Below are 57,671 nucleotides of genomic sequence, written 5' to 3' on the forward strand. Positions count from 1 at the left end.
GCGTTCGACTTGCATGTGTTAGGCACGCCGCCAGCGTTCGTCCTGAGCCAGGATCAAACTCGCCATTCAAGCGTTATTTCTATCTCGACATATCCTCACAGGATACGCGATCATGCTTGGTTGTTGTTGTTTGATCTGCTCAATGGAACAGATCACAGAATCAACAGGAACTGACATTGCGCTCCTTCTTGGAGGAAGGAGCCTCCGTCCATGCGGTTCTGTTTTCCACTCTTCAATTGTCAAGGTACTCGCATAACGCGCATAAGCATCATTTCTTTTGCTTTCGCGCTCTTCTCGATTGCTCCGGTATTGTAGCAGTTCGGCCTCGCTTTGTCAAGCCTTTTTTGAGCGGGATTTTTACCAACTTTCCGAAATTTCTTTCGCGTTGAAGGGCAGACTAATCCCTGTTAGCTCAGCCTTCTTACGGGAAATGTTCTTTCGGAGAGCCACATTACCGTGGCACAAACCCCAACCAATCAACCCAACTGCCGCCTCACCGGCGCATCTATTAATATGCCACATTCATTTTCAGTTGTCAAGGGTTCATCATCATTTTTCTCAAAACTTTTTACTGGAACTCTTGTCCAACCTCTGTCATGGCGAGACGTATTCTCGCATACTCTGTCGAGATTGTCAAGCGTTTTTTCCCAGCATGTCGGACTTCTCAAAATATGATGACAGACGCAGGCATTCATTCTGTCTCCGCGCTTTTTGTTTCCCTGTTCCCTCTCTTTATGGCGGTTCTTTGCTTCAGGAATAAAGAAAGATGGAACGCACAGCTATATTCATCTTTATGACTACAGGAACCATCTGCCAGCTTTTCCCCTTGACAAGTTCCATCTCCTGCCATACACTCCAAACAGGGAGCAATCGTTCTCTCCCCTTCAGCGTAGCTATCAGAGAAGAAAAGGGTACAAACAGCAAAATGACGCAGGGACCAAGAGGCCTCTCATCGGATACTGAGCATATTCAGGCCGAGCGAGACGAAACAGACATCTCACAACTTCCTGAACTCCCGCCCGGGATTTCGATTCCGGCACCAGGCAAGACGCCACGACGGCGCACCCCCTGGCCCGACGCAATAGATGTCATTTTTGAAAAAGACCCTGCCTGTCGCAACATCTTTGAAGCACTTACGTATCCTAGTCTATGGGCGCTGATCTTCCACCGTATCGCCCACGCGCTCTATAAAGCTGGCGTTCCATTCATCCCTCGCCTGATCTCGCAATTTGCCCGCGTGGTCACAGGAGGAATCGAAATACACCCCGGCGCACAGATTGGGAAACGCTTCTTTATCGACCACGGAGCGGGTGTCGTCATCGGCGAGACAACCGTTATCGGCAACAACGTCATGTTGTATCATCAGGTCACTCTCGGTGCAACAGGCTGGTGGCGACGCAGTCCCGGACGCAAACAGAAGCGCCACCCCACCATTGAAGATGATGTCACCATCGGCGTAGGAGCCGCCATTCTGGGCCCAATCACCATTGGTCGAGGCAGCAAAATCGGAGCAATGGCCCTCGTTCTCGAATCAGTTCCACCTAATTCTGTTGTGGCCTCCAAACCGGCAGAACTCCTGATGAAAGAGGGCGAACGCCTGAAAGAGCACGAAGAGCTCACTCAGGGCTGGAACGAGCAAGATTGGGAGATGGACTACCAGATCTAACCCGTTCCGCAGCACTTATGCATACGCCAGAAGCGTAGTCAGCACCAGCTCCCAGAAACGCCCGGCATGCAGTTGATATCCAACACGGGCGTTGGGAGCTTTGCCCAGTTTTCCATACACATCACACACCGTCCGCCCCCGCGACCACTCACCACCTGTCTCGATCTCAACCCGCATCTCCCGCGTCTCAATGATCGCAGGATCAATCAGGGCCGCCACTGTACAGGGGTCATGCACCGGAGCCGCAGGAAAACCGAACTCCCGCTGATAGGTCCCGGCAAAATAGGTCAGCAGATCGGCCACAAAACGCGGCACAGGTCGCCCTGAAGCCTGCAACTGCTGCAGAATCTCCTCGGTCGCAAGCGCCTGATGTGTCACCTCCAATGGAACCATCAGCAGCGGACGACCACAGGCAAACACCTGCGCTGCCGCCTCAGGATCAAACCAGACATTAAACTCCGCACCCGGAGTCACATTCCCCAGGCCGATCGCGCCGCCCATCACAACGATCTGCTTGATCTTCGGCACAATTGCGGGCTCACGCTGCATTGCAAGCGCCAGGTTCGTAAACGGCCCGGTCAGAACAAGCGTGATATCACCCTGTGACTGTAATAGAAGAGAGATCATAAGATCAACCGCATGTAAAGGCGACACCTGCATAGTTGCCTCGGGTAAGGTAGGGCCATCCATCCCTGACTCTCCATGAATATTATCGGCGAATGTCGGTGTCCCGCGAAGTGGCTTCTCAGCGCCTTTCGCAATCGGTACATGCCGAATGTCAGCCAGCGCACATACCTTCAAGGCGTTCGCGGTCGTCTTCTCAACCGACTGATTTCCGGCCACCGTTGTAATCGCCAGCAGCTCTATCGCTGGATGGCGTGCCGCCAGCAGGATCGCAACTGCATCATCATGACCGGGATCGCAGTCTAAAATAATCTTGTGTGGTATCATCAAAATATCCCTCTGAAGAAAGCAAATAAGCCCCGTAAAGAAGCACCTTTATACTAACATTCAAGCATAACTAGATGCAAATTCAATTACGTTAAAGCTCTGTTAAAATCCGCGCTTTTGCTCGACTCTCGCATCACTCCTTGCTATAATGGCCTCAGCGAAAGAATTTGCATACAAAGCAAGGGGGTATCATTCCTTTGTTTGCTTCTCAAAAAGGAAATCTGATTATCGGTCAATCCGGCGGTGCAACCGCTGTTATCAACGCCAGCCTTGTCGGAGCCGTTGACGCTGCCCTGCAAGACGCACGCATTCAAGGCGTGTACGGTATGTTGCACGGCATCGAGGGTCTGTTGAAAGAACAGATCGTCGACCTTCGCCAGCAATCACCCCGCCTCTGGCAACAGCTCCTGCATACGCCATCCGCCGCGCTCGGTTCCTGCCGCTATAAACTTCGTGATGACGACCTTCCGCACGTGATCGACATTCTGCGACGTTATGAGATCCGCTATTTTCTCTATATCGGCGGCAACGACTCCGCTGATACAGCCCATAGGCTGGCAGCGGCCGCCCGGGCAGAACAATACGAGCTCTACACGATCAGCGTACCAAAGACGATAGATAACGATCTCCCCTTCACCGACCACTGTCCCGGCTATGGCAGCGCCGCTCGTTTTCTCACTCAGGCAACACTCGATTCAACCATGAACACGCTCTCCATGCCCTGGCACTACCCAATCAAGATCATTGAAACGATGGGCCGTAACGCCGGCTGGTTGACTGCCGGGACCGCGCTGGCGCGTCGCGATGAAGACGACGCGCCGCATATCTTGCTGGTTCCAGAGCAGCCCTTCAATGCAGACCGCTTCCTGAGCCGTGTCGAGGCTATTTATCGCAAGCTTGGCTATGTCATCATCGTGACCTCAGAGGCGATTAAAGACGAGCAAGGGCAGTACCTGGGAGCAGTCGGGCAGGCGGGAGTTGACGCCTTTCACCATCCACTCCTTAGCGGAGCCGCGCAAACTCTGGTAGAATTAGTAAAGCAGAAGTTACAATTACGTGCGCGTTTTGAAAAACCGGGCGACCTGCAACGCATGTCCGCACAAAACATCTCTGCCACAGATCAGGATGAAGCCTATCTGGTCGGGAAAATGGCGACACATGCGGCATTGCAGGGCGAAAGTGATAAAATGGTAACGCTGATCCGGCACGATGAGCCAATATATCACTGCACGACCGGACTGGTGGAGCTGGAACAAGTTGCCAATGTGCAGCGCCTGCTTCCGCCCGAGTTCCTGGATGACAGCAAAACAATGGTGACATCGGCCTTCTATCACTATGCGTTGCCACTTATCGGTGAGCCCATCAAGCCGTACGCACGCATAGATCGAACAAAGGTGGTACAGAAATGAGCAGGTTGAAACGAGCAATTGTCGTCGTGCTGGATGGTGTCGGCGTAGGCGAGAATCCCGACGCAGCAGCCTACGGAGACGAAGGAGCGAGTTCTATCGAACACTGCGCCCGGGCACTTGGCGGGCTGGAACTTCCCCATCTGGGCAAGCTAGGACTGGGCAATATTACCCCGATTCAGGGGACGCCTCCCGAACCGCAGCCCCTCGGCGCCTATGGCAGCATGATCGAGACCGCCGCTGGCAAAGACAGCGTCGCGGGACACTGGGAGCTCATGGGCGTTGTTCTGCAACAGCCACTTCCTACCTATCCCGATGGCTTCCCCGACGAGCTCGTTTCAGCGTTCGAGCAGGCAATAGGGCGGCGGGTTATCGGCAACAAAGTCGCCTCGGGCACCGAGATCATCAAAGAACTCGGCGAGGAACATGTGCGTACCGGTCGGCCCATTCTCTATACCTCCGCCGACAGCGTCTTTCAGATTGCAGCCCATCAAGATGTCATTCCTCTGGATGAGCTGTATCGCATTTGCCAGATCGCACGTGATATGCTTACAGGAGAAAATGCTGTTGGTCGAGTTATTGCCCGGCCATTTATCGGTCAGCCTGGCTCGTTCGTACGGACAGAGCATCGCCGCGACTTCGCCCTTGCGCCGACAGGCATCACCTTACTGGATGAGCTCAAAGACGCCGGAAAAGCCGTTATCGGCATCGGGAAGATTGAAGACCTCTTTGCTGGACGTGGCCTGACAGAGCGCGATCACACTGAGACAAACCGCGAAGGCATGGCCGCTGCACTGCGCTGGTTAGAACGAGACTTTGAAGGCCTCCTCTTCGTGAATCTGGTAGAATTTGATATGTTGTGGGGACACCGCCGCGATAGCCAGGGCTATGCACAGGCCTTGCACGATGTGGATAACTGGCTTCCCGAGGTTCAACGCCTGCTTCGGCCAGACGATGCACTCTTTATCGTTGCCGATCACGGGGTTGATCCAACCTTCCGCGGAACCGATCATACACGCGAACGCATTCCACTTCTCGCGTATGGTCAGCCGATTCGTCCGGCGACCAACCTGGGCACACGAGGCAGCTTCGCCGACCTCGGTCAAACCCTGGCAGAGGTCTTTCAGGTCGCTCCCCTGGCAGCAGGTAACAGCTTTGCACAAGCAGTAGGATTGCTCTGATGACGGAGATCGAACAAGGACAAAAGAAAGAGAACATGCAGGGACCGGTGCTGCATGGAGAGCGCATAACGCTGCGACGTCCACGTATGGAAGACGCGCATTATGTCTTTCACTGGGAGCGCGATGATGAGGTCTGGCGCTATGATCCTCATCGCCCCTATTCACGCAGTATGGCGGATTTTCTCCCAAACTTCGAGCGTAATTATGTTCGCGGAAACGGTCGACAATTCTGGTTTATCATCGAGGATGAGAAGCATACCCCCATTGGCACCATCACCTACTTTAACCTTGATTACCGTCTGGGACAGGTTGAGGTCGGGCTTGGTCTGGGAGATAAAAGCAAGTGGGGCCGCGGCTATGGCCCCGAAGCGATACGCACCATCGTGCGCTATCTGTTTACCTCACCGCACATCATTCGCGTCTACGCAGAAACTGCGGTTGCCAACCATCCGGCCCGCCGCGCCTTCGCAAAAGCCAATTTCACCGAAGTCGGGCAGATCTTTGACCCGCGCAGCGCCGGTGAGCCGTGGATGTTGCTAGAAATTCGCCGACCACAGGCAACATATCTGACATAACTATTGAGAAAGGAGCAAAGCACCGCCTCACACGGGGCGTGCTGCTTACATACCCGGGCATGGATACAAAGAAGATTACCGTTGATCCATCCATCTTTAAGGCATACGACATTCGCGGGGTTTACGGGCAGAACTTGACCGATGACACAGCATACGCCATCGGTCGAGCCGCCGCCCAATATCTGAACGTCCCGACCATCGCGGTAGGTCGGGATATGCGTCTCTCCTCTCCGCAATTGAAGGAGAACCTGATTCGTGGTATCACCGACCAGGGCGTTGACGTTGTTGATCTGGATCTGGTCACAACCGATGCGCTGTATTTCGCGGTCGGCAAATTCAACTATCCGGCAGGCGTGATGATTACCGCCTCCCACAATCCCGGCAAGTACAACGGCATGAAGTTCTGCCGCGCAGAAGCCTACCCGATCAGCTTTGAGACCGGCCTGAGCGATATGCGCGATCTGGCAGTCAGCGGCAATTTCGCCACGCCCGAGAAGAAAGGGACCGTCACCCGCCGTGACATCATCGACGACTACGTGAAGCACGTGCTGTCATTCATCGATGTCCAGAAAATCAAGCCGCTGAAAATCGTTGTTGATGCCGGAAATGGCATGGCAGGCCTGATTGTTCCGCGCGTGTTCAAGCATCTGCCCTGTGAACTGGTTCCGCTCTACTTCGAGCTTGACGGCAACTTCCCGAACCATCCCGCCAGCCCGATTGAGCCAGAAAACATGGTTGACTGCCAGAAGAAGGTTCGCGAGACTCATGCGGATATGGGCGTTGCGTTCGACGGCGATGCGGACCGCATGTTCCCCGTCGACGAGCATGGCGACCTGATCGACGGCTCACAGGTCACACTGATGGTCGCCAACAGCCTGCTCAAGAAACATCCCGGCTCAACCATCCTGCATAACATCATCGTCTCAAAAGGCGTGCCCGAACTGGTCGCCAAACTGGGAGGTAAATCGGGCGTAACGCGCGTCGGCCACTCGTTCATCAAAGCTGAGATGCGCAAACAGGACGCAATCTTTGGCGGCGAGCACTCCGGTCACTTCTACTTCCGCGATAACTGGTTCGCCGACTCCGGACTGATTGCGTTCCTTATAATGCTCGAACTCGTCTCGGAAGAGAACAAGCCGTTCTCCGAGCTCATCAAGCCGCTTGATCACTACTATCGCAGTGGTGAAATCAATACCACAGTGAAGGATACGCAGGCCAAGCTGCAACAGGTGGAAGAGCACTTCAGCAAGGGCGCGAAATCCGTCAACAAGCTGGATGGGCTCACCGTCGACTTCGGCGACTGGTGGTTCAATGTGCGTCCATCCAACACCGAGCCCCTGCTGCGCCTGAACGTTGAGGCCAACAGCAAGGAGCTGATGGAGCAGAAGCGCGACGAAGTGCTTGAGGTCATACGCAGCTAAGACAACAACATTCGGGAGCTATGCGGCACAGCGTATAGCTCCTTTTCCAGCTCTCGCAACACGCGCAAGAGCATCAGCGTTTTCTTGACACTCCAAACACTTAGTGCTAGCATAAATCCAGTTGAAAAACGCGACTCCTGGCCCGTCAGGGCATGTAATATGTCACCATATCCACTAAGGAGCACTATTTTGAAGATACACGAATATCAGGCCAAAGAAGTCCTGGCACGCTATGGCATTCCAGTGCAGCCTGGAAAGGTCGCACGTACGCCAGAAGAGGCCGAAGCTATCGCCCGCGAACTTGGCGGGCCGGTTGTTATTAAAGCCCAGGTGTATGTAGGCGGTCGTGGAAAAGCTGGCGGTATCCAGTTTGGTGATACCCCCGCCGAGGCCAAAGCAGCAGCACAGCGTGTACTGGGTATGGATATCAAGGGCCTCACCGTCGAAAAGGTTCTTGTTACCTCCAAGATCGACATCAAAGAGGAATATTACCTCGGTATCGTCTTTGATCGCAATACACAGTCCCCGGTTGTGATGGTCTCCAAAGAAGGCGGCATCGACATTGAAGAGGTTGCAGCGACCACCCCTGAGAAGATCATCAAGTACCCGATCGATATGCGTTGGGGTCTGCGCCCCTTTGAGGCGCTCAATATCGTCTCGCGCGCGGGTATCCCTTCACAGGCATTGCGTCAGGCGGCAGCCATCCTCACAGCACTGGCAAAGGCCTACATTGGCAGCGACGCCCAGTTAGCGGAAATCAACCCGCTGGCTCTGACGACTGATGGAAAAGTAATGGCAGCCGATGCCAAGATTTTAATAGATGACAACGCCCTCTATCGCCAGAAAGAGATTGCAGAATGGGCCGAGCCCGAAGAGGCCAATCCAATTGAGTTTGAGGCGCGTCAGGAAGGGCTCACCTATGTGAAGCTTGATGGCGACGTCGGCATTATCGGGAACGGCGCTGGCCTCGTGATGACCACCCTCGATATGGTCGCACGCGTGGGCGGCAAACCGGCGAATTTCCTCGATATCGGCGGAGGCGCAAAAGCAGAAGTCATGCACAAGGCCCTCACCTTTGTTGCCCGTGATCCCCAGGTGAAAGGCATTCTGGTCAACATCTTCGGCGGTATCACACGCGGTGAAGAGGTCGCCCAGGGTGTGATTATGGCTCAGGCCGAACTTCCGAAAGGCATGCCTATTGTCGTTCGTCTCTCCGGCACAGGCGCAGAAGAAGGTCGCGCTATGCTCAAGGATGCTGGCCTCGACTGGGGTAAAGATATGCGCGACGCTGCGCAAAAGATCGTTGCCGCTATAAGCTCGAAGGGATAGAGGTTTAGAAGACAATGAGTATTCTGCTAGATGAAAACACACGGGTTGTCGTCGTAGGTATGACGGGCCGCGAGGGCCTCTATCACACCCGCAACATGGTGAAAGCTGGAACGAAGATTGTCGCCGGTAAAACACCGGGCAAAGGCGGTCAGGAAGTCGACGGCATTCCCGTTTTTGATACCGTCATTGAGGCCGTCGAGAAAACCGGCGCGAATGCAGCCTGTCTCTTCGTTCCCGCACCCGGCGCTGCCGATGCCATCGAAGAGGCCGCCTATGCAGGCATCAAGCTGATCGTCTGTATCACTGAGGGCATTCCTGTGATGGATATGACCCGCGCCATTATCACTGTGCGCGAGAAGGGTGCGACGCTGATCGGCCCGAACTGCCCCGGACTCTGCACGCCCGGCAAAGGCAAAATCGGCATTATTCCCTACGACATCTTCACACCCGGACCGGTCGGCTTTATCTCCCGCTCCGGCACGCTCACCTATGAAGTCGTCTCTCTGCTCACCGAGGCCGGTTTCGGTCAGTCCACCTGCATCGGTATCGGTGGTGACCCGATTATCGGTTCTACCTTCGTCGATTATCTCAAACGCTTCGACGAGGATCCGCAGACCGAGGTCGTGGTGATGTGCGGCGAGATCGGTGGCAGCGACGAGGAAGATGCAGCCGAATATATCAAGACGAAGATGAAGAAGCCAGTCGTCGCCTTTATCTCTGGACGAACCGCACCTCCAGGAAAACGTATGGGGCATGCAGGCGCGATCATCTCCGGCAACACCGGCACCGCACAGGGAAAAGTCGCCGCCCTTGAGGCCGCTGGCGTCCCGGTTGCCGATACCATCTTCGATGTTCCCGAACTGGTGAAGAAGGTTCTCAACAAGTAACACGAACAACACAACTCAAAGCCGGGCTCCCCTGTGGGGCCCGGCCATAAGGATGTTTCCCATGACCACGGCCCTTATCTACGATCCGATTTTTCTTGAACATATCACACCGGATAAACACCCTGAGCGGCCCGATCGGCTCGAATCGACGATGCAGGTCATTAAGGCCCTCGGCTGGCTTGACCGCGAAGACCTGCTCCTGCTCCCACCACGCGCCGCAACTATTGAGGAGCTGGCAACCGTGCATGAGCGCGAGTATATCGAGTCGGTTGCAGAAGCGAGCAAACAAGCAGCGGAGAAGGCGGCAACAGGTAAACAGAAAACCTTCTTCTTCGCTACCGATACCTACGTATCAGCCAAAACCTATGAGGCCGCACTGAAAGCGGCAGGAGCCCCGCTAACTGCAATCGATGCAGTGATGAAGGGCGAGGTCAAAAATGCCTATTGTCTGGTTCGCCCCCCCGGACATCACGCCGTCGCTGAGTCGGCGATGGGATTCTGTATCTTCAATAATGTGGCGGTCGCAGCACGCTATGCTCTCGATGTTCATGGGCTCGAACGCGTCATGATTATCGACTATGACGTGCATCATGGCAATGGCACTCAGGAAATGTTCTACGACGATCCACGCGTGCTCTACTTCTCGGTCCATCAGGCGCCGTTCTTCCCCGGCACCGGCAACTACGACGAACGCGGCGAGGGCGCAGGCGAAGGCACAACGATCAATGTTCCCCTGCCCGCGCAGACCAGCTATGCGACCTATGAGGCGGTCTTTAAGCAGGTGCTCGCTTCGGCGGCTGATCGCTTTGACCCACAGTTGATTCTGGTCTCCGCTGGCTATGACGCACACTGGAATGATCCGATTGGCGATATGTATCTGTCAACGGCTGCCTTTTTCCAGTTGAATAAAATTATCCTTGAGATGGCTGAATTCCTGTGTCAGGGCCGCGTGATTATGGTCCAGGAGGGCGGATATAGCGTCAGCGCGATGGAGTCCTGCGTTGCGACCAGCCTGAACCAGCTTCTCGGCGGCGATGCTGCGGTCGACGATCTTGGACCCGCGCCTACTCCACCCTATCGCCTGAATACCGATGTCCTGATTGCAGAGCTGCGCCGCATCCACGGCCTGACCGGCTATCGCCCGCGCAATAAGCCCAAACCCGATCTTGAGAAGCTGCGGCGGGAGATTCTGGGCCCGAACGCGGAGAAGAAACAGAAAGCCTGAGAGTAGGTGGAATGTATACTGTCCGGCAACTGACGCCCGCTGATGTCCATGCTGTCGAGCGTTTGCTGCGCTCATCAGAATATATCTATCAGCGTTTCACGCTGGAAGAACTTCCGCTCCTGCTGGAACGCTACCCGTGCATGGGCGTTTTCTCGAATCAGACAACGCTGACCAGTTTTCTCCTTGTCCAGACCGTTAATCCGCCTGTCGCCTGGATAGGCGGGTTCGGCGTCAGTTGGACGGAAAGTCGGTCCTATATCGAGCATCTTGACCGCCTGCTTGAGGCCCTGATGCAGCCCCTGCATAAAGCAGGTGTGCAGGATCTCTACTATTCGGGTAGTGACATGATGCTCGATTGGCTCCGCCCGCTCCTGATGCACCGCCAGTTTGAGCCAGACCGTTACCTCTACTCCTATGATAAGTATGACTATGCCGTCCCGACGCAGGGAAATCAGCAGGTGACGATTCGTCCCGTCAATCCCGCGACCGATATGCCTGCACTGCTAACGATCGAGCACGCCTGCTTCGAGGAGCTCTGGCGCTATGATGAGGCAGCTTTCCGCGATATTGCCCGCACTCATCCCTACTTTGTCGTTGCCGAGCAGCGGGGGCACGTCGTTGGCTATCAATTTAACGCCCTTGATGCCGAGATGGGCTACCTGATCCGCATCGCGGTTCATCCCTCCGCCGAACGGCAGGGCATTGGCGCCCGCCTGATGACTGAAGCCGTTCGCTTTTTTGAGAGACATGGGGCCACCCGCATCATGCTCAATACGGAGGAGCAGAACGTGCATGCGCACCGCCTCTATGAGTGGTTCGGCTTTACACGTCTGCCACAAACCGGCTTCGTCCTCCGCAGGCCGTTAGAGAACCCCTAGCAGATAGCGCACAATCAATGGATGCGACTTGTTCTTGACCCCCAGAGCGAATGCCTGCCCCGTATTGACATACGGTGCGACCTGCGCATAGGTCGTATCATTAATCAATATATTGTTATCTGTTGCGTTGGTTTGCAGACGTGAGGCCACATTCACCGCATCACCAATCGCTGTATAGTTCTGCAAGCGCTCCTGCGCTCCCACATTGCCCACCGTGGCCAGCCCCGTATTGACACCGATTCCGAATGCCACATTGCGCTCATGCGGGTGCTCCTGCTGGTATTGCTGCACAGCAAGACGCATTTTCCAGGCCGCACGGACCGCTCGCAACGCGTGATCGCTCTGGGGCAGCGGCGCATTAAAGATCGCCATCAGGGCATCACCGAGAAAGGCGGTCAGCGTTCCCTCTTCCTCCCAGATTGATTCACACATGATCTTATGGTAGCGGTTCAACATATTCATCACGTCATCGGGAGCCATACCTTCACTCAGCCGGGTAAAGCCGCGAATATCCGCAAACAGCACCGAGATCTCTTTCGTTTCGCCACCGAGCTTGAGCGCGTTAGGATTCTGGATCAACTGTTGTACGACATTAGGATGCACATAGCGCTCGAACATCTGACGAATGCGCTTGCGCTGCTCTTCGGAGCGCTTTAATTCGGTCCGATCATCAATCACCAGCGCCGCGCCGATATGTTTGCCCTCGGTATCGCGCAATGAGGAGATATAGAAGTTCAGGCTGATGCGCTCCGGTCGACGCCCGGGAATCGTACACTCAACCGAACTGGGAACAAAGGTACCATGTTCGTGCAGATGATAGTTTTCCAGCGCGTTCCGAAACAGGGGGATCAGGCCAAGCTGGCGTGGCAGAGCCATAAAGGCCTCACCATAATGCTTGCCGATCATATTCTTGCTGCTGATATTGAGAATGTAGCCCGCCGCTGAATTGAAGGTGGTAATATATCCCTGTTTATCCGTGGTGATGACGCCATTCGCGATAGAACGGAAAATATTATCCATGTATTGCTTGTCGTTCTTGACCTGCTGTATGGCTTTGTTTAAATCAGCGAATAGCCGGGCATTATCGATAGCAATGGCTGCCTGATTGCAGAAGGCCAGCAAGAGATCAAGGTGTCGCTCACTGAAGAGGTTCGCGGTAATCCGGCTATCGACATAGACTGCGCCGATACAATGGTTTCGCACGATCAGCGGCGCACACATAATCGAGCGAATCCCCAGAGACACGATGCTCTCATGAATCTGCGAGAGCTGATCCAGGGCGGCATCACGCCCTAACAGCGGCTCACGCGTCCGAATCACCTGCATCACCGTTCCCTTGCTGATCTGCGCTTCCGCGAACTCGCTCTCCGGAATGGTATACTTCTCTTTATCGCGAGCAATCGTAAACTCCGGCTCGCCGCTCTCGGGACTCACCAGCATCAAATAGCCACGCTCCGCATCCACAAACTCAATGACACGATCCATCACCAGCTTGAGGACCTCATCCAGCTCAAGCGTGGAATTGAGGGTCCGTGCGATATCGGCCAGAATTCCCTGCTCGTCGCGCTCTTTCTTCAGTGTGGAAATGCTGCTCCGCAACACGGCCCGCTCTCGTTCAAAGGCAACCGCGCCACTCTGGCCATTGCTGAGCCCACCTGTTCCCGGCATCGAGCGGAGGATCTGCTGAAGCGCATGGCTTAAACGTCCAAGCTCGATATCAGCGCGACGCTCGATGTTCAAGGCATCAACCAGCAAGCCAACCCGCGGATCACCTGTATCTGAAGCATACTTTCCTTCAACATCGGTTTCCAGGCGCATCGTATGCTGATGCAGCAATTGCGATATTCGCATCAATTCGTCGCTAATAGCGCGCAGATCCTGGCCCACTCTCCCTATCTGAGTCACAAGGCTCCCTCCCTCACTATTACTGAGTGCGTTACTATCACAAATTCAATTACTCCCGGTTCAAATAATACTGAGAAAATGGAGCGTGCGCGGGCTCCGGTACAAGCTCTCAACTACCAGCATTATGCACAACAACGCTATCCGGCGAGATGATTCTGCTCCTGTCCTTCTTCCAATCAGCATAAAGCACTTCCACAACAGAGGTACAGGTATGCAGAGGTACCTCTTCTTAAAGAACGTTCTATCAGGCTCTCTCTCTGATATGAGTTTTTCTTACCCGGCGGGAACGAATTTCCGGCGTTTCGCTCTTCACACTTGTTTTGCTGTCCCGGTATGACATCATACTACAACGCTCCCAGAAAGCTCCTTGACACCTCATACGCCCTGCTCTTGAAGATATGCGCGAAAAGAAACCGGGATAAAGAAAAAGTCACGTTCAACACTATCGAGCGCCGTCGTGTTATCAAAGGTAAAGAGAGATACGGCCTCTCTGGTCAGTGGTGGTTTCGGTAACACCGCTTCCAGAACGGCAGCCCCGAGGGCGACGAATGGCAACGGCGCGGGCACCTTCAGGCGCTTCTTGCCCATCGTTCGCGTGAGCAAGTCGAGTATCTGTTCAAAAGAATAGTACTCGGGACCACCGATGGTGTAGATCCTTCCACTCGTCTGCTCGGGATGCTCCAGAAGAAAGAGCACCACAGAGACGACATCTTCTACAAAAATAGGCTGAAACATGATCTTCCCGCCACCGAGCAAGGGAAGCACCGGCGAAGTCCGAATCAGATTCACCAGCCCGCTGATAAAGGGTGCGCCCTTGCCAAACACCACCGAGGGACGCACAATGGTCCAGTCCAGCCCGCTCGTTGTCAGCGCCTGTTCGGCCAGATAGCGCCCCTGCATATAGCTCCCGGGCTTATCCGGCTTTGTCCCCAGGCCGCTCAGTTCAATCATGCGCCGCACGCCCGCCTCCTTCGCCGCCTTAATCAGATTATCTGTTCCCTCGACGTTTGTGGCGTAATAGCGTGTGGCAGCCGTCTGCTTGCGATCTGCGGTTACAAACGCACAATGCACAATCGTATCCACGCCCTGAACGGCCTCCGGTAGCGTTTCGGGCCGTGTCGTATCCCCCTGTACCAGTTCAGTCCCGGGGAGAAGACTCCGCGCGCGCTCGACATCACGCACTAAACAGCGTGGACGCTCGCCCTGCTCTACAAGTCGTCTGACAAGATGACTCCCGATAAATCCCGTAGCACCGGTCACGAGTATCATAGCTTCTGTTCTCGCTTTCCAGACTATCAGCTCGCGCTCCACAACAGGGAGCTCTCTTCTCATAGTATAGCGAATGGAGCACGCCCCTGGTAGGGATCAACGCAGCGCCTTTTCGGGAAGCTGAATATGCACCGTCACCCCTTCGTCCGGGGCGCTTTTGATCACCAAATTCCCGCCCGCAATCGTCAACAGGGCGCTATGCGTCATCAGACCGCCACCGGTTCCAGAAGTCGGACCGGCAGGCTTCATGCCCACGCCGTCATCATGCACCACTATTTCGAGATCTGGATTACACGATGCAGAAAGTGTCAGGCAGAGCCGCCGATGCACGTCGGTGCCGCGTCCGTGGCGAGCAGCATTCCGCAGCGCCTCCTGTACCGCCGCAAAGAGCAACTCGGCAATCGCGGGAGGCACCAGTTCATCTATCCGCAGCGCCGTCTCCTCCGAAACTTCCCAGTGGACCGCATCAAACGCCTGATGAAAATCGTGCTCGATCATGGTCTGAATCGCCTGCATCAGTCCCTCTCGCTCAAGGCGATAGGGTGCGCCCGTTGCCATCTCACGCATCATCGAGGCCAGGCGCCGATGCGAGTCGCTGATCATTTCAATCGCGTCTCCGAGGGCGCTGCTGGCCTGTGCCGGGTCCTGTTTCCCGCGCACAAAGAGGCGCAGCGTTTCCAGCCGCAACAGGGCAAGATGCATCTGCGGCAAAATCTCATCATGCAGGATACGCCGCTGCTGTCCGCCAAGTAACTTGACATCAACAATACGCCGCCGCAACAGGCCCGCAACCGCCTGCATGGCCTCATGATCGCGTAAGGTATCCAGAATCCGCTGACCACAGGCCTGAGCGATCTCCATATCTTCATCAGTCAGACCGGCGCCGCCCGCTCGCGGTCCCAGATATAATTTTGCCACAAGTCCAAGCTCATCGTAAATCGGTAGGACCCAACAAATAGAGCGCATGCCATGCATGGTCACGCGGATACGATAGGCATGCACACGCCGGCGCAGCACCTGCTGCGTATGCTCCTCAACCTGTGCCTTCATCGACCAGAGATAGGTAAAGCTCGGCTTGATCGGCCCGGCCAGCACATCGAGTCGCGCATACTGAATATCAAGCACATCCCGGCAGAGGTGAAAAAAGAGCGCCTCCATGTTCTGTTCTGTCTTTTGCAGGTCGGTTTTGAGCCAGTGATGCACGTTCGAGCTGCGCAAAAAGGGGCCAAGCATCGCAATATAGCGATCATGGGCCGTGTAGTTGCTCCAGGTAAAAAGCGCATAGATGCCGGTCGTGACGCAGGTAATCAGCAGCAGGCCGCTGAGATTGCTGTGCGTTACAGCCACAAAGACCGCGATGAAGATAGCAATCACGGTCGCCACAATCACGATCCCGCGCCATTGCTCAAAAAAGCCGCGCCGGGCTAGCGGACGCTCGATCAGGATACCATGCTGCACAATCGAATAGCCAATCAGCAGCAGGATGACCGCAACCGCCCCTGTGCCCACAATATCAATCAGCATCAGATGTAAGGGTATCGCCCCGAGCGCATGCGCGGGTAGCTCGGGCGGCGGCACAATCGCGGTATCGAACCAGTTCAGCGTGGACCAGACCCCGATCACGCCAAGCGTCGTGGTCAGCCCAACCATCACCAGCGCCGCAACCAGCAGAATCGGCCGGGCCAGATGCCAGGAAAAGACCGGCTCCTCAAGCAGCGCGGCCCGCGCATGATCGTCGGAGAAGGCATCAATCAGCGCCTGCCGCAATGAGGCAAACGAACGCCGCTTCACGAGCGCTCGACAGAGCACCAGCAACGCCCGCCGGACGCGATTCGGCGTAAACCAGGGGCCAATAGCGCAGAAGGTCAGGTAGCAGAGGAAGAGAATCGGGAGCGAAATCACCACAGGCAGGAAGTCAGTCTGCGCCCGGGTGGGTAACGCGCTATATGCCAGCAGGCGAATCGTCCCCATAAAGGTAAAGACGTTGCGGTTCAGGATCAGAATCAGCAGCACGATACAGCCAAGCAGGCCACTCCCGAGCAGCAACCAGGGGCGCCTGCGCCGCCATTTTTCGTTCATCAAAGAGGCATAATGCAGCCCGATCACAAACCAGATATAGGGAGCACCCAATCCGGGCAGCCAGCTTAAACGCCAGAGAAAATCTGCCGTCACCAGCCCACTATTATGCGCGAATGGACTGGCAGTCAGTAAGGCATGCACAAAGAAGAAAAGCGCGGAGAGCCCGAGCCCTACCACCCCCACCCTGGCAATCATACTACGACGATCACCATTCAACCAGACAGTACAGGCCAGCCAGAGAAACGCCACCACGTTGAAAATTGATAAAGCAACAGCCAGCGTGTGGGCAACCAGAAGCACGCTTTGCTCGGAGAATACGGTCATACTCATGAACTACTCATCTTCAAAAAAAGGAACCCACTCGCCCCGACGATCCTGCACCAGCGCAGCCCCGTTCTCATCCCAGATCATCAGGCGATTGTGCATATAAATCAGCGTTGCCCGCACACGAGCAACCTTGTCATCAACCGCGTTGTCGCTCAACCCCCAGGCGGCATAAATCCGACCATTGGTGCGGCTGACTGCTCGCTTATCATGCAATTTCAGACGAGCCGCAATCTGCTCATTTGTCATACCTCGCGCCATCAGTTCGGCTACCCGCAGCTCGTTCGGCTCCAGAAGAGCGCGCGGTGATTGCTCGTCCAGATCGCGTACCTCCTGCACCCGGTCCTCAATCTCGGGATCGACCAGACTGCGCCCGTTGACGGCGTCACGCAGTAACGGCACCAGCATACTGGGCAGGAGATAGTTACTCTTGCGTACATAGGCGTAGTGCGTCAGAATACCGGAAGCGCGGAACTCCCGATAGTACTCGTCATCATCCTGAATTGAATAGAAGACAACGGGCATACGTGGGCGCTCGCGGCGGATCGCCACAGCCGCACCGACACCGCTCATGGCACTTCTCCCCATCTGCGGATCTTGTAACTGCACATCCATGAGAATCACATCCATGTCCAGCTCAAGCGCCTTTGCCACCGCCTCGCGTCCGGTCGCGGCCTCGCCCACAACCTGCACCTCGTCGGTCGCTTCCAGGCCCTCGTGAAGCGCCTTCCGTAACAGCCCGTGATCATCTACCAGGAATACTTTTATTTTCGCAGCCATCCGTTAGCCTCAAAACAACTCTCTTGCAACGCATATCTCTAACCTGAAAGTATAGCAGTTTTTCGGTGAGATACCCAGTCTTCGAGACCCACCAGAGCCGCACTCGGAACCGTACCGATGCGCATCCCGGCAAACTCATAAGCGAAAATGATTTCGATTCGCCGGAGGAATATGGTATAGTGGAAGAGGATAGTGCTTTAAGAACACTCTTTTTCCCGTTAAGAAAGAGAAGATCGAAAGATCAAGAAAAAGATGCAATGCGTGAACAGGTAGTTGCAATGGATACAGGTCATATCTATCTCGGGCTCTTGTTGCACAATCACCAGCCCGTCGGGAATTTTCCCTCGGTCATTCAGCAGGTCTATGAGCAATCATACCTGCCCATGCTCGAAGCGCTGGAGCGTCACCCCGGGGTCAGGGTCTCGCTACACTACACGGGCTCATTGCTTGATTGGCTGGAAGCGACGCACCCCGAGTTTCTGGAGCGTATCGCCGCTCTTATCCAGCGTGGACAGGTTGAGATCGTCGGCGGAGGCTACTACGAACCGATCCTGCCCGCTATTCCAGATCGGGACAAAATCGGCCAGATTCGTGCCTTCTCCGAACGACTGCACGCCCTCTTTGGCACAACCCCTGACGGCATGTGGCTGGCAGAACGCGTCTGGGAGCCCTCGCTTCCCCGCTATCTCGAAGAGGCCGGGATACAATGGACCATCCTCGATGACACGCACCTGAAAGCAACCGGCCTGGACGATGACGACCTGTACGGCTACTATGCGACCGAGGATCAAAGCGGCGTGCTCAAAGTCTACGCGACCAGCAAGAAGCTCCGCTACACCATCCCCTGGCGACCAGTCGCCGAAACGATCCAGTGGCTGCGCTCGCTGGCAAAGCCCGGACAGCAACGGATCGCCGTCATGGGCGATGATGGCGAGAAGTTCGGGAGCTGGCCCGAGACCGGTCCATATTGTTGGGGAGAAGACGGGTGGGTCGACGCGTTTCTGAGCGCACTGGAACAGGAATGCGATTGGCTGCACACGATTCCACTCGGCGAATACGCACGAAGCGCGCCCGCGCTTGGTCGGATCTATATTCCAACAACCTCCTACATCGAGATGTCCGAGTGGTCGCTACCGCCACGCAAAGCCTACCAGTTTGGCCGCCTGCTCCATAAGCTGGAAGAGAACCGGGAGAACGAGATACTGCAATTCTTCCGGGGCGGCTTCTGGCGCAACTTCCTCGCTCGCTATCCCGAGGTCAACAACCAGCATAAGAAGATGCTGCGCGTGCATGAGCGCGTTCACGCGGCCGGCGAGACAGAGGCGCTCCGGCACCTGTGGAAGGCGCAGGCGAATGACACCTACTGGCACGGCCTCTTCGGTGGGGCGTATATGGGCCACATGCGGTCGGCCATCTACCATCACCTGATTCGCGCTGAGCATCTCGCCGACCGTGTTTTGCACCAGAATCAGCCCTGGCAATCCTACGAGTTCACCGACTTCGATCGCGATACCCATAATGAGCTGATTATTGAGGGAAGCGCCCAGAATCTCTATCTCGCGCCAGAGCGAGGCGGCACACTCTTTGAATGGGATCTTCGCCAGAGCGGGCATAATATCCTCAGCGTGATGGCCCGCCACCCCGAAAGCTACCATCAGGTCTTGCGCGAGTACGAACAGGAGCGGCGACAGAAGGCACGTCAGGCCGCCACAGAGCCACAAGCCCTTAAGCCGGAATCGCCCCACACCACCGTACGCACGAAAGAGCCAGACCTTGACCGCCTGCTTGTCATCGATAGGCATCGCCGCACCAGCCTGAAAGATCACTTCCTGCCCGCCGGTCTCCCCTTCCCGTCCTTTCTACAGAATCGCTATGAGGAACTGGGCGACTTTATCGAGCAGCCCTACCATACCGAGGTGGAGCAGGACGAGCAGGGTCTGCTTGTCACGCTGACCCGCCAGGGCAAGGTGAAACGCGCTGGCGCCCTCGGACCGCTGCCGGTCTTGCTCACCAAGCAGCTTGTGATCGCTCGCGATGCCGAGTACCTGAGCATCAGCTATACACTGGAAAATCGGGGCCGGGCTCGCCTGCACACGTGCTTCGCCTGCGAATGGAACCTGCATCTCCTCGCCGGAGGCAAGAACGAACAGGCATATTGCTTGATTGAAGGCCAGGCGCCCGCACTGCTGGATCAGAATGAAGAGGTAGCAGACGTACAGGCGTTACACGTCGGCAATACCTGGCTCAAGCAGGATATCGGGTTTCTCATCAGTCAAAAAGCGCTGCTCTGGCGCTTCTCGCTTGATGCCGTAACTGGTTCGGAGGCGGGCTTTGAGCGAACCCACCAGGGAACGTGCATCGTATTCCTCTGGCCCGTCGTACTAGATTCAGGGGGAGTATGGCGCGTTCGCCTTGATTGCACAGGCAGCCAGCCAGAAGGATTCAGGCTCTCATGATTTCGCAAAGGGAAGGATGACGATGGCGAAACAAATACTGGTACTTCAGCATGCACAAGAAGATCCAATTGGCTTTCTAGGGGAGATCCTGGAAGAATATGGCATCTCTTTTGAGCCAGTTCTTGTCGAAACCGAGACCCTCCCCGACCCGACAGCCTATGCAGCAGTCATAGCCCTGGGAGGCACACAACACGTCTATGACAGGGAGCGTCACCCATATTTCGCCACTGAGGCGCCTTTTTTACGGCACCTGGTCGAGCAAGATATTCCCTATCTGGGCATTTGTCTGGGGAGCCAGTTGTTAGCGGATGCCCTCGGCGGGCACGTGCGTCGGCACCACACGGCAGAAATCGGCTTCTATGATGTCGAGCTAACGCCAGAGGGACGCGCAGACCCGCTCTTCGCCGGTTTCGCTGATGCCTGCACAGTGTTTCACTGGCATGAAGATGTTTTCGAGCTGCCAGCCGGTGCGGTCCTGCTGGCAACCAGCCCGGCAGCCCGTAATCAGGCGTTTCGTATCGGGAAACATGCATATGGGCTACAATTTCATATCGAGATAACACCCGAGATGCTTCAGCTCTGGCTTCAGGCACCAGTTCAACGGCCTCGGAGTGCGCAGGAGATCGCGCTATTGGAGCGATTGCAGAGGGAACAGAGAGAGAAGTTTCCTATTTTCCATAGGCATTCGCGTATACTATTTAAGAACTTTCTGAAAAGCAGTAATCTGTTACAGGAATAATTGGGATGAACGGTAGACCCTTTTCATTTGTTCCCTCTATCTGCTATACTTGCACTCATAACACATTGTCGGAAGACTGGCGAGCATACACCAGCATACCTGACAGGCTTTCGCAGATAATACAATACATTTTCAGGCACGGACATACTTAGCTCAAGAGGTGGCACATCGGAGACCGCTACTATTTATCTTCCTATTTCCTGGTTGACAGGAAGAATACTATAGATTATTGGTGAATAGTATGTACAATGCCATAGCTTCCCTCGCTAGAGGTGCGGAGCAAGATATGAATATAGAATTCCTTGAAAGGCTGCATTCAAGCAAGATGCCGCAGTACAACAATATTCAAAGCACCATTCTGACAAACGACTATGGACCTATTGCCCTGCCACCTTTCACATTTGCTTTTAAAACTACTGCATGTGAACGCCACCCGACACGCAACGAGGATAGCATCCTTTTAGAGGAGGAAACCGGCCTTGCTGCTGTTTTCGATGGAGTCGGCGGCAGTGCAGCAGGAGAAGTTGCCTCGCAAACAGCGGTACAAGCCACGCGTCAGGAATGGAAGCGCATTGTCAGGCAGTTTCAGCAGGGGCGTAAAAAGCACACCTTCCTCGAATATACTGAGCGGTCAAACCTGCCCACCCTCCTTGAACGACTGATTCTGAACGCCGATGAACAGGTACGCACTGAGGGAGCCCGCCGAGCCGGAACCGACAATCTTGCCACCACCGTCGCCCTTGCCGCCATTTGCCGTATCCCGGGACAACGCCACTATAAACTACTCTTTTCCCACGTTGGAGACAGTCGCATCTACCTGCTCCGCAGCGACGAATCCCTGAAACGCCTGACCACCGATGACGGCCTGCTTGGCAAGCTGGTCGAGAACCAATTGATTGACAACGAAGACGCCCTGCACATCGATCAGGCATGCAGCACCGAACAACTCAGCGATGTTGAATTCAGCTACTTCCGCTTGCGGGGCGGGATCACACAGGCACTTGGCGGTCCTATTGCCCCGACAGTCCATCTGGGCGAGTGCACCATCTATCCCGGCGATCGCCTCCTGCTCTGTACTGACGGTATTCACGACAACCTCACCGACAAGGAAATTGAAGCGGTCCTGCGCAACTCGTCACGCAACGCTGCCGCCCGTATCCTTGTCGAACAATCCATCGAACGCTCGCATGAGCCACGCAATATGAATATTCGCGCCAAGCCCGATGATATGAGCGCCATTGTGATTACCTGCCGTTTCTAGCATTTCTACCCATCCATGCCGGTTGCATAGGCCCTACGCAAAAAGCACTAGCCAGAAAGCACTATGCAACCGGTGCTTTTTCTCCTTTTTCCCTCCACCATGCGTTACTTATTAGAGGCCCGTGTCTGGTTCTCATCAGATCGTACAGGAAATTCTTGTGTACGCATCTATTGCGTTCCACAGGGACTTATATATAGCTTACACTGATCTAGACAGCACGACGCACATACCACCTTCATGCCCGGATGTTGACGTCGTGAGAGGAGGGTAACACTTTTGGGTAGGAAAAGGAGCCTTCTGCTGGCGCTTGTTTGCCTCGTTTTCTTAAGCGCCTGCGGATTCAAGTCAGAGACCACACAAACAAGCCCGAACACATCACAGAGCTGGAAAACGTATGAGGTGACGTTTGTCGGGCATCAGGACCCGACCCCGGCATCAACGCCAAAACCCAAGCCGACCGCGACACAGACGGCCACGCCAACCCCTACCCCGACCCTGACCCCCAGCCCCACACCTACGCCCACGCGGACGCCACCACCGACCAATAACCCACCGACTGATATTCCACAGACTGGCTCAGGAGCAGCCCCCTATGGTCCGCCACCCGCACTGACTTCGGTCGAGATTGAACTGACACAACAGCTTTTCGCGAAGATCAACAGCGACCGCGCCGCCCGTGGCCTGCCTCCCTTTGAATGGGACGACACGCTCGCAGGAATCGCCCGGCTTCATAGCTGGAACATGTATCACTGTGGTTTCAGTCATACCTGCCCCGATGGCAGCGACCAATGCACGCGCATCAAGGCCGCAGGCTTCCCCAATGCCACCGATTGTGGTGAGAACATCGGCAGCGCAGGCCCCTCTACGCCCCCGTGGACAAATGTTGCAGCCGTGCAGCAATCGATGGTCGATGAGGGTCCGAGCGGCTGGCACTTTATCCACCTGTTCAGCACCACGCTGCATAAAATCGGCATCGGCGTGTATGTTGACCCGAGCGGGTGGGTCTGGTTTACCGAAGACATGGTAAGTTAAGCAGCCCGGGAGGGCCGCGTTGCTCTCCCACGCCTTGCGGTTGCGCTCGTATCATACAATAGAAGCAACTATTGAGAATAGCAAGCGAGGCAGGACGGAGGTTCGCGCCATGATCCCGCAAGACGAGTTTACGCCCTTCGGCTATCTGGATAACCCGTATCATAGCTGGAAGCTCAATCCAAGTGGTGTCTTGCGCTCAAAGGAACCGCTGGCAATGGGCTGGCATATGCCGAATTTTGGCAGCTACGCCCGCAACCAGTTTCAATACAGCGCACATCTGGCTCTTGGGCTGAAAATCGGCAAAATGGTGCTGATTACCCCGGGAGACTTCAAGCGCCACAAGTGCCAGATCTTCAGCCGTCTCCACACCAAAAACCGCTTTGAGTATACCTGTATCGTTCCTACCATCCACCTGACACTGACGGCCCGCTACTTCCTTATCAATGAACATGCGCTTGGCTGCATCATCACGCTGGCTGCGCCATCCGCACAGCAGCTTCCCGTCACACTCTACCTGATGCATCAGCACATTCATAACCCACACACCAGCCGTCTCTGGGAGCATGGCATCTACACCATGACTGGACCACATCCCGGCACCTGTCTGCTCGGCATTGCCAGCGAGGGAGACGCGTTTCTGCATGGCGCACGCTCGGCGGATGGAGGTCCGCTGACCTTCGACACCATGCATACCGTTATCGCCCCCGAAGATGCTGCGATGCTGGCCCACTCGATCCCGGTCGCCGAGCCGAGCGTCACCGAATATGAGGAAAGCACCGGCTGGCAGGCCCGCACCGTAGTTCAACCCTGCCACCTGATCCTTGATGGCGCTCCCCGCACGATCAACGCTGTGCTGACACGCGGCATCTCCCAGGACCAGGTCATAGAGCGCTGGAACGACAGTATTGAAGAGATCGCCCGCGCCGAGGCAGAGCATCGCGAAGATGATGAGCGCTTCTGGAACCGTGCCCCCCGGCTTGAGGGCGATTGGCCCGACCACTGGCGGCGCGGGCTGGTCTACGATCTGGAAACACTGCGCATGGTGATTCGGCCATCAGTCGGCGTCCTGACCCACTTCTTCGATGGCATGCAGATACAGGCTCCGCGCGCGGTGCTGGCTGAGGCCGGGATAGATACGCTCCTGCTCAGTTACGCTGATCCCGAACTGGCCGCTGAAGTGCTCCTCTGCCACTTTGAGGAGGCGCCCCGGCCTAACCTCCCCTGTATGCGCGAGGATGGCAGCTATAACATGGTTGCTGACGATGGGCAGATATGCGGCACGGCTCCCGAATGGGGCTTCCCGCTCTGGTGTATTGATCAGCAGTTCCGCCGCAGTGGCGACCTGTTCTGGCTGCATCGCCTGTACCCGCGAGTTGCAGCCTATCTACGCTGGTGGCTTGAGCATCGGCGAGACCGTGATGGCTGGCTGGTCTATGCCTGTTCCTGGGAAAGCGGGCAGGATGTTTCGAGTCGCTTCGGCACTCAGCAGACCGGCGGCACCATTATCGAGCATGTGCGCCCCTCGGATCTTCAGGCCAGCATGGCACAGGGAGCCGCGATTCTGGCTGATTGGGCCGCTCAACTCGCCCGGGCCGAGAATCTGCCGCCGCTTCCCGATCTGCCCCCTATCGATTATCAGACCGAGACAAAAGTATGGCAGCAGGTTGCCAATGAGTTCCGCAAGAAGACGCTCCAGATGTGGCATGACGGCTGGTTCAGAGACTATGACTCGGGCACAGGCGAGCACTCCAATCAGCAGGACACGATGCACCTCGCGCCGGTCTTCTGCGGTGTCGCCACGCCAGAACAGCTTGAGCAGCTTCGCCCGGCCATCCAGAAGCCTCCCTATCATAGCGGCTGGCATACGCTCTCATGGCCGCCCGTGACGCTGACCCTCGTTGGGGCTGCCCTTGCCGCTCATATGCCAGAGGAGGCCACCCGCATCGCCTCGACGTTCATTGACGCCTCGTGGCGTAGCACTGACCGTCGCATGCTCGACGAGCATAAAGGGCTACCCGGCATCACTCGCGAGTACCTTCGCACAATTGAGGTGGGCAAATGGGGCGAAATCGACTACGTGAACGCCGGTATTGAGGGCTACGGCTGGGGAGCGCTCAGCATCTATCTGTTCATACACGTGCTGCTTGGCTTACATGAGCGCCGCGCCGGACAGCTTCATGTCGCGCCCATGCTCCCCCAGGATCTCCGTACGATCGGGGCAAGGTATCGAGTACGCACGATTCAGTGGGGAAAGCACACGCTCTCGCTTGAGCTACATGTGCAGGAGAAGGAGCGCTACACCTGCCGTCTGGAAGCGTCGCGAGACGAGGCAGTACAACCCGAACTGGGACTGGATCCACAACGGGTATCGCAACACTGGGAGTGGTCTGCCGCGTGGGGTGAAGGGCAAACGCTCACCCTTCCCTGACACGGGCCAGAAAGACCCGTGCCAGTTCAGCCCGTCAATCTTGCAAAAGAGTCAGAAATTGTTCACGACTCAGCATTTCATGTTCGAGCAGGGCGTCCGATAGCTTCTTAAGCTGTGCAGCATGCTCACTCAAAACGGTGCGAGCCAGCACCCGCCCGTCGTCGAGAATCCGCAGGACTTCAGCATCAATCGCGGATTGTAGCGCAACGCCGGAGACTGGTGCCGGTGTCGGCTCCGCACTCTGATACGCGCGAGGAAGCCCACCATTGAGCACCGGTCGCCCCTGCTGATCCAGTGCCAGTGTGCGGCTCTCTGGCTCAAACCGCTTGAATGCCATTGCATACGCCTCTTCTGCCTGCTGCTCCGCGAATACAGGCCCAAGCTCCCGACTCATGCCCCAGCGTGTCACCATGCGACGCGCAAGGTCTGTCACAACCTGAAAATCGTTCTCGGCCCCTGTAGTCACCTGCTCAGAGCCAAAGGTGAGTTCTTCCGCCACACGTCCACCCAGACCGACCGCGATCCGGGCCATCAACATCTGACGGCTATAATTGTAACGGTCATCATCGGGCACAAATTGCGTGACACCAAGACTCTGCCCACGCGGCAGGATCGTCACACAGTTCACCGGATCAGCCTCGGGCAGGTAATGTGCTACCAGAGCATGCCCGCTCTCATGCACCGCGATGATCTTCCGTTCCTTCTCATCCAGCAAGAGTGGTCGTAGCGCCCCCAGTTGGACGCGCGCTAACGCCTCCGCAAAACACTGCTCATCGAGACAATCGAGGTCGCGGCGGGCCGCAATTAAGGCCGCCTCATTCACCAGATTCGCCAGATCAGCCCCCGTCATGCCCACGGTCAGACGGGCCAGTTTATCGAGGTCAACATTGTCATGGAGCGGCGTCTTGCGCGTGTGGACCCGTAGAATCGCCTCACGCCCGGAACGTGTCGGCGCGGCAACGGTAATATGACGATCGAAGCGCCCGGGACGTAGCAGCGCCTTGTCCAGAATATCGACACGATTGGTTGCCGCCAGCACAATCACCGACTCACGCCCATCAAAGCCGTCCAGCTCTACCAGCAACTGGTTCAACGTCTGATCGCGCTCATCATTATTGGTAATGCGCATCGAGCGTTTGCGTCCGACCGCGTCCAGTTCGTCGATAAAGATGATGCATGGTGCGGACCTCCGCGCCTGATTAAACAGATCTCGCACCCGGCTGGCCCCGACACCAACGTACATCTCGACAAACTCAGATGCACTCATACTGAAAAAAGGAACCCCGGCCTCACCCGCGACGGCTTTCGCCAGCAGCGTCTTACCGGTCCCCGGAGGGCCAACCAGCAGCGCCCCTCGTGGGATCCGCGCACCCAGACGCTTATAGGTCTCGGGATGCCGCAGGAACTGCACAATCTCCTCAACCTCGTGCCTCACCTCGTCGATTCCGGCCACATCAGCGAACGTCACGCCTGTGTGCTCAACAACCTGTATCGATTTCGCCTTTGCGCCCACACCGCTCTCGACGCCCTCGGTCAGCTTCTCATTTCCTTTTCTTGCCGCCGTGCCGCCTCCCTCTTTCTCGCGCTGAAAACGTCGCACCCGACTCTTCCCGATCTCAGAAATCCGCTCATCGATGGAGCGCATGCTTTTGCCATTATTGCGCATTGCCAGAAAGAACCAGATACCCGCCAGCGCCAGCATGACCGGAATAAAGTGCCAGAGAGAGCTGAACCAGCCAGCCCCCTGGTTCGCCGGATAGACCCGAACCGAGACCTGGTGCCTGTTCAGCAGGGGCTGCAATTGATCATCGCCACTGGGAGGCATGCGGGTGAAGACCTCTGTAGCGACGTTCCGCTGCGGCTGTGCTGGATTGGTCGAAAAGGCATAGCGAGGCATCGTAGACGGCGATGTTTCATCAGGGGAAGACGCGTCCTGAAGCTTCAATGGCTCTTTCAGATGTGCGCTGATCTCATTTCCTCTGATCGCAACCTCGTCTATCTTCCCCTGTGTTACCATATTGGTAAAGTCACTATATGCAACAACAGCTTCACCGTTCGGGCCCCCCTTCCCGACTGGCAGAGGAGGCAATTGAGTGAAAAGCGCATACAGCAGTACAAGCAGTACCGACAATAACAGAAATGTCCACACACCGCTGCTCAGAGTGTGTACCTGCTTCCAGGCCCTCTGCCCATAATCTCTTGCTGTCTTCAGTCGTCGCCCTGACTCAATCAGCAAGCGCTTGCGACGACCTGCCTTATCATCCATTGAATTCACCTCACCAAGCCAAAGATCAAACAGACGATTTGCACGCCGTCGATCTGCAACCTTCTCGTCATACCGGGTGATATAGCCTGTCGCCAGATCACCATTTCCTTTCTTACGTCCTGCCACACAATGAACTCTTTGCCTGAAACACGATGCAAAGATGCGGGGATGTTACGCCCCCATTTCTTAGTAAACACCTGTCACAATAACCTTGTCCTGCAATAACTACAGGAAAAAGTCCGATAATCAAGCTGAATGAATGCAGCTTCTTCAGGCAATTTGTTTCAGGTTGCACCAGACAGTGTACAGCTAAATAAATGGAATATCACTATATGCAGTACTTTCTTCTTAACCATTCCTCTATATAGAAATAGATCTATATATGCTTTCATCCACATTTCGCCTCCCCTCAGAAGGCGGCCTCACTGACTACAACCAGCAAATTAAAGGCCCTTCCTTCCCCAATTCCCATATCACCACTTCTATCACGTTAAGACCTCACAACTTAGATGCGCCTCTAGCCCTTCCTTCAACACACCTCTTCACCACGCGATACCCCTTCATCCCGTCGTGCCCTATCTCTCTTTATAATAACACATAATGGTATATAGATAAAAACGATGAAACATCTGCAATTTCCCTGATGCGCTCTTACGGTCCCCAACGGACACAAGACAACACAGCAGGTCTGCTCATCTTTCTCAACAAGAACAAACGAGCGGCGATCTTTCATAGGTCAGTTCCAGGCGTTATTAGCTATCTCTATATATACATACACGAACTGTTGCCACTGCTTCTGGAGCCCCTGTAAGAAACCGCTGCACAGGGAAGCGGGCAATCACCTTTTGCTTGCTTCCCACCCCACACAAGGGGTACACTACTAGCAGGCAGATTGCTATCTGATGTCGTAATTTTAGAAAGGATCGTGCTTCATGTCACTATTCGCATCTCGCGAAACTCGTATCCTCTTTAACCAGCGTGTTCCACTGAGAGACGGCGTTACCCTTTCAGCAGATGTCTATTTGCCCTCCGAGCCCGCAAAGGGGAAATGGCCCGTTATTCTGATGCGCACGCCCTATCAGAAAGCTTCCAATGCCACAGCAGCCATGGCTATGGATTTTAACCGCCATGGCTATGTCTTTGTGGCGGTTGACGTACGCGGCCGCGGCGATTCTGATGGTACATTCACCCCCTATCGCAACGAGGGCCCCGACGGCTATGATACGATTGAGTGGTGCGCCGCACAGCCGTGGAGTGATGGCAAGGTTGGCACTATTGGCGGCTCCTATCCGGGACGCATTCAGTGGCTTGCGGCGCTGGAACAGCCTCCACACCTCAAAACAATGATCGTCTCCGTGGCACCCTCTGATCCCTTCGTCGAGACGCCCACAGGTCTGCCCAGTCCGATGCACCTTTGCTGGCTCCACCTGGTCAGCGGACGCGTCAATCAGCCAATGGAAACCATCAACTGGGAAGAGGTCTATCAGCACCTCCCGCTCCTCACGATGGATGAGCAGACAGGACGCGTTATTGAGGCCTGGCGGGCAGAGATCGCGCACCCGCAGCTTGATGACTACTGGCAGCCGCTGTGCTATCAGAAAAAGTTCGACCGGGTCAATCTGCCTGTACTGCATATTTCAGGTTGGTATGATGATGAACAGATTGGCACACCTCTGAACTACATTGGCATGACCACCACGGGCGCGCCCGCAGCCCGCGACAAACAGCGTCTCCTGATGGGACCCTGGGGACATAACGTCAATGGAGCGTCAAAATTGGGTGAGGTCGATTTTGGCAGTCAGGCGATTATCGATCTTCGCGCGGAACAGGTGCGCTGGTTTGATCGCTGGCTCAAGGGCATCGAGCATAACGATGCTCCGGTACGCATCTTCATTATGGGAGACAATGTGTGGCGCGACGAGCAGGAATGGCCGCTCGCTCGTACCCGGTGGACCCCCTACTATCTGCACAGTCAGGGCAAAGCAAACAGCCGCTTCGGTGATGGCGTCCTCACGCCAGAAAAGCCCGCCGACAACCAGCCGCAAGATACCTACACCTATGATCCGGCTCGCCCGGTCCCCTTTATGACCGAGCCAACCTCTTCGCAGATCGGCGGCCCGGACGACTACTCGGCCATTCTTCGCCGTGATGACGTGCTTGTCTATACCACCGAGCCGCTGACCGAAGACGTCGAGGTTGTGGGCCCGATTCGTGTTGAACTCTACGCCGCCTCGTCAGCGCCCGACACCGATTTCAACGCCATGCTGATCGACGTCTGGCCGAACGGCTTTCGGCAGCGCCTCTGTGATGGCATGGTTCGCGCCCGCTTCCGCGAGGGCATGGAGCAGCCATCGCTGATCGAACCGGGCCGCGTCTATCAGTACACTATCGATTGTTGGAACACCAGTCAGGTCTTCAAACAGGGACATCGTATCTGCCTGATGCTCTCATCAAGCGCGTTCCCCAAATACGACCGGAACCTGAACACCGGGGCGCCCCTCGGACAAACAACCGAGATGGCCGTGGCAGAACAGCGAATCTATCACGATGCAGAGCATCCATCCGCGATCATTCTGCCCATTATTCCCCGTTAAGCCAGAAAAGGCCCGGCAAGCTGTCGCCGGGCCAGCCATCTTCTCACCGGTGCTCCCCGCGCAGATGCTGATCCAGAAAACGGACGACCGCCGGATATGCTTGCAGGCGGTTCGCACGCTTCACAATCCCGTGTCCTTCATCCGCAAAGATCAAACACTCGACGGGAACATTGCGCTCCTGAAGCGCCTTCACAATCTGCTCGGTCTCTCCGACTGGCACGCGGGGATCATTCGCACCGTGGATCACGAACAGTGGCGCCACGATCTTTTCAACATGGTTGATCGGTGAGATCTGTTCCAGAAACTCGCGATCATGTTCCAGACTCCCATACTCCGACTCGCGCAGCTTACGCCGCCAGGGGCCGGTATTCTCCAGGAAGGTTACCAGATTGGCGATGCCCACAATGTCGACGCCTGCTGCCCAGAGCTCGGGATAGGTTGTCAGCGCCGCAAGCACCATAAAGCCGCCGTAGCTGCCACCCATGACCGCGATCCGTTTCGGGTCAGCAATGCCCTGCTCACAGAGCCAGTTGACCGCATATTTCAGGTCAGCAACCGAGTCCATGCGCTTGCGTACGTCATCGAGACTCTGATACTCATAGCCGTAGCCGGTACTGCCGCGCACATTTGGCGCCAGCACCGCGTAACCGCAGGCGACCAGATATTGATAGAGCCAGTTAAAACGAGGCCGCTCCTGACTCTCGGGGCCGCCATGGACGCTGATAATCACGGGCAGGTTTTCGTGCTTCCCTTCAGGCAGGTACAGGAAAGCCGGTATCTGACGCTCGTCAAACGAGGGATAGCGCAACAACTGAGGAGAGACAAAGGTGTCACGTGGAATACCTCCGGTCGAGCTGTAGGTCATGCGCTGCACGGTTCCACCGTCCAGATGCCAGACCCAGATATCCGTAGTATCATCGGCGGCGCTCAGGGTAATCGCCAGCTCGTTTCCTTCCTTCGACCAGCCCAGGCTGAGCACCACACCCTTCGGAAGCGTCGGAGCGATCAACTGCTTGCGTTCATCCCACCCCTGCGTCACATCATAGAGTTCCAGCCGCGAACAGCCATCCTCGTTTATACTGAGCGCAAGCACCGAGCCATCCTCTGTCAGGGCCAGTTGCTCGATATCCCACGACAGCTCATAGAGAAAGGTCATCTCCGTCGTTTCCAGATCAAGATAGGCCAGCGACATAAACTCCCGCCCCCGATCGGAGAGCAGATAGAGCCCCTTGCGATCAGCGGTCCAGCTCGCAGCCCCATGCCAGGCAGGCCCTTCCTGAATGGCCGGGGTCAGCTCGCGCACCTCATTGGTCACCGTATCCAGCAAGAGCAGTTGATTCTGGGTGGTAGTCAGCGAGCGGGAAATCAGGACAGAGCGCCCATCCGGGGAGTACTGGCAGGCATAATTCGAGCCGTCCTGCTGATACAGCAAGCGAACCGCGCCACTCGCAATCCCCATTTCATAGATATCGAAATAACGCTGATCGCGTTCATTGCTGCTATATACGATCCGGCGACCATCAGGAGACCAGGCGCCAAAATGATGCATGACCTCGGGCTTCTCGGTCAGCCCTTTGAGGACCGAGCCGTCCGCATGGAGAAGATAGAGCTGCGTCCGCTCATTGCCGCCCATATCGCCGACCGCTATCAGGGTATTGGCAACAGGAGAGAAAACAGCTTCCATCATACGTTCATTGCGGAACGTCAATTGTTCTGGCCAGGCGGGGCGCTTCGCCTGCTTCTCAACAGCGACACTCCAGACCTCATGCACGCCTGTGATATCCGTCAAGAAGGCCATCTGGCTTCCATCGGGTGAAAAACTCGGCAACATCGCCGAGCGGACATTCATATATCGCTCAAACTCGTAGGTTCTTTTCACCATGCGCAAAGCCTCTCAAAAAGTTGTGGATGTCGATAAGAGGGAATATATTGATATTATAGGTCAGGATTTCCAGTCCTGGCCAGAAAAGACAGCACACGAAAATGGCCCCCTGCCCGGAGCAGAGAGCCATTTCGAGTGATTGACGAACTGAGATCAATGGATTCCCTTCATGCTTAGTTGAATGCGCCCGCGCTGCATATCCACCTTCAGCACGCGCACCTGAATCACCTGCCCGACCGACACCACGCTGAGCGGATCACGTGGAGCGGAACGGTCAAAGCGCTCAAACATCTCGGAAATATGCACAAGGCCATCCTGCTTCACACCGATATCCACAAAGGCGCCGAAATCGACGACATTGCGCACAGTGCCCTGTAAGACCATCCCGGGCTGAAGATCCTCCATTTTCAGCACATCATGGCGCAGAATTGGCCTGGGCAGCGCATCGCGTGGGTCAAGGCCCGGCTTCTCCAGGTTTTCCAGGATATCTTGCAGTGTTGGCAGACCGACCCCGATCTTCTTCGCGATATCGCTCCATACCTCCTGCTCGCTGTCGCCGCCTCGATTGCGCATGCTGCGCCCGAACTTCGTCTGAAGCGTGAGTAACTGCTTGAACTGGGCGATACGCTCAGAAGGTTTTTGCGTCTCATCGCCGGGGAGCATCTTGAGCAAGGCGCGGGCCGCATCATAGCTCTCAGGGTGGATAAAGGTATTGTCCAGCGGCTCCGTACCGTTCGCGATCTTGAGGAAGCCAGCCGCCTGCACAAACGTGGCCGGACCCAGACCGGGAACCTTCAGCAGGTCGTTGCGCGAAGTGAAGGGACCGTTTGCCTCGCGATACTTCACAATAGCGTTGGCCACCCGGGTATTGATCCCAGAAACGCGCTTGAGCAGCGCCGCCGAGGCCGAATTCACGTCCACACCCGCAAAGTTCACACAGGAGACTACCACGCGGTCAAGCATCGCGGCAAGCTCCTTCTGATCCACATCATGCTGATAGAGCCCGACACCGACAGCCTTCGGATCGATCTTGACCAGTTCGGCCAGCGGATCCTGCAGGCGTCGGGCAATCGAGATCGTGCCGCGCTGTGTGGCATCGAGGTTGGGGAACTCCTCGCGTGCCGCCTCCGAGGCCGAGTAGACCGATGCGCCCGCCTCATTCACGATCACATAGCCGATCTGCTCGGCTTTCCCGTTCTCCTGCTCAAGGTCGTGAATCAGGGAGGCAACCAGTTGTTCTGTCTCACGGGAAGCGGTGCCGTTCCCAATGGCGATCACCGTGATCTCGTACTTTTGAATGAGGGAGCGCAGCGTCTCTCTGGCCTGCTGTTCTCTGTGCAGATAGATGACATCGGAGGTGATAAAGCTGCCAAACTCGTTGACGACCGCCACCTTACAGCCAGTCCGAATACCCGGGTCAATGCCGAGGACCTTCTTTCCGCGGAGCGGTGGCTGTAACAGCAGATGACGCAGGTTGACGGCAAAGATGTTGATCGCGTGCTCTTCGGCTTTTTTGGTCAGCTCAACGCGCACCTCGCGCTCCATTGAGGGCGCCAGCAAGCGTTTATAGCTGTCCTCCGTCGCCTCCTCAAGCAGCGAAGCAAACGGTGAAGTTGATTTGGAGGGATAGACAGCAGTTATGGAGTTCTGCTCTTGTTCATACGGGAGATCGACGCTGACACGCAGGACGCCCTCACGCTCCGCCCGATTCAACGCCAGAATCTGGTGAGGCACCAGCCGCGTGATCCGCTGATTGAACTCATAATACAACTGATACACGCCGTTGGGATCTTTCTCTTTCAGCGTCTCTTCGTCGGCCACCCGGGCGCTGAGTTGCGAGCGCTGGAAGAACTGCGTACGCACATTGCCACGGACGGTTGCATCCTCGGCGATGATTTCGGCCACGATATCACTCGCGCCTGCGTAGGCTTCCATGCTGGTCTCGACCCCTTTTTCGGGATCAAGGAAGGGTTGAGCGTGCTCCTCACGCAAGGCCTCGGGATCGCCGACTAGCTCGGGCTGCTGCAAAATCAGCTCTGCAAGCGGGGCCAGACCCTTTTCACGCGCCACACTGGCCCGCGTTTTGCGCTTGGGACGATAAGGGAGGTAGATATCCTCCACCTCCTGCAAGGTTCTTGCCGCCTGAATAGCGGCTTCGAGTTCGGGCGTCAATTTCCCTTGCGTATCGATCAGGCGGCGGACATCCAGCTTTCGCTCGTGCAGCGCACGCAGCGAAGCCGCTCTATCGGCAATCCGTTGAATCTGGACCTCATCCAGACTTTCGGTCACTTCTTTCCGATAACGAGCAATAAACGGAATCGTGTTCCCTTCATCGAGCAGCGTGATAGTGCGAGCGACCTGATCGGCTTTGAGCTTCCATTCAGCGCTCAATTCAACACTCAGCATCTCCGCTATATCGTGAACGGAAAGCGCTTCTTCAAGAGTTGCTTGATTCGTTCCTTCTTGCGTAGCCAAAGATTTGTACTACCTTCCCTTTTTTCAGAAATAGGAATTGCAAGCTGATCGTATCACACGATGCCCGCCCTCCCATACTTCTCAGGAAAAAGCTCCTATCTGTCGATAGCACTTCAGGGTAGGTATTTCTGTTGTCGCTTCGCCTTATACCGCGCGTTCCCGAGCACCCCCCCGATCCAGCCAAAAAGAAAAGCCACCACCAGCCCAGCCCCCAGAAAGACCAACAGTGGGTGTGCCTGTCCTGTCACCTGCGTGGGCAACGTCAGGAAGGGCGGATAGACCTTCGCCCAGGCCGCGGCGACCTCTTCGGGCGATGTGATCCCGCCGTAGTCCGCAAGCACGTTAAAGAGACGCACCACCAGTGCGACCAGAAAGATGATCCAGAAGGTCACAGTACTGACCACCCCGGCCCAGATCCCGGCCAGACCACCACGTAAGGAGGAACCACCGCGCCAGGTCGTCACCAGCCCCGAGAGGAGATAGAAGACACAACCGAGCCCGATTCCCAGATAAAAGTTCGTGGCCGTTGTCTGCGAGATCAGCAGCAAAGCCCCGAGCACACCCTGTAACATCCCCCAGAGACACCCCTGATTGGATGCGCTCGGTAGCGGGCGCATCGGCACATAGCCATAACCCGGCTTGATCGCCGGTCCGGGCGCTGGCTGGCCACGGCCTTTGGGCACCTGCACAGGCGGGCGCATCTGCTGCATTTGCGGCCCATAGGGGACGTAGGGATAGGGCAGCGGATCCGGTTCGGGTGGTGCGGGCAGCTTCAACGGCTGCTGCGTGCCGCTATAGCCATGCTGCGAGGGTGGCGCCACCGCGATGGTCGGTTCGTCGTGCTCGTGATAGTCGGAGCCTGTCAAAGCCTCAGCGAACTCGCTCATGCTGCTGAAGCGCTGGTCGGCATAGAGCGCCAGCCCACGCAGCAGCGCCATCTCTACCTGTGGCGAAATCTGCGGGTTGAGCAGACGCGGCGCGACCAGATCATCCTGGTAGCTGCGCTGCAAGGCCGGCGGTGGCAGACGATTGGTCAGCAACAGGTACATCGTTGCGGCCATCGAATAGATATCCGAGCGCGGCCCCGTGGTGCCGGTATATTGTTCCAGGGGGCTAAATCCCTCGGTTACTGCCTTGATCAACGTCTGGGTTGCCCGTTTGGGATCTTCAATCTTGGTCAGACCAAAATCAACCAGCACGGTCGTGCCGTCAGGGGTCAGCAGAATATTGCCGGGCTTGATATCACGGTGAATAATCGCAGGCTGGCGGCTATGGAGCTGCTGTAACACCTCGATAATAGGCAGCAGCCAGGACAGCACTTCCTGTTCGGTACAAGGCCCATGCTGCTGACGCCCCGGCTCGGCGGTTCCGACCGTCCCGGCAGGGACGCGGCTCTTGAGCACCTCAAGCAGGTTACGCCCCTCGATCAATTGCATGACAAGGTAGAAGCGTCCCTTGTCCTCGAAAGCGTCATACACCTCCGGAAGATGTTTGCTTCTGACGGTAAAGAGGACACTCGCTTCCATGAGAGCCTGACGCCGAGCGGCAGGAGTCACATCATATGTCTCCTTAATCGCACACTGGCGATTTCCCTCGGTCGTATCACAACCACGATAGACCGCCCCAAACCCACCATTATTAATCAGTGGCCCTATGATATAATGCCCGCCCACCACCGTACCGGGATCAAGGGCGAGTGGTAAGCTCATATTCATGTGCGCCTCTTCAAAGAGAGAGAAAAACCGAGAAGAAAAAACGTATACATAATTGTTATCAATAGTGCCGTCAAGAGCATGGCAACAGATCGCTTCGATGACAGCCCATATCTTGATAGCTTCTATATTATAGAACGTGCAAAACTATGTACGTTACAACGGAGTCTGAGTTACAAAGGATAGCCAGAAATTCAGTTTTGGGAGAGAGATTCCAGCGTAATGTACATCCATTATACCGAAAACAAAAGCCAATTGCAGCATCCGCAGAAGATGGTGCAGCGAAAAAACAGGGGCCGGAACAAGCGAAAAAAAGAACTTTCACGCAAGGCTGAAGGCCTTTCGCTTGCAATAACCCACATGTATGATACAATAACCAAGACTGAACTAATGTGATGTACAGTTTGCAGGAAGAAAAGAGCAAGCACTTGGAACGAAAAGTGATGTTTGACACTGAACATGACCGCGAAAAGCCGGTAGAGACAGAACGCGAACACCTGCAAGAAGCAGAGTTCAGTAACCTGGCACAAAGTGACAGTTTACGACTCTACCTTCGCGAGATCTCGCGTATCCCGTTGCTGTCAGCCGCCAGCGAAGCTCGCCTTGCGGAACTAGCCGAGAAAGGCGATAAGGAGGCTCGAAATCATCTGATTGAGGCGAACCTGCGACTGGTAGTAAGCATTGCCAAGAAGTACGTCGGTCAGGGGCTTTCACTTGAAGATCTCGTGTGTGAAGGCAACATCGGCCTGATTCGTGCTGTCACGAAGTTTGACTATCGCAAAGGCTTCCGCTTCTCTACCTACGCCACATGGTGGATCAAGCAGGCCATCACTCGTGCCATCCTGGAAGGCACTCGCGTTGTCCGTCTTCCTGTCTACATCATGGAAGAGGTCATGCGGGTCAAACGCATCACACGCCAGTTGTATCAGGAACTTGGACGCGAACCAACTCCTGAGATCATTGGCGATCGTCTGGGAATGTCCGCCGATCGTGTCAGCGAACTGCTCATCTGGGCCGAAAAGATCTTCTCGCTGGACGCTCCACTTTCCGATGAAGAAGAAAACACACTCGGCGATATCATCGAAGATAGCCGCGAACGCAGCCCAACAGAAATCACAGATCAACAGCTTTTGCGCGAAGAGATTCGCAAAGTGCTCGGACAGTTAACTCTGCGCGAACGACAGGTAATTGAATTGCGCTTCGGCCTGATTGACGACCATGATCATACTCTGGAAGAGGTTGGCAAAAAGCTAAAGGTGACCCGTGAGCGCGTGCGCCAGATCGAGGAACGCGCGATTCGCAAGTTGCGCCATCCGCAGGCCAGCCGCATTCTGAAAGATTACCTGGACTAGAAAACGGGCACAAGCAGAGAATATCGAGGTATGTATGCATATCTTCTCTGTTCTCTGCTTCTATTTCCATTATGGGTGATACTCAAGCGTTCTGCATCGGGACAGCGCCTTCAGACCGCACGAATATATCCGCGGATAGGCATACATTTTGTCGCTCGCATCCTTCCGCTTTCCCGGCAGAGACGCACCAAGAGGTGGGATGTTTGACATGAACGAACTGGCAGGCCGGAGCCTGAAAGGGTATTTGCTGGAAGAGGAGATAGGGCGCGGCTCTATGGGCGTTGTCTATCGCGGAAAGCAAATCGCGCTGAACCGTGAAGTGGCGATCAAGGTTCTCCCCCCATCGCTTGCCACCGACTCAACCTACGTTGCGCGTTTTATTCGTGAAGCCCAGATTGTCGCCGGACTCAACCATCCAAATATTGTGCATATCTATGACGCAGGGCAGCATCAGCAGGTGCTGTACTTTGCGATGGAATATGTTCAGGGCCCAACGCTCGCCAGCCTGATTCATATGGATGGTATTATTCCCGAACGCCTCGCTATCGAATACGCCGCCCAGATCGCCGAGGCGCTCGACGCTGCCTATAAAGAACGCCATGTGATCCATCGCGATATCAAGCCCGAAAACCTGATGCTCAATCGATGGGGCAAGATGAAGGTGATGGATTTTGGCCTCGCACGCGCTCCCGGTCTCCAACAGATCACCATCGCGCGCACGCTGGTGGGCAGCATCTACTACTCATCACCCGAACAGATCTGGGGTCATCAACTGGATAACCGCAGCGATATCTACGCGCTCGGCGTGGTGCTCTATGAAATGGTCACGGGACGCCGTCCGTTTACCGGTCGCTCGATGCCCGAACTGACCCAGACGATTGTACAGGGCATCTTCCAGCCGCCCCGCGTCTACAATCCCGAGATTCCCCCGGCTCTTGAGCGCATCATCCTGACCGCGCTTGCCCGCGACCGGGAGAGACGCTATGCCAGCGCCGCCGATATGGCCGAAGAACTCCGGGGCCTTCAGGCTCCCAACACATCCATCACGCGCCCGCTCCCGCCGCTCTCGCTGGATCGCATTACCGTGCAGCTTCCACAGAGAACCCCTGAGTCGTCGCGCTTGCTGAACAATCATCTGGCCCTGCCGCCTGCCCCCACATTTCGGGAGCAGCCGTCATCGTCGTTTCAGTCGCTCTCCTCGCTCCACAACCTGAGCGGCTCGCAATCAGGCATAAATACACAAATGCCGATTACCCCGCCTCCGATTGATCCCGGTGAGGATGATCTGGACCAGAAAACCCGTGGTCGCCGCAAAATCTGGAGTCAGCTTCAGCGGATTTTTAATCCGACCGAGCGAACCGAATAAGCGCTGCCGAAAATTTGGTCTCCAGGGCTATAACTAAGACAGAGTATCCAAACTGAAAAGAGTTGCTCTGTATGTCTGGTCAGTATTCACAATTCAATCAGCAACAAACAACACTCAAGACACATAGCAGTGGTTTGAAAGCAAAACAAATTCGTGTGGCGTTGGTCCAGCTTCTCGCGCCAGACACGGACTATCATACCCGTCTGCTCGCCTCCCGACGTCTGGCACGCTATGGGCCCGATGCCCTGCCACTTATCCTCCAGACGCTCAGCGCTCACGAAGAGATTACCGAGCCCGAATGGCCCTGGTGGCCACCCCAATATGAGCATTGCAGCCGCCTGTTACTGCATCTCAGCCAGAAAGCGGCTCTACCACTCGAAGCGCTGCTTCAGCATCCCGCCATCGAGACCCCCCCCGGCCCTGTACTCTGGATCAGCGTCATTGAGGCTGCTGAGCTTCAAGGAGAGCCGCGCTATGAGGCGCTCTTTCGTGAGGGACTGAATACGCCGTGGACAACGGTACGCTATGCTGCGGCTCTGGCCCTGGTCACGCGCGCCCGCAATGTCACTCTGGACCGCGCCACGATTCAGGCGCTTTATACCCATCAACATCCGGAAGAGGCCTTTCCTGTCCGCCTGACTACCGCCTATGCGCTGCTCAACAGCCGCGAGTATGCCGGCCTGGGAACCCTGCTTCAGTTGCTCCATCCCCACACGCCCCCCGAGGTTCGCAAAGCCTCGCTCTTTCTTCTGGCAACTGAAATGCCGCTCAATCTTTCGATCAACCAGCGGGAACAACTGGCAATCAGCCTGATACAGTCGCTCTATGACACAGATATGGAGCTCGCCCTTCAGGCCGCGCACGCCCTCAGCATGATTTCGCCGCCCTCTGTACTCCCACCGTTGAGCGAGATGCTGCGCTCGCCCCGGCCCCGCCTGCAATTGGTTGCCCTGACAGCGCTGGAAGAGATCACCAGAAAAGACACTATGCGGCGAATGATCCGCTCTTACTCGCTCCCGACGGAGATTCAACGCCTGCTGAAATCACCTGTCGACGAGGTGCGAAGGCAAGCAGCCTATACGCTGGCTGCCTGTGGCGGAGAGTACGTGAAGGCTGTCTTTGGCACAATTATGCTTCATCCCGAGCACCCGGCCTACGTCGAGGCTATCGAGGGAATGCGGCTGCTGCATGGCGCGTTACGGGCCTCCAATCGCCGCCATATTGTGCGCTGGCTGCTTGGTCCATTGCAACAACACGATGAGCACATTCAGGTCACGGCTCTGGACTCGCTGGCCTACCTGCTCTATCTGGCTCGCAATCAAGGCAAGAAGAAGGCGCTGCAAGATATCAGCCAGCTTATCACACAGAACCCGGTCATCCTGGAACTGCTCAACGACCCGAGCGCCTGGGTTCGTCAGCGCACCCTCGAACTGCTCGGGATGCTCTGGAACCCGCATGCCATGTTTATCACGCCACATGCCCAGATTTTGCGCCTGCTCCTCAATGATCCCGATAGCGGGGTACGAGCCTGTGCGGCCTTTGTTTGCGGCCATATCGGGGCAAGATGGGCCATTCCAGCGCTGATTCAGGCGCTCCTTGATCATGATGAGCATGTGGCACAAACAGCCTTCCACTCGCTCTGTCAGCTCACCTCGACCGATGACCCGCTTTTCAACGCGGTCGTACATGAGCTTTCCTATCTGGGCCCGAGCGAAAGCGGCGAACCCCATTCCCTGATGGTGGCTGCACAGGAACATCTCAAGCAGACGCAACGCACCAGAAAGCGCCCCTGACGTTGCATAGATTCGTGTAAGCTCCTATACTATGACCAGGAATAGAGTACAGGAAAACGAGGAGCGTAGAACAGTACAGCATGAATCCGACACAGCTTCATTTTGGTCTTGCTTTTGTAGCGGGCCTGGCATCTTTTCTCTCTCCCTGTGTCCTTCCACTTGTCCCGATCTATCTGGGGCAGTTGGTCGGCCAGAGTATTTATCAGGCGAAACAAGAGGCGTCACAGCGCTTCACCACTTTTCTCCATGCAGCCTCCTTTGTGGGTGGCTTTACCTTGATGTTTATTGCGCTAGGGGCAACAGCGAGCGTGCTCGGAAGCTTCTTACGAGAGCATCAGGTTCTGTTACGGCAGATCGGCGGCGTGATTCTCTGCCTGATCGGACTGCACCTGACCGGCCTTCTGCGTCTGCCCTTTCTCTATACACAGAAACGGTTCTCCTATCGGCCCTCACGTCCAAGCTATCCAGCCTCCTTCCTGATAGGCGTTATTTTCGCGTTAGGCTGGTCTCCCTGTATCGGGCCAATTCTTGGGGCTATTCTGGTTCTGGCAGCCGACGCGGAGACATTACGACAGGGGATCTTTCTGTTGCTGCTCTACTCGCTCGGCCTGGGCATTCCGTTCCTGCTCCTCGGGCTGGGAGTCAATCAACTGAGCAAGCTGTTAACGCGGCTGAAGCCTTATCTGGGAAAAATTGAGATCGCGACAGGCGTGCTGATGATCGTGGCCGGAATTGTGATCTTCTTCAACCTGCTGACCTTGTTCAACTCGTTCTTCAATATCGGACTTTCCTGAGTAGAATGACGCACAAACGCGAGCCCATACAAAAAGCGCCGACAGATTCACCGACGCTCATGTTATTGCTGGCCATGCTCTATCTGGGTCTGCTGGCCGCACTTCTCTTTCTACCAGAACAGCCACTGCTTGAGCGTCTGCGCTGGTTGGATAGCGGAATCTGTGCCCAACAACCGGGCCACACCCTGCATCCCGGCGGGATCGCACTTCCGCTGTGCGCTCGTGATACCGGGATCTATCTTGGTCTGTTGCTGACTGTGTGCACGTTGCTGGTCACGGGTCGAGGAAAGGCGCAACAGATTCCACCGCTTCCCCTTGCGCTTGTGCTGGCAGGGGGCTTTTGCCTGATGGCAACCGATGGCTTGAATTCACTGGCAGTTGATTTGAGGCTTCCTCATCTTTACCCGCCGCACAATCTGTTGCGCCTTGCAACGGGACTGCTGGCGGGGCTGGCAATAGGATCGTTTCTGCTTCCTGTGCTGAACCAGATGCTCTGGTCTACATATCATCGTAGTGCAAGTATTCCATCGTGGCGCTTTCTCTTTGGCCTGCTGCCACTGTTGATACTTGCCTTCTTTGCCGCCGCTTCGCAGCATCCGCTGACACTCTACCCGCTGGCGCTCCTCAGCACCGCTGGCCTGCTTACCGCGCTTGGCAGCCTGAATCTGCTGCTCCTTGTGCTGGTGAGAAAACGCAGCGAAACTTTTGTCAGATATAAAGAACTTCTCCCTTATGCGGGCATTGCCTGCCTGCTCAGTATAGGAGAAATGCTTCTTCTGGCTCAGGGGCGCTTCTGGCTTCTACAGACACTTGGACTTCCGCTCTAACGCCCCTCCATGTCTGCCTGTATCTCCGAGAGCAGCTCTGGAGCCATCTCGACGGTTTTGCCACGAGGCGTACGAGCGATACGCAAAACGGCTTCACGCAAATGCTCGGGCGCTCCCTGTATCTTACAACAATCATGGACTAAACGTTTGAGCCGCATATCAAAGTGAAAGCGGCACTGGCAGCTCGGGCAATCTTCGAGATGCTGCTGCACGATTTCGATTTCTTCTGCACTTAGCTCCCGATCTATATATAGATGGAGACGAGCGGAAATCTCATAACAATTCAAACAATCCATTGAACAATCTCCTGCTTTAGCTCGCCGTTATATCTGTTCATTCTAACATAATCCGCCGGGCTTTTCATTCCCATTGTCTGGATAAGCCGCCGGAAAGAGCGCTCCACAAGCCCACAAAAACGGCGATATATCGGGCTTTCCTGCCTCTCAGTCTTGCTCAAAAAGCCTGCCTGTCTGCTTGATGCAACCTCTCCATACAGGAAGCCCTCGCCCTCAACAGGTCGTACTATAAGATGAAAAGAGACCCATATCTTTCGACAAAGCATATGGCTATGCGACTATTATAATAGTCTCAGCAGCAGTTGATTACCTCTTTCAGCAGAAAAGATAGTGTATACCATAACCTCAGGCAGACAACAGGCGTCCATCCCGCAGGGCGGTAGCGGCAAAAAACGTGGATAGCTGCATCAATCACTTTTCAATACGCTTCATACAAAGAAAATATCTCACTCCCAGGTAACCTGTTGCAACCATCGTGTTGCTGTGATCCTCTCTCCGTGCTTGAGAAGCCAAACATGTTACCGCTTCCCTTCAATTCCGTTCTACGTATAGGTATTTTTCTCTATATTCTAGCTACGATTTTCAGAGGGAGAATCACAATTCTATGCGAACAGGATGCAGAGCTGCCAGCGTACAGATCAGATTGCTTCTCGTCCTCATTATCCTCTGCATCGGAACAACCATCACCGCTGTCGCAACCAATCCAGATAACCTGACCTGTGGTGGCAAAAAGATGGGGAAACACGATGTCTGCGTTCACAAGGACAAATACGGCAACACTGAAGAAAAGGACTTTGATGAGGAACGCCAGAGTCAGCAGACGACCAGGACCCTGACAACCATTGCAGCAATCGTGCTCTGGCCAGCCACCATTGGCTATATTTCCTTCCTTGTTATCGCGGCCCGGAAGCGCAAGGCCGCACCTACAGGCTATGTATATCCTGGCAATTACCCGCAAGCGAATATGCCTTATCCGCCTCCGGGCAACTATATACAGCAGCCGGGCAATTATCCACCTCCGGGCAACTACCCGCAAGCGAATATGCCTTATCCGCCTCCGGGCAACTATATACAGCAGCCGGGCAACTACCCGCCGCCTCCGGGCAATTACCTCAGCCCGGCAATAGATAACAGAAGTGTCTGAAACCAAAAAGCAGCGAGGGACAAGCCTTCAGAAATGGAAAGAAATATGCGATTATAATAGAAGGAGGCTGTACCTCGTTGCAGCTTTTATTTCACCAGATGTAGCGCGTCTTGATAGTGGACATAGGGGATAAAAGGTACACCGTTCCGGTTGCGTCAGCAGGGAAGTGCAGAGTGTGGAGGAGGATCAGGGGCTTTCTCTCCCTGTATGATTGGATAGCGAACCACAATTCCGGTACGCAACGCAGTGCACCCGACTGCAACGCGGACCCGGCCTGAGGCGTGGAATCAATGAGGAAGCGGACTCACGAATTTCCTTAAAACCCCCCATGTGATATACTATGAGTACTTTGACAGATACCCGTGGGTATCTCGCTAGAGGAGAGCTTGATGCCGGATTTTTCATCATTTGAAGATGCGCCAGTGCCGTCGCCAACAACAGAAACCGAACAGCCATCCAAAGAGACTTCAGTCAATCAGGAAGAACCGAATCAGGAGCCATCGGAGGATTTCGTTGCAGGCGTGCTCGCGCAACTCGACAGCCTGTATCGGACAGCCTTGCGCATGACTAATAATCAGCAGGAAGCCGAAGACCTGGTTCAGGAAACTATGCTGAAAGCATTTCGTTTCTCGAACACCTATCGGCCCGGCACCAATCTACGCGCGTGGCTCTTCCGCATTCTGAATACATCGGCAATTAACCGTTATCGTAAGCTAGCAACGCATCCAACACCCGCTTCGCTCCCGGAGGGAGAGGACTTTTACCTCTATAACCACATTCGGGATTTAAGCGGGCAGGAACTCACACAAGGGGCAGAAGAGGAAGTACTTGAGAAATATCTAGACGAAGACGTATACCGGGCGTTAATGGATCTTCCCTATAACTTCCGTATGCCGGTCATTCTGGCCGATATTGAGGGGCTTTCCTATAAAGAAATCGCGGAGGCGCTTCAAATTCCTATCGGTACAGTAATGAGCCGCATTTCACGCGCACGGCGCCAGTTGCAGAAATCTCTCTGGCAATATGCGCAAGAGCGAGGCTATGTAAAGGCCCACTAATACCCGATTGTTTGAAAGCTGCTGCTATAAGCCCAACCTCAGCAGCTTTTCTCTTTCCCCCACTTCTCCCTGTTCCCCCTACCTTAAAGTTTTGCTCATTTGACGGGAGCTTCCTTCCCTTAGTAGAATCTAAGAACATTGAGAGCACGGCCCGATGCTCCTTACCCATTAATAACCATACCTGGCCCAAATGCGTCGGGCCCGATCTCGTGCCATGAACAATCTTGTGAACCAGGAGCAGAGTACAAAGAGATGAGTCAGAATTCAACTCGCGACCCGCTTGGCGTGCTGAGCAGTACCGAGCCAGTCGTTGCGCAAAGCACGTATGTTCGGATCAATCAGAAACCACTGGAGGCGCTCTGTGAGCAGTGGATACAGGCAATGGGCAAGCAGAAGGCAGAGGATGATTCACAGTGGTACCTGCAGTATCACTTCTTTGATGGCACCGAACGCACGGTCAACTGGATGCTCCTGCTCGATGCCCTGAACTTCTGCTTCTGGGCCGAAAAAGGCCAACCACGCTGGACGATCACCTATCAAGGCGAAACGCTCAATGGCTACTGGGCAGAGGCAGCCGCGCTCACGCGTGCGGTTGAAGAAGGGCTGCCGCTCTGGGATGCCGGGTACCTTAGTACTATAGATTTGGATACGATATCCCATATTTTTCGCGGTTCGCATACAATCCCATTAATCGAGCAACGACTTCACAATGCACGAGAGGTCGGACGCGTTCTTCTGGAGCGCTTCGACGGGCAATTCTCGCGTGTCATCGAGCAAGCACAGGGAAGTGCGGTTCAGCTCGCGTTGCTCTTAGCGGAACACTTCCCATCATTTCGCGATATCGCGACGTTTCGCCAGCGGGAAGTTCGCTTCCTGAAACGCGCTCAAATCTGCGTTGCAGACCTGCACCACGCCTTCGGTGGAAAACAATGGGGTGCCTTCCACGACCTGGATCAGCTGACTGCATTCGCGGATTACAAGCTGCCGCAGGTGCTCCGCTACTACCATGTGCTGGAGTATACGCCTGAGCTGGCAGAGCGCGTTGATCATCACATTCTATTGGAGGCAGGAAGCCCTGAAGAGATTGAAATTCGTGCCGCCACCATCTGGGCATGTGAATTAATCCGCAGATTTCTGTTACAGCGTGGGTTTATAATTACAGCAGCAGAGATAGATCAACGGCTCTGGTTCCTGGGGCAACAATCAGAAGGTATGCAACCCTATCATCGTACTCGTACCATATACTACTGAGCCCCGATGTTTCTCAAGAGACTGCTGATTCTCCCTGCTCAGGGGGCAGTCTCTCTCTCGGCCAGGGAAAAGCCACTCGTCTCATCCAATGCAAAATACGCATGAAAAAGGGTACCTATGCAACTAGAAAATATACTGGCTGCGCTTGAGCAGCCTCCGATACATATTTACAAAGCAGATCAGCTCAATACACATGCAGATATTACCGCCATTGCATATGATAGCCGGAAGCTGACCAGCGGCGGTTTATTTATTGCCGTTCCCGGAACACACACTGATGGCCGTCTCTATTTGAAGGATGCTGCCCGTAAAGGCGCCGTCGCAGCCCTGGGAGCACCCCTGACCGAAGAGCAGAAGCAGGACCTTCCGCTCCCCTATATCGAGGTCGCCGACGTCCTGACTGCGCTGGCGAATGTCTCCTGCGCCTTCTATGACTACCCTGCAAGCAAACTCTGTACCATCGGAGTGACGGGAACCGACGGCAAAACGACGGTCTCCAATCTCATCAGTGCCATCCTTGATACAGCAGGTCTGCGCTCCGGCCTGATGACGACAGCAAACTTCAAAATCTCCGGGCAGGAATGGGACAACGCAACACGCCAGAGCACGCTGGAAGCCCCGGAGATTCAACAATTCCTGAAGCGCATGCTAGAGGCACAGGTCACGCATGCCGTGATCGAATCGACCTCGCATGGCCTGGAGCTCAAACGGGTCCACGGCTGTCAGTTTGATGTCGGCGTTGTGACCAATATCACACACGAGCATCTGGACTTTCATAAGACAATTGAGAACTATCGCCGGGCAAAAGCGCGTCTCTTTGAGATGCTGGACCCCGAGCGCGATAAGGGGCTTGGCTGCCGCAGCGTTGCGGTCCTCAACCGTGACGATGTCAGCTATGAGATCCTGAAGCCCTACTGTCGCGTACCTATTCTGGATTATGGTATCGACACCCCCGCCGCCATCCGCGCCGTTGATCTGGACCTGCGAGCGAATGGCACATCCTTCCGCGTGCTGCTCCCTGATGGTGAGATCATGATCGAGACCCCGCTGATCGGGCGCTTTAACGTCAGCAACTGCCTGGCAGCCATCGCAGTCGCCTACAGTCAGGGTATCGCACCCGAAGTGATCGCCCGGACCTTGAAAACGGTCAAAGGGGTCTCCGGACGCATGGAACATATCGACGAGGGGCAGCCATTCACCGTCATCGTTGACTATGCACACACCCCCGATAGCCTGGGAAAAGTGCTCTCCATCCTGCGGCCTCTCACCAGCGGTAAGCTGATGGTCGTCTTCGGTTCTGCCGGAGAACGCGACCTGCAAAAACGGCCTCTTATGGGGAAGATTGCAGCCCAGATGACCGACTTTTTCGTGATTACAGATGAAGATCCACGCGAAGAAGATCGAGAAAAGATTCTGGAAGAAATCGCCGTGGGCGCGGAGTCAACAGGCAAGAAGCGCGGCACGGACTTTCTCTGTATCGCGGATCGCACCGAGGCTATAGCCACAGCATTTGCTCACGCGGAACCAGGCGACACGGTCCTTCTGGCAGGGAAAGGACACGAGCAGAGTATCATCATCGGAAGAGAAAAACTTCCCTGGGATGACAGACGTGTAGCTAGAGAGCAACTGCAACAGTTCAATGACAAAAAAGCATCCTGTACACCCATCTCCTGAAATGTGCCCTGTTCACGTACACGTTTCACTGAGAGTTGTGTATCAGGCCGTCATTTTGCCGTGGGAGTATCTATGAATCTTATCTGGTTATTGGTCATTTTTGTGGTATGCTCGGCAGCCAGCCTTCTCTTATGTGGCATAGCCAAAAATCTGTTTCCGACATTTCGCAGCGGTGAGCATAAACCGGGCACCCACCGTCCGGATATGCCCGCAGGCGGTCGAGAGATCAAAACAATCGAATTACCGCTTGTAGGCGGTCCTGCCCTGACTCTGGCAATTATTGGTACAGGTATCTGGGCCGGTTTTCTCTTCCAGTTTTCCCGCGATCAGTGGACGTTGTTGCTGATCGGCCTGGGAGCCCTCTTCGGCTATACCTGCGTCGGCTTTGTCGATGACTGGAAAAAGGTCTACAGCAACGAGGGCCTCTCGGAGATCGCCAAATTCGCCGGGGTTTTTCTGGTCTCGGTCACGGTTGCGGTCCTATACTTCTTCCTGCTTGCGAACGGGCAGGAATCGTACAGCTTCTACAAGGATCTACCGATTCTCAATCAGCTCCTTTGTAACGATCCAAAGGCGGCCAAACCGGAGGTCAGCGTCTGTCAGGTGCATCCGGGAGAGATCGCCTATTACGCCTGGTTTATCTTCTTCGTTGGCATTACCGCCGTTGTGGGAAGCCTGACCTCGTTGTCAGTTGACTTCAGCGATGGTCTCGATGGTCTGGCGGGCGGCCTGGTCTTCAGCGCCTCCCTGGGCCTGGGAATCGTCGTTGTGGGTCTGGTCAACCCTGAGAACTCCGGAGGTATCGTCCTGGAGGTGCTGGCTCTGTTGTGTGCCGGTGGTGTGCTTGGCTTCCTGCCGTGGAACTGGCCTTCCTCATGGGCCGCCCGTCACCGAACCGCCAAACGTCGCGCGAAGGTCTATATGGGTGATAGCGGAGCGCTTGGTCTGGGCGGTATGCTCGCGATCATCGCTATCTTTTCGCGGAACGAATGGACCCTGTTAATGATCGGTGGCGCGTTCGTGATGGAAGGACTTTCCGTCGTGATCTCGGCCCGCGTGCTCACGCGCCTCTTCCGCCGCAAGCTGACAATGCTGCGCTTCAGCGGCACAAAGGAGTTCATCCCGCATACCGAGTTCCCATTACCCTTCCTCGCGACTCCATTGCATCACCATTTCGACCTGCTCGGATGGGATCGCCGCAAGCTGGTCTACAGTGCCTGGGCGCTTGGAGCCTGTTTCGCCCTGCTCGGCGTCGCATCGACTCTGATTCCTTCATCTTTCCAGCGTTATATTATTCGTATTCTGATCCTGATTCTGGCCGTCATTATCTGGTCAAGCGGAACCTGGACAAAATGCTACTTTGTCGGCACTTATCCCGACCGCTCATCACGCCGGAGCCGTCTGGCGCTGTTCTACGGCTATCCCTACCGCTTCTTCGGCATCAACCTCTACCATCTGGTTGAAGTCATTGAAGCAAGCGAGGATGTGATTGAGACGCCCGCCGAAGAACTGGCACTCTACCAGCGCATGACAATCTTCGACGCCCGTTCAATGCTTGGCCTCTACTGTTATCGCGCGGGCTACTATCCCGCCGCGCTGGCACAGTGGACCCGCATTCCCGAGCGCAACCGCGTGCTGCGTCCAGAAATTGCCCGCCTGCTGGTTGAGCTGGACGAGCGCATGTCGCTGGAACAGCAGGAGACGCAGCCCATGCGCCGCGACCAGATCCTTCAGACCGCCGAGCCGATCCTGACCGGCAACCTTGCCCCGGCAGATCTGCCGAACCCGCACGAGCCCATTCGTAGCGAGGAGACCACGGACGGCCATACCGGCCCCTGGATGGCAATCAAATCGTCCAAGCTGTACCCGATCAATAACGAGAATGGCGACGGCGAGGAGAACACCAGAACGGCACCGCTGCGCAACGAGATGGCAACCATAGCCCGCTCAAACGGGCACAACGGCAAAGCGACCGAGCAATCTCCGCAATCGGACTCTGCGAACAACAATGGCGCTCGCACAGGCTGGATCTCGCGTCTGCGCCCTCAGCGCAACAAAGAGTAAGAACTTGCATAGAAGAAAGAGACCCGGGATGAGAGAAGATCCCGGGTCTCTTTGTTTGACTGGTAGCTTCTAGCCGCTCAGCTCATACTTGCGACACAGACTGGTATAGATGTCCTGTAACGCATGCTCTGCCACAATGCGCTCAATTTGGTGCTGCAGGTCCGCACGCTCAGGGTGCCCCACACGCCGATCAAGTACCAGCGCCTCAACCCAGCACTCAAGCGCCGCCTCGTACTGCTGTTGCGCGATGGCAAGCAGCCCAAGCCGGAGCAGGACGGTCCAGCGCTCCGTGACCACATCCTGCGCCTCCTGATACAGGCGTTTCGCCTCGGTAAAGCGATGCAGAATACGCGCCACGTCTCCCAGACCACAGAGCGCCCGCCCATAGACCTGTCTGGCTCCCTGTTCTTGAGCAATCGCCTGCGCCTGCTCATAGAGATCTTGCGCTGTCAGATAGTCCTCCTCATAGAAGGCCAGCGTGCCAAGCGAGTTCAGCGTTCGTGCCAGATTCACGCGATCACCAAGCAACGCAAAGATCGAACGCGCCTCATCATAACAGCTATGCGCCTGCGAGAACTCGCGCCGCTTGCGAGCCGTCTCACCAAGCAGCCAGAGCGCCCATCCTTTGCCGCGCTGCATCTCCTGATCCTGGAAGGTAGTCAACGCCTCCTTTGCTATCTGTTCCGCCAGCTCGAACTTCGCCCGCCGCACATGGATCAGAGCAATATCGGTCAGAGCCCAGGCCTTACCGGACAGCAATTGCAGCTCGTCGAAGATGCGCCGCGCCTCCTCACCATCGTTCAACGCTCGCGTATACTCTCCAAGCGCCTCATAGACCAGCGCTCGATCATGAAGGGCCCAGGCATACCCTTCACGGTCGTTGAGACGTCGGAAATCGAGCAGGCAACGCTCAAACAGCTCCAGCGCCTCCTGATATAGCCCATAACCCCGCTTCACTTCGCCCAGAATAACGCGCATCCAGCACTCACCTTGCGGGTTCCTGGCCTCCTGAAACAGCGTCAGCGCCTCTTCTGCGTAGCCGCCCGCCAGTGCAAAGTTTCCCTCTTCGCGGAAGAGCAGGGCAAGCTGATAGAGCGCCCAACCAGACTCTTCAGGTGCATGCTGCTGCCGGAAGAATTCCAGGCTGCTCCGCAGGCAGGCCTCAGCTTCTGTATAGCGTCCGAGGAGCCGCAGCACCGCGCCGAGTGCACATTGTACCCGGCTCTCACAGGCACGATCACCAAGCCGGGAGGCATGCGTTCCCGCACGCTGCAACATCCCGAGCAGCTCACGAGCATAGCCACGCCCCTCAAGCGCCTGCGCCGTCCGGACCGCGACATCGACCGCGCTCTGAAGATCCTCTGCATATTCCAGATGCTCAAATGCCGCAAACCATTCCTCGGGCTCCGGACGCGAAAGCTGCATATAGTAATCAGCAACCAGTCGATGAATGCGCCGCCGCTCGTCCAGCGGAAGATGAGAGATCGCGAAGTGGCGAATCTGCGGATGAATCGTGTAGACGTGTCCATCAAACTGAATAAAGGACGCCTGCACCAGCTCATCACGCGCCTGCCGCCAGTGTGTCGCCAGGTCAGCAAATGAAACCTCTTCGTGTGCCTCAATCTGCTCCTGCGCCCGCACCTGTTCACGCAGCAGGCGAACGGGTTGCGCCCCGGAAGTCTCCTGCGTGAGCAGCAGAATGATCTGTTCGCGGTTAAACGGGAGCTTGAAGACCGAGAGATACGACAGCAGCAGCCGCGCCCGAGGAGTTAACCGCCGATAGGAAACCTCCAGCACGGCAAGAATGCCATCCAGCGGGTTGTAGCGGAGGTCGTCGCGCACCTCTTCAAGCGAACGCGTGGTTGCTTCCGGGGTATAGACTCGCCCGCCAATCGTACGCGCTGTGCCGAAAATCAGTTCCGCACCGAGCGGATAGCCATCGAGCAAGGTACAGATCTCGCGCAGAATCTGCTGCTGACGCGGGTCGTCCAGGTGAATACGCTGGTCAAGCCCGCTTGCTGCCGCCAGTTCCACAAAAAGCTGATGCAGGTCGGCTTCCGTCATCTTGCCCACCCGATACTCATACCAGCGACAATATGGCCCACCAAGCGCCATCATCGTCTCAGGATTCGAGCGCGAAGTGACCAGCACGGCCACTTCTTGCGGCAACGAACAGAGAAAACGAAGCCAGACTTCAGCCTCCCCACGCTCCTTGATCTCCTCGAAACCATCCAGCATCAACAGACAGGGCAACTCACGGCTCGCTCTGGAACGCAGCGCCCCCAGTACCAGCCGCTCACGCCGCACAATATCAGCATTCGGCGCACTCTTCGCCGGAATACGCAGTTGTAGCATGATATCGAGCAGAGCATCCCCGAAAGACTTGCCACTTTGTAGTGAGATCCCGATAATCCCTCCCGGGAATTTGCGTTGATTCCGGCGCACCACCTCAAAAGCCAGCGCGCTCTTTCCAATCCCGGCTGCTCCGGTCAGGGCGATATGCTGCACTTGCAGGGGACGAGCGCGGCTCAGCTCATTGGTTGTCTCACTGCTTGCGTGCGAGAGCAGATCATCAAGGTCGCCAAGCTCCCGCGTCCGGCCAACGAAAATGGAGGGGGCGCCGAGATGGGCCAGCGGATGAGCCGATTCCCGGGAGGCATCGCGGCTCACCAGGAACGGGGCCGGGCTCTCATTCCCCTCCTGTACCTGCCGATAGAGCACAGGAATAAACCAACTGCGCTGTTGCATCGGCAAGAGCGCCTGCCGGGCTCGCGTTAACCCCTCTTCCAGGGTTTTCCCCTCGGCAAGCGCCTCATAGAAATGATAGGTAAAGGTCGGGCTCAGATCGTCCTGCAAGGAGAATGGCATTGCGACCACAGCCGGAACCTGAGCCGTGACCAGCGCAGCCGCCAGCGAGGAATCAACGGCGCTCTGTTGCTGAACCTCCTGTTGTTGCGAGCCCGAATGCATGGTCGCAGTCTCACAGGCCGAGAAGACCGCCAGCCGCACATCACTGCTCACAAAGAGATCTCGCAGCGTCTGGGTGTCGATAAAGCGGTTATATCCATCATTATCACTGAAGCAGAGATATGTCTGCGGTTTCACCCTGTTCAACGAGCGCTGGCAAGCCTCACACTTGCGTGCATCTGCCTCATTGATCGTGCCACATTCCTCATTTGGACAGAGCCGTCCATAGGTGCCATGCCCGTCGAAATGCACGATATAGCAGGGGATCGTCGTATCATTATCGTTAAAGATGCCCACGCCGCCATAGGAGGTCAGATAGCGAACAAGCTGGTCAAATGTTGGGGGCTCCAACCGATCCAGAAAGACCTGGCCCGTCTCAATCAGGGGGGCCAGACCCCGTTCAAGTGCCTGAAAGCTCAGCTCGGTTTCCAGCACCTCGCAGTCCAGCGGGGAAGCGCCGATATAGAGGACGCGCATCGGTGGATGCACCGGAAACTCCATTCCCGACGGCATATCAGGCTGTAGCAGTGCCCTCGTCAGGGTAAAGATTCCCGACCCAAGCAGGAAATGGTCGCCATTGTGCAACAGCTCCCAGGGATAGCGAGCAAACGCTTCACACCCCTGATCGAAACAGAGCGTCATCGCGACCGTACCGCGCCGCCTCAGCGTTCGCACAATCACGCTGCGCAACATCTCGCCTACCGCTCGGTCCGCTGCCTCGGCGGCTCCATCCCCACACAGAGCGCGATAGAGACGCTGACCAATGTCGCGGAGCTCCTGATCACTGCATTCAAGCTTATTCAGTCTCTTCTGTACATTGCTTAATTGTCTCGGCGTAAAAGGAGGAACAAAATTGCCACGGACAACGCGCCCTGACCAGCTATCCCGCACCTCCAGCTCGATAGCGTTCGCCCCACGCGCCCGAAACAGAAGATTCAGTGTTTCACCCATTAGTGCCCGACTTCACTCACATTCTACATACTGTAAACTGTTAACGGAGAACTCTCATGATATAAGAAAAACAGAGCAGGAGGATACCAATTTCGGCCCATCTCTCGCTAGTATAGCACAGATTCACTTCTCCTGAGCGCTTTGCGCAAAAAAAGGTCTGACCAATAGTCTCTTGCAGTGAAGACACTATTGGTCGAGAAGCGCAAAAATCAGTTGTACACCTGCCTGAAGCCAGGCGCTATTCACCCCACAAGAGCTCAACCTTGCCAAAGCGGACAAGATCACCGACACGCACGCCAGCCTCTTCCAGCGCCTTTGTCACGCCCATCTTCTCAAGCGAGGCCTCCAGGCGAGCCATTGCCTCGTCATTCTCGATGTCGGTCATACCAACCATACGCTCAATGCGCCGTCCACGCACCACGAACACACCCTTGCTCTCCTGCGTCACCGTAAAGGAGTCCTCAGGTTGCGGGCGCAGCACCGTGCCACCAACCTCGGCAGCCGCCAGCGCCGCACGCTCTGCCTCTTCGCGCTGAATTTCTTGCAGGCGTTGCGCCACATACTGCATCAGATCATCGACGCCCTGCCGTGCCGCCGCCGAGATCGCGAAGACCGGATAGCCAGCCTCCTCCGCTTTTGCCTTCAGCGTCTCCCAGTGCTCGCGAGCCTCGGGAAGATCAATCTTATTCAGCACCACAACCTGTGGGCGCTGCGCCAGTTGCTCATCATACTCGCGAAGCTCGGCGTTAATCGTCTGAAAATCGTCCCAGGGCTCCCGATCGAAGGCCGCCCCATCCAGCATATGGATCAGCAGGCGAGTGCGCCGCACGTGCCTCAGGAACTCATGACCGAGGCCGACGCCCTGAGAGGCTCCCTCAATCAGGCCAGGGATATCAGCGATCACAAAGCTAAACCCGCTGCCCCGGCTGATTTGCCCGACCTCGACTACGCCCAGATTCGGCGTGAGCGTCGTAAAGGGGTAGTCGGCAATCTTGGGACGGGCCGCCGAGACCACAGAAAGCAGGGTCGACTTTCCGGCGTTCGGGTACCCGACCAGCCCCACATCAGCAATCAGACGCAGCTCTAGCGTGATCCAGCGTTCCTCGCCCGGCTCTCCCTTCTGGGCCTCTGTCGGTGCCTGATTGGTCGCAGTGGCAAAGTGCACGTTCCCCAGGCCGCCACGCCCACCACGCGCAACCATGACCTCCTGACCGGGCTCCACCAGATCAGCGATCAGCTCCCCGGTCTCCGCGTCGCGAACAACAGTGCCGCAGGGAACCTTTAAGTAGACATCTTCCCCCTTTGCCCCATGCATTTTCTGGCGCATACCGGCTTCGCCCGGAGTGGCCTTGAAATGATGCCGGTAACGATAATCAACCAGCGTGTTCATGCTCTCGGTCGCAACCAGGTAGACACTGCCACCTCTGCCACCGTCACCACCGTCGGGGCCCCCGAAGGGAGCAAACTTTTCACGACGGAAGTGAGAAGAGCCATTTCCACCATCACCGGCTTTCACAAAAATCTTTGTATGGTCGAAGAACATGTTCTATCCCCAGTTGTTCCAGTTATTCTAAAAAAAAGAAAAATGATACCGCAGCGCAATTGGGAGTATACCACAGGAGAGAGAAAATGGATAGGTGGCCCGAAGTCAAGACAACACGAAAAAGAGACCGACAGTCCAGGGGGAGAAATGCTGTCGGCCTCACAGGCAATCTCGCTTTACTTTCGCTGTCCGTTGCTCTCTTCGCCGATCAGTGGCGTATCGACCAGATGTTCGGAGACGAACCAGATGTGCATTTCATGTGTTCGCAGCACCTCAGACATTAACATATCATTGGTGCCATAATCCTTGTTGCGCTCGGTAATCTCGATGCCCTTGCGCACGTCATCAATGACGGTCGACTGTGCCCGGATCAGCCGGGAAAGCATAGCAGGGACATCTTCCTCGTCTTTTGGCGGGCGCTCGATATTCGTGATCTCAACAATATCATGCGGCATGCCAATAGAGACACCGCCAAGCGTCTGAATACGCTCTGCCACCAGGTCGATGGTTTTGAGAATCTCATTGGCATGCTTGTCCATCAGCAGGTGCAGTTGATAGAAGGTCGGACCCGACATCTGCCAGTGATGTTTCTTATACATGTTGTAGAGCATAATCGAGTCGGCCAGAATGAGATTGAGTTGCTTACAACTCTCACTACAGGCCTGCTCGGAGAGCCCGATAGGCATGGAATGCACCTGATCGGCACGCTGAATAATCACAGAGCGCTGATCATATTTCGGCGTAGCCGTTATTGTCGTCGTTGTTTGTGACGGTTTCACTCTCTTTTCCACTCCTGCTTGATACTGAAAATAGACCTTACGCAAGCAGCATTGCTTTCTGCTTTCACCATAGCAGGCGAAAAAAGCAGTACATTTTCATCTATCAATCAAGCAACAACAAAAAAAGACGGAAGGAGTGTCGGACAAAACACTCTTCCGTCTCGGAGATTGACCCTACGCCTGAAAACCAGAGGTTTATTTATTCGTCTCTTCACCAATCAGCGGTGTATCAACCAGATGCTGAGACAGGAACCAAACCTGCATCTCATGCATACGCAGCACATCCGAGACAAGCAGATCGTTTGTGCCATAATCCTTGTTCTTCTCGGTTGTCTCAATGGCCTCACGCAGGGCCTTGATAATCGTCGCATGGGCATCAACCAGACGCGCGATCATTGCAGGTACCGCCTCTTCGCCCTTCGGCGGACGCTCAATCCGGGTGTTTTCCACCACATCATGCGGCATGCCCGCTGCAACGCCACCCAGCATCTGCACGCGCTCGGCCAGCAGGTCGATGGTCTCTAAGATCTGCTCGGCATGCTTATCCAGCAAGAGGTGAAGCTGATAGAAGGTCGGCCCGGCCATATGCCAGTGATGTTTCTTATACATATTATAGAGCATGATCGAGTCGAGCACGAGCTTGTTCAGCAGTTCAACGTTCTCCTTGATCGCATTTTCTGGCAGACCGAGCGGCACCGCGTGGAGCTGTCCGAACTGCTGGATCTCATATGAACGCTGGTGAAGTTTGGGCTGTGCTTCAACATTCCTTGTCCGAGTAACCATAAATTGCTCTCCTTCTATCCCTGACAGTCATCATCATGTCGTGATGAGATGTAGAAAATTCACTCTTCGCTTTTTTGTGTATTTCTCTTTATTGCAACTGTGGGAGTGTTGTTGATGTAACAGGGTAGCGCGGGAGCGAACACCCATTGCTTGCTCTCGCATCTATCAATAACACGAATCACAGCTACGGGAAGTTTCGCTCCGCACCCCATTCAGATCCTCAGAGGAGTTCTTCGATTGGCTCATCAACCGGAGATTTTGCCGTTGATTCAAAGGTAATCAGTCGGGCCCCACGCTCAAAGGTCAGG

At 55.6% G+C, this 57,671-nt stretch carries 40 protein-coding genes and 1 rRNA gene (1 of these 41 running past the window's edge); 25 read left to right on the forward strand and 16 right to left on the reverse strand.

The features are described from left to right. Window positions 1-69: ribosomal RNA gene (locus tag EI42_RS00005) — 16S ribosomal RNA — on the reverse strand; the annotation flags it as partial. Window positions 70-925: 856 nt separating this feature from the next. On the opposite strand from EI42_RS00005, the gene epsC reads away from it, so the two are divergent. Then, entirely contained in the window at window positions 926-1,666 is a 741-nt protein-coding gene (gene epsC, locus EI42_RS00010) for a serine O-acetyltransferase EpsC (protein WP_111319487.1), read from the forward strand. A 15-nt stretch (window positions 1,667-1,681) separates the two neighbouring features. Here epsC and EI42_RS00015 read toward each other — a convergent pair whose 3' ends face one another. Further along, window positions 1,682-2,617 carry a nucleoside hydrolase gene (locus EI42_RS00015; protein ID WP_246046292.1) on the reverse strand — a complete coding sequence of 312 codons (936 nt, stop codon included), beginning with the start codon at window positions 2,615-2,617 and terminating at the stop codon, window positions 1,682-1,684. A gap of 197 nt (window positions 2,618-2,814) precedes the next feature. Between EI42_RS00015 and EI42_RS00020 the strand changes: the two genes are divergently transcribed. The 8 genes from EI42_RS00020 (at window position 2,815) to EI42_RS00055 (ending at window position 11,519) form a co-directional block, all read left to right on the forward strand. Next, window positions 2,815-4,026 carry a 6-phosphofructokinase gene (locus tag EI42_RS00020; protein ID WP_111319491.1) on the forward strand — a complete coding sequence of 404 codons (1,212 nt, stop codon included), beginning with the start codon at window positions 2,815-2,817 and terminating at the stop codon, window positions 4,024-4,026. Next, window positions 4,023-5,204: a phosphopentomutase gene (locus EI42_RS00025; RefSeq protein ID WP_111317478.1), complete on the forward strand. Its 1,182-nt coding sequence runs from the start codon at window positions 4,023-4,025 to the stop codon at window positions 5,202-5,204. The genes EI42_RS00020 and EI42_RS00025 overlap by 4 nt, the downstream gene beginning before the upstream one ends. Next, window positions 5,204-5,779: a GNAT family N-acetyltransferase gene (locus tag EI42_RS00030; protein ID WP_111317479.1), complete on the forward strand. Its 576-nt coding sequence runs from the start codon at window positions 5,204-5,206 to the stop codon at window positions 5,777-5,779. Before EI42_RS00025 ends, EI42_RS00030 begins: the two co-directional genes overlap by 1 nt. A gap of 59 nt (window positions 5,780-5,838) precedes the next feature. Continuing rightward, window positions 5,839-7,200, forward strand: coding sequence for a phosphohexomutase domain-containing protein (locus EI42_RS00035; protein WP_174843928.1), 1,362 nt, complete (start codon window positions 5,839-5,841; stop codon window positions 7,198-7,200). Between the two features lie 189 nt (window positions 7,201-7,389). Continuing rightward, entirely contained in the window at window positions 7,390-8,529 is a 1,140-nt protein-coding gene (gene sucC / locus EI42_RS00040) for an ADP-forming succinate--CoA ligase subunit beta (RefSeq protein ID WP_111317480.1), read from the forward strand. Between the two features lie 14 nt (window positions 8,530-8,543). Beyond that, window positions 8,544-9,416, forward strand: coding sequence for a succinate--CoA ligase subunit alpha (gene sucD, locus EI42_RS00045; protein ID WP_111317481.1), 873 nt, complete (start codon window positions 8,544-8,546; stop codon window positions 9,414-9,416). Window positions 9,417-9,477: 61 nt separating this feature from the next. Beyond that, window positions 9,478-10,641: a histone deacetylase family protein gene (locus EI42_RS00050; protein ID WP_170142241.1), complete on the forward strand. Its 1,164-nt coding sequence runs from the start codon at window positions 9,478-9,480 to the stop codon at window positions 10,639-10,641. An 11-nt stretch (window positions 10,642-10,652) separates the two neighbouring features. Then, a complete protein-coding gene (locus EI42_RS00055) occupies window positions 10,653-11,519 on the forward strand; it encodes a GNAT family N-acetyltransferase (protein ID WP_111317483.1) in 867 nt (288 codons plus the stop codon). Here EI42_RS00055 and EI42_RS00060 read toward each other — a convergent pair. The 4 genes from EI42_RS00060 to EI42_RS00075 all read right to left on the reverse strand — a co-directional run bounded on the left by EI42_RS00060 (window position 11,505) and on the right by EI42_RS00075 (window position 17,876). Continuing rightward, complete coding sequence (locus EI42_RS00060; protein WP_137686077.1) at window positions 11,505-13,424, reverse strand: adenylate/guanylate cyclase domain-containing protein; 1,920 nt, start codon at window positions 13,422-13,424, stop codon at window positions 11,505-11,507. The genes EI42_RS00055 and EI42_RS00060 overlap by 15 nt on opposite strands. Before the next feature lie 375 nt (window positions 13,425-13,799). Next, entirely contained in the window at window positions 13,800-14,693 is an 894-nt protein-coding gene (locus EI42_RS00065; RefSeq protein ID WP_170211503.1) for a complex I NDUFA9 subunit family protein, read from the reverse strand. Window positions 14,694-14,789: 96 nt separating this feature from the next. After that, window positions 14,790-17,096: a sensor histidine kinase gene (locus tag EI42_RS00070; protein WP_211325974.1), complete on the reverse strand. Its 2,307-nt coding sequence runs from the start codon at window positions 17,094-17,096 to the stop codon at window positions 14,790-14,792. Between the two features lie 9 nt (window positions 17,097-17,105). Next, window positions 17,106-17,876, reverse strand: a complete 771-nt coding sequence (locus EI42_RS00075; RefSeq protein WP_111317487.1) for a response regulator transcription factor — start codon at window positions 17,874-17,876, stop codon at window positions 17,106-17,108. Between the two features lie 257 nt (window positions 17,877-18,133). Here EI42_RS00075 and EI42_RS00080 point away from each other — a divergent pair, with 257 nt between their 5' ends. The 5 genes from EI42_RS00080 to EI42_RS00100 all read left to right on the forward strand — a co-directional run bounded on the left by EI42_RS00080 (window position 18,134) and on the right by EI42_RS00100 (window position 25,792). Further along, the gene (locus EI42_RS00080; protein WP_111317488.1) at window positions 18,134-20,332 is read left to right on the forward strand and encodes an alpha-amylase/4-alpha-glucanotransferase domain-containing protein; all 2,199 of its coding nucleotides are present in this window, start codon (window positions 18,134-18,136) and stop codon (window positions 20,330-20,332) included. A 22-nt stretch (window positions 20,333-20,354) separates the two neighbouring features. After that, window positions 20,355-21,071 (forward strand): type 1 glutamine amidotransferase, encoded by a 717-nt coding sequence (locus EI42_RS00085; RefSeq protein WP_170142243.1) that lies wholly within the window; start codon window positions 20,355-20,357, stop codon window positions 21,069-21,071. A 286-nt stretch (window positions 21,072-21,357) separates the two neighbouring features. Beyond that, entirely contained in the window at window positions 21,358-22,332 is a 975-nt protein-coding gene (locus tag EI42_RS00090) for a PP2C family protein-serine/threonine phosphatase (RefSeq protein ID WP_170142244.1), read from the forward strand. Window positions 22,333-22,608: 276 nt separating this feature from the next. Beyond that, window positions 22,609-23,364, forward strand: a complete 756-nt coding sequence (locus EI42_RS00095) for a CAP domain-containing protein (protein ID WP_111317491.1) — start codon at window positions 22,609-22,611, stop codon at window positions 23,362-23,364. A 109-nt stretch (window positions 23,365-23,473) separates the two neighbouring features. Next, the gene (locus EI42_RS00100) at window positions 23,474-25,792 is read left to right on the forward strand and encodes an MGH1-like glycoside hydrolase domain-containing protein (RefSeq protein WP_111317492.1); all 2,319 of its coding nucleotides are present in this window, start codon (window positions 23,474-23,476) and stop codon (window positions 25,790-25,792) included. Window positions 25,793-25,826: 34 nt separating this feature from the next. Here the strand turns inward: EI42_RS00100 and ftsH are convergent, their stop codons facing one another. Continuing rightward, complete coding sequence (gene ftsH / locus EI42_RS00105; RefSeq protein WP_111317493.1) at window positions 25,827-28,184, reverse strand: ATP-dependent zinc metalloprotease FtsH; 2,358 nt, start codon at window positions 28,182-28,184, stop codon at window positions 25,827-25,829. A gap of 806 nt (window positions 28,185-28,990) precedes the next feature. Between ftsH and EI42_RS00110 the strand changes: the two genes are divergently transcribed. Then, window positions 28,991-30,652: a CocE/NonD family hydrolase gene (locus EI42_RS00110; protein WP_111317494.1), complete on the forward strand. Its 1,662-nt coding sequence runs from the start codon at window positions 28,991-28,993 to the stop codon at window positions 30,650-30,652. A gap of 43 nt (window positions 30,653-30,695) precedes the next feature. Here EI42_RS00110 and EI42_RS00115 read toward each other — a convergent pair whose 3' ends face one another. The 3 genes from EI42_RS00115 to EI42_RS00125 form a co-directional block, all read right to left on the reverse strand. Then, window positions 30,696-32,534: a S9 family peptidase gene (locus EI42_RS00115; RefSeq protein ID WP_111317495.1), complete on the reverse strand. Its 1,839-nt coding sequence runs from the start codon at window positions 32,532-32,534 to the stop codon at window positions 30,696-30,698. A 153-nt stretch (window positions 32,535-32,687) separates the two neighbouring features. Continuing rightward, on the reverse strand, window positions 32,688-34,940 hold the full coding sequence (locus tag EI42_RS00120) for a helix-hairpin-helix domain-containing protein (protein ID WP_111319495.1): 2,253 nt from the start codon (window positions 34,938-34,940) through the stop codon (window positions 32,688-32,690). A 182-nt stretch (window positions 34,941-35,122) separates the two neighbouring features. After that, window positions 35,123-36,724 (reverse strand): serine/threonine protein kinase, encoded by a 1,602-nt coding sequence (locus tag EI42_RS00125; RefSeq protein WP_111317496.1) that lies wholly within the window; start codon window positions 36,722-36,724, stop codon window positions 35,123-35,125. Between the two features lie 440 nt (window positions 36,725-37,164). Between EI42_RS00125 and EI42_RS00130 the strand changes: the two genes are divergently transcribed. The 5 genes from EI42_RS00130 to EI42_RS00150 all read left to right on the forward strand — a co-directional run bounded on the left by EI42_RS00130 (window position 37,165) and on the right by EI42_RS00150 (window position 42,853). Continuing rightward, window positions 37,165-38,073, forward strand: a complete 909-nt coding sequence (locus EI42_RS00130) for a sigma-70 family RNA polymerase sigma factor (RefSeq protein ID WP_249033436.1) — start codon at window positions 37,165-37,167, stop codon at window positions 38,071-38,073. 208 nt (window positions 38,074-38,281) lie between these two features. Beyond that, window positions 38,282-39,439: a protein kinase domain-containing protein gene (locus EI42_RS00135; protein ID WP_211325975.1), complete on the forward strand. Its 1,158-nt coding sequence runs from the start codon at window positions 38,282-38,284 to the stop codon at window positions 39,437-39,439. Window positions 39,440-39,510: 71 nt separating this feature from the next. Then, complete coding sequence (locus EI42_RS00140) at window positions 39,511-41,232, forward strand: HEAT repeat domain-containing protein (protein ID WP_111317499.1); 1,722 nt, start codon at window positions 39,511-39,513, stop codon at window positions 41,230-41,232. A gap of 80 nt (window positions 41,233-41,312) precedes the next feature. Continuing rightward, a complete protein-coding gene (locus EI42_RS00145; protein WP_111317500.1) occupies window positions 41,313-42,026 on the forward strand; it encodes a cytochrome c biogenesis CcdA family protein in 714 nt (237 codons plus the stop codon). 59 nt (window positions 42,027-42,085) lie between these two features. Beyond that, on the forward strand, window positions 42,086-42,853 hold the full coding sequence (locus tag EI42_RS00150; protein WP_211325976.1) for a DUF2085 domain-containing protein: 768 nt from the start codon (window positions 42,086-42,088) through the stop codon (window positions 42,851-42,853). Here EI42_RS00150 and EI42_RS00155 read toward each other — a convergent pair. Then, the gene (locus tag EI42_RS00155) at window positions 42,850-43,149 is read right to left on the reverse strand and encodes an anti-sigma factor family protein (protein ID WP_111317502.1); all 300 of its coding nucleotides are present in this window, start codon (window positions 43,147-43,149) and stop codon (window positions 42,850-42,852) included. The genes EI42_RS00150 and EI42_RS00155 overlap by 4 nt on opposite strands. 604 nt (window positions 43,150-43,753) lie before the next feature. On the opposite strand from EI42_RS00155, the gene EI42_RS33025 reads away from it, so the two are divergent. From EI42_RS33025 to EI42_RS00180, 5 genes are all read left to right on the forward strand, one after another. Continuing rightward, window positions 43,754-44,293 carry a hypothetical protein gene (locus tag EI42_RS33025; protein WP_211325977.1) on the forward strand — a complete coding sequence of 180 codons (540 nt, stop codon included), beginning with the start codon at window positions 43,754-43,756 and terminating at the stop codon, window positions 44,291-44,293. A 389-nt stretch (window positions 44,294-44,682) separates the two neighbouring features. Continuing rightward, window positions 44,683-45,351: a sigma-70 family RNA polymerase sigma factor gene (locus tag EI42_RS00165; RefSeq protein WP_111317503.1), complete on the forward strand. Its 669-nt coding sequence runs from the start codon at window positions 44,683-44,685 to the stop codon at window positions 45,349-45,351. A 252-nt stretch (window positions 45,352-45,603) separates the two neighbouring features. Then, window positions 45,604-46,602, forward strand: a complete 999-nt coding sequence (locus EI42_RS00170) for a queuosine 5'-phosphate N-glycosylase/hydrolase (protein ID WP_111317504.1) — start codon at window positions 45,604-45,606, stop codon at window positions 46,600-46,602. A 117-nt stretch (window positions 46,603-46,719) separates the two neighbouring features. Continuing rightward, window positions 46,720-48,276: a UDP-N-acetylmuramoyl-L-alanyl-D-glutamate--2,6-diaminopimelate ligase gene (locus EI42_RS00175; protein WP_111317505.1), complete on the forward strand. Its 1,557-nt coding sequence runs from the start codon at window positions 46,720-46,722 to the stop codon at window positions 48,274-48,276. 72 nt (window positions 48,277-48,348) lie between these two features. After that, window positions 48,349-50,340 (forward strand): MraY family glycosyltransferase, encoded by a 1,992-nt coding sequence (locus EI42_RS00180; RefSeq protein ID WP_111317506.1) that lies wholly within the window; start codon window positions 48,349-48,351, stop codon window positions 50,338-50,340. Between the two features lie 69 nt (window positions 50,341-50,409). Here EI42_RS00180 and EI42_RS00185 read toward each other — a convergent pair whose 3' ends face one another. The 5 genes from EI42_RS00185 to EI42_RS00205 all read right to left on the reverse strand — a co-directional run. Next, a complete protein-coding gene (locus tag EI42_RS00185) occupies window positions 50,410-54,258 on the reverse strand; it encodes a tetratricopeptide repeat protein (RefSeq protein ID WP_111317507.1) in 3,849 nt (1,282 codons plus the stop codon). Window positions 54,259-54,496: 238 nt separating this feature from the next. Then, window positions 54,497-55,801, reverse strand: a complete 1,305-nt coding sequence (obgE, locus tag EI42_RS00190; protein ID WP_111317508.1) for a GTPase ObgE — start codon at window positions 55,799-55,801, stop codon at window positions 54,497-54,499. A 176-nt stretch (window positions 55,802-55,977) separates the two neighbouring features. Further along, a complete protein-coding gene (locus EI42_RS00195; RefSeq protein WP_246046296.1) occupies window positions 55,978-56,580 on the reverse strand; it encodes a Dps family protein in 603 nt (200 codons plus the stop codon). 195 nt (window positions 56,581-56,775) lie between these two features. Then, a complete protein-coding gene (locus EI42_RS00200) occupies window positions 56,776-57,363 on the reverse strand; it encodes a Dps family protein (RefSeq protein WP_111317509.1) in 588 nt (195 codons plus the stop codon). 220 nt (window positions 57,364-57,583) lie between these two features. Beyond that, on the reverse strand, window positions 57,584-57,671 hold the 3' portion of the coding sequence (locus EI42_RS00205) for an NAD(P)/FAD-dependent oxidoreductase (protein WP_249033437.1). It continues 1,202 nt past the right edge of the window; only the last 88 of its 1,290 coding nucleotides appear in the window; its start codon lies beyond the right edge, outside the window — the gene reads right to left on this strand; the stop codon is at window positions 57,584-57,586.

Source organism: Thermosporothrix hazakensis (assembly GCF_003253565.1).
Classification (GTDB): Bacteria; Chloroflexota; Ktedonobacteria; order Ktedonobacterales; family Ktedonobacteraceae; genus Thermosporothrix; species Thermosporothrix hazakensis.

What these genes read in the sequence shown, in the direction of transcription:
- EI42_RS00015 (WP_246046292.1), bottom strand. Translation starts at nt 2,617, where the DNA reads ATGATACCACACAAGATTATTTTAGACTGCGATCCCGGTCATGATGAT.
- EI42_RS00145 (WP_111317500.1), top strand. Translation starts at nt 41,313, where the DNA reads ATGAATCCGACACAGCTTCATTTTGGTCTTGCTTTTGTAGCGGGCCTG.
- EI42_RS00035 (WP_174843928.1), top strand. Translation starts at nt 5,839, where the DNA reads ATGGATACAAAGAAGATTACCGTTGATCCATCCATCTTTAAGGCATAC.
- EI42_RS00025 (WP_111317478.1), top strand. Translation starts at nt 4,023, where the DNA reads ATGAGCAGGTTGAAACGAGCAATTGTCGTCGTGCTGGATGGTGTCGGC.
- EI42_RS00135 (WP_211325975.1), top strand. Translation starts at nt 38,282, where the DNA reads ATGAACGAACTGGCAGGCCGGAGCCTGAAAGGGTATTTGCTGGAAGAG.
- EI42_RS00180 (WP_111317506.1), top strand. Translation starts at nt 48,349, where the DNA reads ATGAATCTTATCTGGTTATTGGTCATTTTTGTGGTATGCTCGGCAGCC.
- EI42_RS00065 (WP_170211503.1), bottom strand. Translation starts at nt 14,693, where the DNA reads ATGATACTCGTGACCGGTGCTACGGGATTTATCGGGAGTCATCTTGTC.
- EI42_RS00090 (WP_170142244.1), top strand. Translation starts at nt 21,358, where the DNA reads ATGAATATAGAATTCCTTGAAAGGCTGCATTCAAGCAAGATGCCGCAG.
- EI42_RS33025 (WP_211325977.1), top strand. Translation starts at nt 43,754, where the DNA reads ATGCGAACAGGATGCAGAGCTGCCAGCGTACAGATCAGATTGCTTCTC.
- EI42_RS00110 (WP_111317494.1), top strand. Translation starts at nt 28,991, where the DNA reads ATGTCACTATTCGCATCTCGCGAAACTCGTATCCTCTTTAACCAGCGT.
- EI42_RS00085 (WP_170142243.1), top strand. Translation starts at nt 20,355, where the DNA reads ATGGCGAAACAAATACTGGTACTTCAGCATGCACAAGAAGATCCAATT.
- EI42_RS00070 (WP_211325974.1), bottom strand. Translation starts at nt 17,096, where the DNA reads ATGACCGTATTCTCCGAGCAAAGCGTGCTTCTGGTTGCCCACACGCTG.
- EI42_RS00125 (WP_111317496.1), bottom strand. Translation starts at nt 36,724, where the DNA reads ATGAATATGAGCTTACCACTCGCCCTTGATCCCGGTACGGTGGTGGGC.
- EI42_RS00155 (WP_111317502.1), bottom strand. Translation starts at nt 43,149, where the DNA reads ATGGATTGTTTGAATTGTTATGAGATTTCCGCTCGTCTCCATCTATAT.
- EI42_RS00050 (WP_170142241.1), top strand. Translation starts at nt 9,478, where the DNA reads ATGACCACGGCCCTTATCTACGATCCGATTTTTCTTGAACATATCACA.
- EI42_RS00140 (WP_111317499.1), top strand. Translation starts at nt 39,511, where the DNA reads ATGTCTGGTCAGTATTCACAATTCAATCAGCAACAAACAACACTCAAG.
- EI42_RS00150 (WP_211325976.1), top strand. Translation starts at nt 42,086, where the DNA reads ATGTTATTGCTGGCCATGCTCTATCTGGGTCTGCTGGCCGCACTTCTC.
- EI42_RS00080 (WP_111317488.1), top strand. Translation starts at nt 18,134, where the DNA reads ATGCGTGAACAGGTAGTTGCAATGGATACAGGTCATATCTATCTCGGG.
- EI42_RS00200 (WP_111317509.1), bottom strand. Translation starts at nt 57,363, where the DNA reads ATGGTTACTCGGACAAGGAATGTTGAAGCACAGCCCAAACTTCACCAG.
- EI42_RS00185 (WP_111317507.1), bottom strand. Translation starts at nt 54,258, where the DNA reads ATGGGTGAAACACTGAATCTTCTGTTTCGGGCGCGTGGGGCGAACGCT.
- EI42_RS00100 (WP_111317492.1), top strand. Translation starts at nt 23,474, where the DNA reads ATGATCCCGCAAGACGAGTTTACGCCCTTCGGCTATCTGGATAACCCG.
- EI42_RS00030 (WP_111317479.1), top strand. Translation starts at nt 5,204, where the DNA reads ATGACGGAGATCGAACAAGGACAAAAGAAAGAGAACATGCAGGGACCG.
- EI42_RS00130 (WP_249033436.1), top strand. Translation starts at nt 37,165, where the DNA reads ATGTTTGACACTGAACATGACCGCGAAAAGCCGGTAGAGACAGAACGC.
- EI42_RS00115 (WP_111317495.1), bottom strand. Translation starts at nt 32,534, where the DNA reads ATGGTGAAAAGAACCTACGAGTTTGAGCGATATATGAATGTCCGCTCG.
- obgE (WP_111317508.1), bottom strand. Translation starts at nt 55,801, where the DNA reads ATGTTCTTCGACCATACAAAGATTTTTGTGAAAGCCGGTGATGGTGGA.
- epsC (WP_111319487.1), top strand. Translation starts at nt 926, where the DNA reads ATGACGCAGGGACCAAGAGGCCTCTCATCGGATACTGAGCATATTCAG.
- EI42_RS00120 (WP_111319495.1), bottom strand. Translation starts at nt 34,940, where the DNA reads ATGCTGAGTGTTGAATTGAGCGCTGAATGGAAGCTCAAAGCCGATCAG.
- EI42_RS00055 (WP_111317483.1), top strand. Translation starts at nt 10,653, where the DNA reads ATGTATACTGTCCGGCAACTGACGCCCGCTGATGTCCATGCTGTCGAG.
- EI42_RS00175 (WP_111317505.1), top strand. Translation starts at nt 46,720, where the DNA reads ATGCAACTAGAAAATATACTGGCTGCGCTTGAGCAGCCTCCGATACAT.
- EI42_RS00170 (WP_111317504.1), top strand. Translation starts at nt 45,604, where the DNA reads ATGAGTCAGAATTCAACTCGCGACCCGCTTGGCGTGCTGAGCAGTACC.
- sucD (WP_111317481.1), top strand. Translation starts at nt 8,544, where the DNA reads ATGAGTATTCTGCTAGATGAAAACACACGGGTTGTCGTCGTAGGTATG.
- EI42_RS00075 (WP_111317487.1), bottom strand. Translation starts at nt 17,876, where the DNA reads ATGGCTGCGAAAATAAAAGTATTCCTGGTAGATGATCACGGGCTGTTA.
- EI42_RS00165 (WP_111317503.1), top strand. Translation starts at nt 44,683, where the DNA reads ATGCCGGATTTTTCATCATTTGAAGATGCGCCAGTGCCGTCGCCAACA.